Below are 57671 nucleotides of genomic sequence, written 5' to 3' on the forward strand. Positions count from 1 at the left end.
ACCGCCGCCGCCAAAGCCGCCGCCGGACTGACCACCCTGCCACCCATACCGCCGCCTTCACCGCGACCATCAAGCATGGTCAGCGTAGAATTGAAGCCCTGCAGAACAATCTCGGTAGAATATTTGTCCTGACCGCTCTGGTCCTGCCATTTGCGGGTCTGCAGCTGGCCTTCGATGTAAACCTTGGAACCTTTGCGCAGGTATTGCTCAGCAACCTTTGCAAGGCCTTCATTAAACACAACAACGCGGTGCCATTCAGTGCGCTCACGGCGCTCGCCGCTGTTGCGATCACGCCAGCTTTCGGAAGTCGCGATGCGCAAGTTGACGATCGGACGACCATCCTGCGTACGGCGAATTTCCGGATCTGCGCCCAAGTTTCCAACCAAAATGACTTTATTGACGCTACCGGCCATTGAATTACTCCTAAATCTGAACCAACTCATAGCTGAGCAGGTTAAGTTGGCAAGTAACCTATGCTCCGCGCTCCGCAAATCAAACAGGCTTTCGCAAAGCGGCCTCGGTTGTCCACATTTCCGAGGCTTTCCTTTTGAATATCAGGCGTCAGGAAGCAAGGCTCTCCGCTCGTTCTATATTTGTTCCAGTACAATGCCTTGTGAAACCACCAAGTTCAACTCTCAATTTTTCTAAAGGACAATTTTCCGAGAGCGAACTCAAAAAGGCTTGCCCCTTAAAATTGTTCCGTTTATGTTCCACCTGATTTCCAGCGCACATTCTCCTTCATTTTGAGGATCGCGCCCTGACTTGTTTTGCTTTTTATATGCGAACTCGGCATCCGTGATAAAGGACAGTTCCATGGCGAAGTCGCCAACACATGACATCGAAAACAATTCCACGCGCGCTGATCTAATGAAGCAGATTACTGTACGCGGCGCACGCGAACATAACTTGAAAAATGTGGATCTGGACCTTCCACGCGATAGCCTGATCGTCATGACCGGCCTGTCCGGCTCAGGCAAATCCTCCCTCGCCTTTGACACCATCTACGCTGAAGGGCAGCGCCGCTACGTTGAAAGCCTGAGCGCTTACGCCCGCCAGTTCCTTGAAATGATGCAGAAACCGGACGTTGACCAGATCGACGGCCTGTCTCCTGCCATTTCCATCGAGCAGAAGACGACCTCCAAAAACCCACGCTCTACTGTCGGCACGGTGACTGAGATCTACGACTACATGCGCCTTCTGTTCGCGCGTGTTGGCATCCCATACTCCCCAGCAACTGGGCTTCCAATCGAAAGCCAGACCGTCTCTCAGATGGTCGATCGCGTTCTGATGCTGGACGAAGGCACACGCCTTTACCTGCTGGCTCCAATCGTACGCGGCCGCAAGGGGGAGTACAGGAAAGAACTCGCCGAGCTCATGAAAAAGGGCTTCCAGCGCGTCAAGATTGATGGCGAATACTACGAAATAGCTGATGCGCCAGCACTGGATAAGAAGTTCAAGCATGACATTGATGTGGTTGTTGACCGTGTTGTCGTGCGTGAGGATATGACTGGTCGCCTCGCAGATTCTCTAGAAACAGCACTAGAACTGGCTGAAGGTCTGGCAACAATTGAGTTTGCCGATCAGAAGGACGAAAAAGGCAAAGCTAAGCAAATTGTCTTTTCCGAAAAGTTCGCCTGTCCTGTCTCTGGTTTTACGATTCCTGAAATCGAGCCACGCCTGTTCTCATTCAACAACCCGTTCGGCGCCTGCCCAACCTGTGATGGTCTGGGCACCAAACTGGCGTTTGAAGCTGAACTTGTTGTGCCGGATCAGTCTTTGTCTTTGCGCGGCGGCGCAATCCTGCCATGGTCCAAGACCGGCTCCACTTCTCCTTATTACACCCAGACACTGGAGGCATTGGCCAAGCACTACAAACAGCCAATGACCAAAGCCTGGAAGGAGCTGCCAGAAGACTTCCGCAATGCGGTCCTGTTTGGTACGGGCAAAACCAAAGTGCAGTTCGTCTATGATGACGGTACCCGTTCCTACAAAACCGAAAAACCGTTTGAGGGCGTCGTCGGCAACATCGAACGCCGCTGGCGTGAAACCGATTCCCAAATGGTGCGCGATGAGCTGTCCCGTTACCAATCCGACCACGCCTGTGACGCCTGCAATGGCTACCGCCTAAAACCAGAAGCGCTGTGCGTGAAGATTGCCGACCGCCACATTGGCGAGATCACCGCACTCTCTATCAAAACAGCACACGACTGGTTCTCCAGCATCGAAGAGAAACTCTCCGACAAGCAGAACGAAATCGCCTATCGCATCCTGAAGGAAATTCGCGAGCGCCTGAAGTTCCTCAATGACGTTGGCCTTGAGTATCTTTCCATGGATCGCTCCTCCGGCACCCTGTCAGGTGGCGAAAGTCAGCGTATCCGTCTTGCATCTCAGATTGGCTCTGGCCTCACCGGTGTTCTTTATGTTCTGGACGAACCGTCCATCGGCCTGCACCAGCGCGACAACGCACGTCTGCTGGAGACGCTGAAGCATCTGCGCAATCTGGGCAACACCGTCATCGTGGTTGAGCACGACGAAGACGCCGTTCTCACAGCTGACCATGTGGTGGATGTGGGACCGGGCGCAGGTATCCATGGCGGCCAGGTGGTTGCACAAGGTACACCGGAAGAAGTGATGGCCAACCCGGCCTCTCTCACAGGTAAGTACCTCTCCGGCAAAATGAGCATCCCGCAGCCGGATGAGCCGCGCAAGATCGACAAGAACCGCCAGATCAAGGTCTTCGGTGCTCGCGGCAACAACCTGAAAGAAGTCGACGCAAGCATTCCGCTCGGAACATTCACCTGTGTGACCGGTGTGTCCGGTGGCGGCAAGTCCACCTTCCTGATCGACACCGTTTACAAGGCAACTGCTCGCCGCCTCAACGGTGCGCGCGACAACCCTGCCCCGCATGACCGTATCGAAGGTCTGGAGCGACTGGATAAAGTCATCGACATCGACCAGTCTCCAATTGGCAGAACCCCACGCTCCAATCCGGCCACCTACACCGGCGCCTTCACGCCGATCCGCGAATGGTTTGCAGGCATGCCGGAAGCAAAAGCACGTGGTTACGCACCAGGCCGCTTCTCCTTCAACGTGAAAGGCGGACGCTGTGAGGCGTGTCAGGGTGACGGTGTCATCAAGATTGAAATGCACTTCCTGCCGGATGTGTACGTTACCTGCGATGTCTGTAAAGGCAAACGCTACAATCGCGAGACGCTGGAAGTTCAGTTCAAGGGCAAATCCATTGCAGATGTTCTGGATATGACTGTTGAGGAAGCAGCAGGCTTCTTCTCCGCTGTGCCATCCATCCGCGATAAAATGGAAACTCTCGCCCGCGTAGGCCTCGGCTACATCAAGGTTGGCCAACAGGCAACCACATTGTCTGGCGGTGAAGCACAACGCGTGAAGCTGGCAAAAGAGCTTTCCAAGCGCTCCACGGGCCGCACGCTTTACATTCTGGATGAACCAACAACCGGCCTGCACTTCCATGATGTCGCCAAACTGCTCGATGTTCTTCATGAACTCGTAGATCAGGGCAACACGGTACTGGTGATTGAGCATAATCTGGAAGTCATCAGAACCGCTGACTGGATTCTCGATCTTGGACCGGAAGGTGGCGATGGTGGTGGCACTATCGTGGCGACGGGTCGCCCAAGGGACGTTGCAGAAGTGCCGGAAAGCTACACCGGCCAGTTCCTCAAAGAACTGTTTGACCGACGAAGCGCCAACAAACTGGACGCAGCAGAATAGTTATCCAAAGGCCGGGCACTGTCCCGGCCTTTTCTTTTGCACATTTTGCGCACGCAGAGCCGCTCACTTCACTCCAATGGCATAAGTTGCCAATGCACGCACCTTTGTCTGCGACATCGGCTCAAAGCGCCTTACTCCTTGAAATATGATTAAATTTTTAGCTCTAAGTGCCTGAAAACCGGCCTTTCAGCTTTTCAGGTATGCAGATTTGTGCCGCAGATCACAAAATTGCTGCGACGCACAATCGCACTTCTTGGCATTTATGTCGTTTTGAGGAGTGTTAGCGCCATCATTCGCCACAATGCCATGCATTTTTTGCATATCGGACATGCGAAATGATGTGATGCACAATCGGAAAGTCTTTTGTATAAACCAACTCAAGGCCGCTGAGGAACTCCTCCCAATCAAACCTCGGCAGCCTAACATACAATCCTCAAGTGGCACCTCCTCCCAAGCCGCTTGATGGTTTCAAAACAGAGATTTCCTCCCAGTTCTCTGTTTACTAGCTTCGCCCGTCGTTCCTCCCATCGACGGGCGTTAGCTGTTTTAGGGGCCTATTTTTCACTGATCGCCCAAACAACTTCCCAAACCAGCACACAATAAAGAAAAAGCGCACCAGCTCTGCCGATACGCTCTCATTCTCTTACTCGCAGTTTTGAGATTGAACCAGACCTACTTGTTAACTGGCTTAACCAGATCCGCACTGGTCATCGTCAACCATCTGGACATATGCAAAATGTCAGGAGGCTCGCCGTTGCTCAAACGCCAGCTGTCCACTACCCATGGAATATCTGTGGTGGTGTCAACAACAACGGCAGACGCATGCGGGTATTTGCCATCGAAGAAGAAGCCCCGGGAAGCCGGACGCGCCACGCGGTGGTACTTCAACCACCCTTGTGAACCTGCATAAGCCAGCAGGCTGGTGGTGTTGGTCGCCTCATCAATGCAATCCATCTGCCCGCGGACATTGCCGTTGCTCATGTCCAGCCCGCCAATATCGTTGGAAGAGCCAACCACGGGACCCACACGCTTTTCCTGCCACTGCACTGCCTTGGAAATTGCCGCGCGCTCTGCTTCAGGACTACGACTGCCCCGCTTCAGGATGGCGCGGAGGCGGCGCTTGTCTTTCTGGCTAAAGGTAACAGCTGTGCGATACGCGCACCCAAACCCATGGCAGATGTAAAGTGTGTCACCCTTATTTTCGATACCGCCCATCTGGGCATACCAGGTGCTTGTCGGCCGATTAATCTGGCTCATGCAGGCACTTAGCCCAACTGCAGCAATTGCAAGCACTAAGCCCCGAGAAACCTTCTTGAATTTCTTATTTGAAAAATACATGTGTTTATGTGAATCACTTTGCACAACCATGGAAGATTGATGGCCTAAATGATTGAACTGAGCAAGTTCAGAGGCTAAGCAATTCGCAAGCGATAAACACTTAGGCTTCCATGGACGCTTTAGCGCAACAGAAGCCCAGTCGATTGGATAGGAAATGACGAAGCAACCCATACACGTGGTTGGTGGCGGCCTGGCAGGCTCCGAAGCAGCATGGCAGATTGCAGAAAAAGGCCTCAAGGTCGTTCTGCACGAAATGCGCCCAACCCGTGAGACTGACGCTCACAAAACAGACGGCCTGGCAGAACTGGTGTGCTCCAACTCATTCCGTTCTGACGATGCTGAAAACAACGCCGTTGGCCTGCTCCATGCAGAACTGCGCGCAGCTGGCTCTCTGATCATGAAATCAGCAGATGCCAACAAGGTACCTGCGGGCGGCGCTCTGGCCGTGGATCGCGATGGTTTTTCCGAAGCAGTCCAGGCAGCGCTGGAAGCCCATGAGAACGTCGAGATCATCCGCGAAGAAGTGACCGAGATTCCATCAGCTGACATCGGTCAGGTTATTCTGGCGACCGGCCCGCTGACCTCCCCGGCACTGTCCGAGCAGATCCTAAAGGCAACCGGCGAAGACTCCCTCGCCTTCTTTGATGCGATCGCACCGATCATCCACACTGAGTCCATCAATATGGACAAGGCATGGTACCAGTCACGCTACGACAAAGTTGGTCCAGGCGGCACAGGCAAAGACTACATCAACTGCCCGATGGACAAAGAGCAGTATGAAGCGTTCATCGACGCGCTGATCGGCGGCGAGAAAACCTCCTTCAAGGAATGGGAAGAAAACACCCCATACTTCGACGGCTGCCTGCCAATCGAAGTCATGGCCGAACGCGGCCGCGAAACTCTGCGCCATGGCCCGATGAAGCCAATGGGCCTGACCAACGCGCACCAGCCAGACATCAAGGCCTATGCTGTTGTTCAGCTGCGTCAGGATAATGCTCTGGGCACGCTCTACAATATGGTTGGGTTCCAGACCAAACTGAAGTACGGCGCACAGTCCGAAATCTTCCGCATGATCCCAGGTTTGGAAGACGCTCAGTTCGCACGCCTTGGCGGCCTGCACCGCAACACCTTCCTCAACTCACCGCGTCTGCTTGATGAGCAAATGCGCCTCAAGGCTCTGCCGCATGTACGCTTTGCGGGTCAGATCACCGGGTGTGAAGGTTATGTTGAATCCACCGCTGTTGGCTGCATGACCGGCCTGTTTGCAGCCCATCAGGCTCTTGGCACGGACATCGCTCCACCACCTGCAACAACCGCTTGCGGCGCGATCATCAACCACATCACTGGTGGCCACATTGATCGTGAAGATGGTTCAGGTCCACGCTCTTTCCAGCCGATGAACATCAACTTCGGCCTGCTGCCGCCTTTGGACGAAATGCCAAAGCATCCGGAAGGCAAGCGTCTGCGCGGTAAGGAAAAGACCCGTCTCAAAAAGCAGGTCATGGCCAAGCGTGGTCTGGATGACTTCAAAGCTTGGGTTGCGACCGTTTAAAGAGTAAGCAACAGATACAAGATGCAAAGAAGGCCGGAAATTCCGGCCTTTTTCTATTTGCGGGACAATCTGGCAAGACGGCGCGATGTACGCCACATGTGCCACATCCGCCGAATATGCGGCGCGCCACCACAAACTTGCAGCGGTTCAAAACTGTCCTTGTCCGCCTCATTGAAGAACAGCTCAACCTGAAACACTGGCAAAAACGCTGGCAGGACAGACTTATCGATCCCTTCCAGAGCCTCTTCGCAGTCATCCAGATGCTTCCGGCTCAGCTCCACCATTTCCTCAAACACAGCCCAAACACCATCATCAGACCGATTGCCTTTCAAAGCACTCGGGTCCACGTCGTGCCGTTCCAGCACTTCCTTCGGAATAAACTGCTGCTGCCGGGAGGCCTGCCATGCCAACGTCTGCATCAGGCCGGACATGGCATAGGCCACACCGCCATGACCACACGCATCAGAGATCTGACGATCCGCCGGCTTACCGCTCAGGATCATGGAGGCAAGCAGAACCAGCGCAGAGCTTGTTTCACCACAATACCCTTCCAGATCATTTACTGTTGGCATCGGGTCAGAATAAAGATCAAACCGGCGCGCTGAAATCAGATTGAGAAACGGCTCGCGCGGCAGTTTGTGATGTTCGATGGTCTCGATGATCGCCTGCGCCACCGGATTATGCATCACATCACCGTGGTCCGTGCCACTCAGCGCATCATGCCACCATTGCAGTCGGATCTCACCGGGCATCGGCTCATTCACCAGTTCACGGATCCGCGCAATCTCACAGGCAAACGCATAAAGCGCAATCAGGCTCGGGCGCGCAGTGATCGGCGCATAAAGTGTGCTCAGATAACGCTCATAGGAGAAGCGTTTTACGAAGTCATTGCAGTAGTTATAGGCCTGGCTCATAGCTGGGTCCCATGCTCATTCAGGTATTTTCAACGGCAATAAAAACAGCGGCCACGGCCCGGTCTTCATTAAGAAGCACATTGTAAGTGCGCACAGCTGCACCAGTGGACATGCTGTCGACCATGATGCCTTTCTCGCGGAATGGCGCTTTACGGGCCTCCGGAAAGGGCTTCAACTCATCACCGGCGCCAATCAGAAGCACTTCAATGCCATCAGATTCCTGAAGCACCTGCTCCAGGGCTTCGTCGGTGATTTCCTCAAAAGTCTTAGGCTCCCAGCCATACACACCGGAAGGCACACACATCAAAGAACCACGATGGGACATATCGGCAAATCGAAACCCGCCATTTCCGTAGGCATCGATCTGAACCATGCTCGGATAATGCGCATCCCGCACTTCCAAAGGCTCACCGCGTTTTCCCATAATGACCTCCGATGGGCTGTTTTGGCCCAGTATACGCGCTAAATGATAGCCTTCTGTTTAATTACACGCGAAAGAATGTCCAATAGAAAATGGGGCTGACCACAACTGTAGTCAGCCCCATCTAAAACTCTAGCTGTTTCCGCAGGTTAAGCGGATTTTGCAGGGGATGTCTCGTCGTCTTTCTTGTCAAACACGCTGGTGCGAAGCTTCATGAGCATCAGCAGCGGAGACGCAAGGAAGATGGAAGAGTAAGTACCAATCACAATACCGAAGATCATCGCCAGCACGAAGGACTGGATCACTTCACCGCCCAGGAAGTACAACGCAAACAGTGCCAGCAAGGTGGTGACAGATGTCATTGTTGTACGGGACAGGGTCTCGTTGATGGACTTATCAAGCAGCTCTTCCAGAGAAAGGCGCTTGTAGCGACGCAGGTTCTCACGAATACGGTCGTAAACAACCACCGTATCGTTAAGCGAGTAACCGATAATCGTCAGCACCGCCGCGATACTGGACAGCGTAAAGTCCAACTGCAGTATCGCAAACAAACCAACCGTCAGCAGAATATCGTTGAACGTTGTGATGATCGCGCCAACTGCGAACTGCCATTCAAAGCGGAACCAGATGTAGAACATGATCATCAGCAGCGCAGAGCCAACCGCCAGCGTGCCTGCATACGCAAGCTCACCGGAAACGCGTGGCCCAACCACCTCAGTTCTGCGGAACTCATATCCATCAGTGAAAGCACTGCGAACATTTTCAACCACATCCTGCTGTGCACTTTCACCTTCGCCCTGAGATTCAATGCGGATCAGAACTTCGGTAGGACTACCGAATTCCTGTACCTGAACATCACCCAGATTGAGACCACCAAGGGTCCGGCGAATTTCAGAAAGGTTAGCAGGACCGTTCGTGGACTGCAGCTCAATCAGTGTACCGCCCTTAAAGTCGATGCCGTAGTTCAGGCCGACTGTCAGGAACAGAACGATGGAAAGAACTGCCGTAATTCCAGAAAACGGGAAGCTCAACACCCGCCAATGCATAAAGCGGAAGTTGGTCTGCTCCGGAACAAGTCTAAGAAGTTTCATAAAGCATGCTCCGAGTTAGATTGGCAGTTTGGATGGACGCTTACGCTTCACCCATACGGAGATGAGGAAACGAGACACGGTAAATGCAGAGAACACTGTGGTGAAGATACCGATCATCAGGGTCACCGCGAAGCCTTTAACAGGACCGGAACCGATGAAGAACAGGATCACAGCCACAATAAGCGTCGTGATGTTTGCATCCAGGATTGTGCCAAGTGCACGGCTAAAGCCCGCATCGATAGAACCGATAGCAGAACGACCTGCGCGCGCTTCTTCACGAATGCGCTCATAGATCAGCACGTTCGCATCAACCGCCATACCGATGGTCAGAACGACACCCGCGATACCTGGCAGCGTCAGCGTGGCCTGCAATGTGGTAAGCACACCGAAGATCAGGAACACGTTGGAAGCCAGTGCAAGGTTCGCAATCACACCAAACTGGCCGTAAGCCAGCAGCATGAAGATGACAACCGCAGCAGCAGCGACGATAGACGCGATCTTACCGCTATCAATGGAATCCTGACCAAGGCCCGGACCAACCGAACGCTCTTCAACAACGTCCAGACGCGCAGGAAGCGCGCCGGCACGCAGCAGAACAGCCAGATCGTTTGCACCATCAACGGTAAAGTTACCGGAAATCTGACCGGAACCACCTGTAATTGGCTGACGGATAACCGGCGCAGTGATCACCTCGTTATCCAGCACAATTGCGAACGGACGGCCAACATTTGCACGGGTCACATCCGCAAAGACGCGGGCACCGGCAGTGTTGAAGCGGAAGTTCACAACAGGCTCGTTGGTCTGCTGGTCAAACGCAACAGAAGCGTCCTGCAGCTCTTCACCAGTCAGCAGCGGAGTTTCATCCAGCAAGTATGGCTGTCCGTCATTGCCTTCAACAACCATCGTACCATTCGGTGGACGGCCCTGAAGTGCCTGAGACGCGCTCATTTCCTGGCTGACAAGGTGGAAAGTCAGCTGAGCAGTTGCACCAATGATATCCTTCAGGCGCTGTGGGTTGGATTCACCCGGCGCTTCAACAAGGATACGGTCAGTGCCCTGACGCTGAATGGAAGGTTCAGTCGTGCCGAGTTCATCAACACGGCGACGGATAACCTCAATGGACTGTCTCACAACAGAAGCAAGACGCATGTCCAGACCTTCCTGAGAGAAGGCCATGCGGAACAGGCCGTCACCTTGAGGCTCAAGAACAAATTCGTTAACCGCAGCACCGCCGAAAACGCCGGAGTTAAGCGGGTTTACCAGTTCTGCAAGGCGTCGTTCAGCTTCGTCGTAACGTGCTGCATCACGGATGCGCACCTGAACGCCGTCTCCCTGAATGCCCAGACCAGTATAACCGATACGTGGGTTTTCGCGCAGGGCCCGGCGGATGTTACCAACCAGCTGACGGAACTGTTTTTCTTTGTAATCTTCCTTATCAACCTCATAGAGCAGATAAGCACCGCCCTGAAGGTCAAGACCGAGAACAATCTGGCGCTTAGGCATGAAATCCGGCCAGGATTGAACAGTGCTTGCCGGGAAGAAGTTCGGCAATGTTGTAAGTATACCGCCCAGCACCACAACGATAATCAGGGCGATTTTCCAACGCGCGAAATGAAGCATGAGTATATGCCCGGTCCTAGTATAGGCAGACCGCCTTCCGCAAGGCCTGTGCCTCAGCAGGAAAGCGGCCTGAAACTACAAGCATCAAGGCGCGATTATTCGCCGTCCTTGACAGGTTCACCTTTGGAGCGAACCTCCTGGATCATTGCGCGAGCAATACGCACACGCGTACCTTCGCGATGTCCACCTGCAGCTCAGCTTCATCAACAACCTTGGCAACTTTACCAATCAGACCACCGGAGGCACAACAGTATCGCCACGACGCAGATTGTTCACCATTTCCTGGTGAGATTTCATGCGCTGACGCTGAGGGCGAATGATCAGGAACCACATGATCACGAAGATCAGAACGAATGGCACGATGGACATGATCACGTCCGGTGCACCACCTGCGGCCTGTGCATAGGCAGGGGTAATAAGCATTAGTTTCTCCTTACCACAAATTCCAATGGAACCTGATGGCGTTCATTAAACAATTGGCGAGGCGAGCCTCTCCAAAATTGACCTTGGCCCGATAGAACAAGGATTTTGGGCTGGACTATACAGTCCACTCCAGTGTTTTCAAGGCATTGACATGCTAACTGGGACTTTCCCCAAGAGTATTGGGCATGATACAGCTGTAAATAGGGATACTTGGCCGCAGATCAAATAGCAGAACCGCCGCTGAGACAATTTTTCACCTAGTTCATTTTGCGTAAAGCCCGCACCAGCGCACCTGAGTTAATCACGTAGATACACATGACCACCAAAGAAAATACCTCTGAAGTCGCCCTTCTTACATCAAAGCTGGACGAGATTGTCAGCCTGCTGGCAGGCTCCCTACCCAAGCCTCCGGTTCCCGTCAATTTCGACGAAGCCGATGCGTTCGTGTTTCATCCCTCTCCATTTGAGCTCGCGCCTGTTGCAAAAGTCAATCGCGTCGATATTAGCCTGCTCAAGGGCGTCGATCACTCCAAGAAAATGCTGATGGAGAACACCAGCCGCTTCGCAAAAGGCTTCCCCGCCAACAACGTGTTGCTGTGGGGCGCAAGAGGCATGGGCAAGTCTTCTTTGGTGAAATCTGCTCATGCAGCCATCAATATCGAGCACGGCACCTCTGAGGGCTACCGAAAGCTCATCCTCATCGAGATTCATCGTGAGGACATTGAAGCGCTCCCTGCCCTCATGAACGAGCTGCGCAGCGCGCCCTACAACTTCATCATCTTCTGCGATGACTTATCCTTCGATGGCGACGACACCAGCTACAAGAGCCTTAAAGCCGCTCTGGATGGCGGCATTGAAGGTCGCCCGTCCAATGTCCTGTTCTACGCCACATCCAACCGCAGACACCTTCTGCCGCGCGATATGATGGAGAACGAGCGCTCCACGGCGATCCACGCCAGTGAGGCGGTGGAAGAGAAAGTCTCGCTTTCTGATCGATTCGGCCTTTGGATCGGCTTCCACAAGTGCAATCAGGACGAATATCTGGACATGATCTACGGCTACACCGAGCACTTCAATCTGAAGATCGATCAGGAACAACTGCGCGCTGAGGCTTTAGAGTGGTCCACCACCCGCGGCGCCCGTTCTGGCCGTGTTGCCTGGCAGTTCATCCAGGATCTGGCAGGTCGTCTCGGCCAGACGCTGAGTTAAAACGCAAGAACCGCCGTGTGAAGGTCAACATCACGGCGGGTTCTGACTTTGAAAAGGTCTCCGTTAAGGAGCCCTCCCCCTTTATGAGCGCGGTAGGAAACTCATCGGATCTACCGGCTTATTATCTTTACGAAGCTCAAAATGCAGCTGAGGCTGGGTCACAGACCCGGTCGCACCAGCCATCGCAATCGTCTGCCCACGGCGCACAACATCACCCCGGCGCACCTTCAGCTCCTTGTTATGAGCGTAAGCTGACACCCAGCCATTGTCGTGGCGAATCAAAACCAGATTCCCAAAGCCCTTCAACTCGTTACCAGCGTAAACAATTGTCCCGTCTTCAGCTGCCTTGATGTCCGTTCCAGACGGAACAGCAAGGTTGATACCGTCGTTGCGAGACCCACCCGGCTTCACACCAAAGTCCGAAATAATCCGGCCACGAACCGGCCAGCGGAAGGTGGTCTCTTCAGCAGCTGCAGCAACTTTAGGCGCACTGGCAACCTTCACAGGCTGCACTGGAGCTGGTTTGGAAACCTCTGTCGGCTGTAAACGCACCACATCAGTTTCAGCTTCCCGCACAACAGGCACAATCGGAGCCTGCGGCTTCTGCACGCTGGCCGTATGAACTGGCGCAGGCGCTAAAGAATTAGCCAGCGTACGCTGCGTTGTAGGCGCAGGCGAAACCGGCAATGGCTGAGCGCTTGCAAGAGCAATCCGCTTCGGTTTTGGCACCGCACTCGCAGTCGAAGCCTTTGCAACAGCAGCCGGACGCTGAGCCACATAAGCCTGCGGCTTGCTCTTCGGCACTGCAGAAACGCGCAGTGGTGCAGCAGTGCTGCGAGCGGCCTGTCCCGTGACCGGCACACCATAAGCTGGCTGCGCACTTGCAGGCTGAGGCGACACAATCGGCGTCAGAGATTGACTGCGATAGGTTGTCGTTGGCTGTTGAGGCGCACGATAAACCTGCGCAGGCGCTGGCTGCTGGATAGGCTCCAGAGAGGAAGCTGGAACCGCAGCAACAGGCGCACGGCGTTGAACCGGATAAGCTGGTGGCGGTGCATCACTGTAAACAGGACGCGATCTCTCCCCCACGTTACCCGGAGGGATCAACGCAGCAGCAATCTTGGTCGCAAACTCATCACGAGACTGCTTGCTCGCTGCAGACTGACCATTGGCGTTGAGCGGCGTCACGTACTGCGCCGGAATGGAAGCCGTTGTCACCGGTTGCGTGCTGCTTGACGGCAGCACACGCGCACTTGCCCGCGGCTCGCGGTTTGGCTTGCGCACCATCTTCACCGGGATCACAACAGAATCGCCCGGCTGCAGCGCCGAGCTGACAGTCACACGGTTGGCATGAAGAATCTCAGTAACTGGCACACGATACTGCCAGGAAAGGCTCTCAACACTCTCATTGCGTTTCAGCGTCACAACGCGTCCACCCACGGCAGTCCAGCCAAGCGTGCCGTCATTTGGTGCTTTGGCAAGAGAGGCAGGCACCAGAGCACTCGCGCGCTTGCGCTGGCTCACTGGAACAGCCTGCTTGGAAAATGTTGGTTGCCATGTCTGCTTCGGATACGCAGTGGCCTGCGTGGATCCGGTCACAATAGGCGCATCACTCGATGTTGGCGCTGGCAGCATAACGCCGCGCTGAACAACAGATTTCGAGCTGGTTGATGGAAGTCCGGGCGTAACTACAACGGCAGTTTGTGCCGGAGATGTTGGTTCATCAACATATTCTGATTGACCAAATCGGTCCACATTGCCACTGCAACCTGCAAGACCTGCCGACAGCAAAAACAATGCGACACCGCGCCGTAATCTGGCTTTCTCACGGGAATGAAACTGCATAATCGCCCTACCCAATACAAATAAAAGGCTAACTGGCGTAAGTTTACTGACAACAGAGTTGATAAAGACTTAATCAAAGTCTCGTTTGGTTACAGTTTTGCAGCAATTCCCGGCGTCAGGGAAAGATAGCGGAACCGGCCCAACTCCGTTTCATCAAGTCCGCGCCCACCCTTGTCATACTGAATAAGCCGGCAAAGCCCGCTTTCATGCTTAATTGGCGCCAAAAGACGGCCTCCAGGTGCAAGGCGGTCAAACAAAAAGCCCGGCACACGCTCCAATGCACCATTCAGAATAATCCGGTCAAACGGACCGCCGTCATCCTCTTCATCCACAGGTGCAACAAGACCATCGGCGTGAATCACATCCACATTATGGATCTTGCAGGACCGCAGACGCTCACGCGCCAGATCAGCCAGCGTGCGATATCGCTCCAGCGAAACAATCCGATCACAAATCTTGGAAAGAACCGCGCACTGATAGCCCGAGCCACTGCCGATCTCCAGCAAGGAGTGATCCGGCTTCATCTGCAGGAAGTCCGCCACTTTACCAATCAAAGACGGCTGAGTGCTCATCTGCCCGCAATCAATGGGAAACGCACGATCTTCATAGGCCAGAAATTGCTGGCTCGCTGATAAAAATAACTTACGAGGAATAGCTTCCAGCGCGCCCAGAACCTCAAGGTTCTGCACACCCTCAGATCGCAGCTTCATCACCCATGCCGCTTGTTTGGCAAGGTTCTCAGCAGAACGACCATCTTCATCAGCAAATAGACTGTCTTCCATTTTAAACACTCCGTCTATCTGCAGTGCGGAGATTGCCAGAAGCTGACAAGCTCCAATCAATCAAGTCAGGACTTTTCGAGCGTCTTTTCCAACTGACCCATCAGCTCATCCGCTGTCAGGTTCAGGTGCAAAGGCGTGACAGAAATGTAGCCTTCCTTCAAAGCCCCGATGTCAGTGCCTTCACGGGCACTTGGAATGCGGTTGTGGAACGCAAGCCAGTGGTATGGATTGCCACGTCCGTCCTTACGGCTTTCAATATACAGTGAACCTGCATCACGCTTGCCCTGACGCACAACCTTAACACCTTTTACCATGTCAGGCGCATCTTTCGGGAAGTTCACGTTCAGCAGCGTATCAGACGGCAGGTTGAACTCCAGCAGACTGCGGATCACGCCAACAGCGTGCGCTTCAGCAGTGTCGTAGTTCGGGCCAAACTCAGAACCAAACGCATACGCCTGCGACAGCGCGATGGAGCGAACACCCATCAGCGTACCTTCCATCGCCGCAGCAATGGTGCCGGAATACGTCACATCATCAGCAATGTTGGCACCGCGATTGATACCGGAAAGAACCAGATCTGGCGGCGTATCCAAAATAGAACGCACCGCCATGATCACACAGTCAGTTGGTGTACCACGTACAGCGAAATGACGGCTATCGATTTCACGAACACGCAAAGGATCATTCAGGGAAAGAGAGTGCGCCACACCGCTCTGGTCGGTTTCCGGCGCCACAACCCAAACATCATCTGAAATCTGCCGCGCGATGCGCTCCAAAACCTCAAGACCCTCAGCGTGGATCCCATCATCGTTGGTTAGTAAGATACGCATATCGCAGCAATTCCTTATAAACGTCGCGCCGTCTTGCGGAAGGACATGACTGCCCTCTCATCAAAACAACGCTTACACCAAATTTTTAAGCACCAATGACTTCAAGGCCATTCATGTATGGGCGAAGGACCTCAGGAACAGTGATGGTTCCATCTGCATTCTGGTAGTTCTCCATCACTGCAATCAGGCAGCGACCAACAGCAAGACCAGAACCGTTCAGGGTATGAACGAACTTCAGCGCCTTCTCACCTTCAACACGGTAACGTGCATTCATGCGGCGGCCCTGGAAGTCACCACAAACAGAACAGGAAGAGATTTCGCGGTAAGCGTCCTGACCTGGCAGCCAAACTTCGATGTCGTAGGTTTTACGCGCACCAAAGCCCATATCACCACTACACAAAGTCACCACACGGTAGTGAAGACCCAAAAGCTTCAGAACCTTCTCCGCAGACTCGCGCATCCGCTCCAGCTCATCCAAAGAGCTGTTTTCGTCGGTGACAGACACAAGCTCACACTTCTGGAACTGGTGCTGACGCAGCATACCAGCTGTATCACGACCAGCAGAACCAGCTTCAGAACGGAAGCAATAAGTCAGCGCAGTCACACGGATCGGCAGATCTGCTTCGCTAAGCGTTTCACCGGAAACCATGTTGGTCAGCGGAACTTCAGCGGTTGGGATCATCCAGTGACCAGTATCCTGATCGCGGAACTGATCTTCGCCGAACTTCGGCAGCTGGCCAGTGCCGTAGAGCGCGGTATCACGCACCAGCAGTGGCGGAGAAACTTCTGTGTAGCCATGCTCACGGGTGTGCAGATCGATCATGAACTGACCAAGCGCACGCTCCAGACGCGCAATCTGGCTCTTCAGAATAACAAAGCGGGAACCGGACATCTTGGCAGCAGTTTCAAAGTCCATGCCACCCAGTTTTTCACCAAGCTCGTAGTGCTCTTTCGGCTCAAAATCCAGCTCAGGCTTCTCGCCATGCGTGTGCAGCAGAACGTTGTCAGCCTCGTCCTCACCCACTGGCACTTCATCCAGCGGAATGTTGGGGATAACAGCCAGAGCATCCTCAAGCGCAGCGTTCAGCTTGCGCTGTTCGTCTTCGCCGTTCTGAATAAAGCTTTTGATTTCGGCAACTTCAGCCTTCAGGGCCTCTGCTTTTTCCTTGTCGCCCTGGCCCATGGCCATGCCGATTTCTTTGGATGCGGAGTTACGGCGCTGCTGCGCCTCCTGAAGCTTGGTGGTGTGGGAACGGCGCGCGTCGTCCAGTTCAACGAGCTGCGCAGCGCGTGGCTCTTGGCCGCGTTTTGCGAGAGCCGCATCAAGGCTCTCCTGATTTTCACGAATCCACTTGATATCAAGCATAACTTAGTAACCCCGGCAGGTTTGCCTTCTAAATAACCCGCCGGGAATAAACGTTAGAGCTGGAAGAGAGCTTACTCCTCTTCTTCCTTTTCCTTCTCTTCGCGCTTTTTCTCGACGAGCCTTACACAATAGATGGAGACTTCGTAGAGAAGCAGAGTGGGAAGTGCAAGACCGATCTGCGAAATCGGATCAGGAGGTGTTAAAATTGCCGCAGCTGCAAACGAGGCGACAATTGCGTACTTACGCTTAGATTTCAGGGAATCTGCAGTCGTAAGACCCGCGCGACCCAGAAGCGTCAAAACAACCGGAAGCTGAAAAACCAGACCGAACGCAAAGATAAGAACCATCACAAAGCTCAGGTACTCACTCACGCGCGGCAGCATCTCAATGGATGCCTCTTCACCAACACCAAGCTGCTGCATGGCAAGGAAGAAACTCATTGCCATTGGCATCACAAGGTAGAACACCAGAGCAGCACCAATCACAAACAGAATTGGCGTCGCGACCAGATAAGGCGCAAACGCACGGCGTTCATGCTTGTAAAGGCCGGGAGCCATAAACATGTAGACCTGGCTGGCAATCACAGGGAAAGCGATAAACAACGCACCGAACAAGGCCAGCTTCATCTGCGTGAAGAACCATTCTTGCGGAGCTGTGTAAATCAACTTCACTTCCATACTTTCCCCAGCAGCCTCAGAATAAGGTCTGATCAGGAAGTTGAAGATGTCGTTGGAGAAGTAGAAGCAGACCACAAAGGCAATAGCGATCGCGATCACCGACTTCATCAGACGAGAACGCAATTCGATCAGGTGCTCAATCAGCGGCGCACGTGAATCTTCAATTTCGTTATCACTCATAAAATAGCCGCCCTAGCTTTCATCTTTGCTGGAAGGAGTGCTTGCGGCACTTTCTTTAGCTTTTTGCGTGGAAGCCAGCTCAGCAGAAGAGACAACTTTCTGCTCAGGCACTTCAGCCTTTACAGGCGCTGCCTCTGGAGCAGCTTCCGGCTTGGCCTCAGCAGAGCCCTCACCGTTCAGCGAGCTTTTCACATCGCTGGTCGCCTGGTTCATGCTGGTTTCAAGCTTCTTCTTCTCTTCCTCAAGGCTCTTTTTCAAATCACCAAGTGGATTGAAGTTCTGCGCAGCATCAGCCTGCTTCCGCATTTCATCAATGCCGGCCTGCTTCTCCGCTTCTTTGACAGCGTCATTCAAAGTGGACTGAAATTCGCCTGCCATCTTGCGCACGCTGCCGATTGCGCGTCCGATTGTGCGCAACATGCCCGGCAGTTCTTTCGGGCCAACCACCAAAATGGCAACCACAGCGACAAGCAGCAGCTCTGTCCATGCGATATCGAACATAAAGAAGCCGTTTCGTTATTGTCTCAATGACAGCCCGTCTCCAGGCTTTCATCGATGACGTGTCGTGCCGCAAACGGCACATCCACTAGGGAAAGGCGTAGGTTTCAAACTCTAGGTCAGAATAGACCGACTTTCCCTAAACAATTTGCATAGACTACCGATAAAGGAGACTTAGTCCTTTTTTGCGGTGTCTTCAGCTTTTGTCTGCGCGTTTACGCTTTCGCCTGGAGCATGATCGATAACCTTCGGATCTTCAGCCTTTTCTTTGGCTTCCGCGGTATCTTCATTCAGCCCCTTCTTGAAGCTGTTGATGCCCTTTGCAACATCACCCATCAACTCGGAAATCTTTCCGCGACCAAACAGCAGAACTACGACAACCGCGATGATGACGATTTGCCAAATACCAATTGAGCCCATCAACCAAACTCCTTAAGAACTCTGAACCGTGTTTTGAGAGACACTACATCCCCTAGATACTAATAGGTAGTATCCAGAAGAATTACCCACTATGATTTACTGCCGTCTCTCGCCCAAAAACCAAAACATTCTCTGCATTTATACACAAGTCTATGACATTTTCTGGGTAGAATTGTAATACATCCCTCGTACGAATACGTAGAGGCTGCACTATTCCATCAACTTGTACGTCCAGAAGATCTGTCTCACCTGCCATTGCGCGAGAAATGACCTTGCCTTTGAACTGCCCCTCACCATGACATACCTTTAAGTGATGTGGTCTTACACATAAGGTCGCATGAGCCCCTTCTTCAAGGCCATTGGAGGAAAAATTCCCGATAGGCGTGACCACGCGGCCACCAACAACTTTTCCGGGTATCTCATTGAGATCCGAAAAGAATTTGGCAGCAAACAAACTATTCGGGCGGAAGTAGATATCCTCTGGCGTATCCAGCTGAACCACTTCTCCGTTGCGCATCAGCGCAATTCTGTCACCCACACGCAAGGCCTCTTCCGGGTCGTGTGTCACCACAACCGCAGTCGCGCCTTGCATCTTGATCATCTCCAGCGTCTGCGTGCGCACATCATCGCGCAAACGACTGTCCAGACCTGAAAATGGCTCATCCATCAGCAGCGTATGAGGCCGCGGCGCCATCGCGCGCGCCAGCGCAGCACGCTGCTGCTCACCACCAGAAAGTCCGTGTGGGTAGTCATCCACATACTGACCCAGCCCAACCATCTGCAGCGCATCGCGCGCACGGCGTTCTGCAACATCAGCGGCCAGATCAGACAGGCCAAACTTCACATTTTCAAGAATCGTTAAGTGCGGAAACAGCGCATAGTCCTGGAACATAAGCCCAACACCGCGCTTTTCCGGCGGCAAGAAATTCCGCTCATCCGCAACCACAGAACCATTGATGCGGACACTACCCTGCTGCTGACGCACAACCCCTGCCGCAATACGCAGGAGCGTGGTTTTTCCGCAACCGGAATGGCCCAGCAAACACAGCACTTCCCCGCTCTTCAAAGAAAGCGAAACACCGCGAACCGCAGGTAACCCCCCATAATGATGGCAGATATTGTCAAACACCAGTCGTTCTGATGCTGCAACCTTCCCTGGTTCCATTAGTCCCTCTTCAAACTCGCAAGGCGGTCGACCAAATCATCGACTCTCCTGCATGTGTTTATTTTTCTCCGGCGTCTTCTTCAAGTGCGCCAGTTGCAAACATTTCACTTTCATCCAGAGGATCTTCATCCTCCGTAAGGTCAATACTGTCGTCCGGAGCCGGCACATGGAAGCTGGCCGGAATAGCGCTGTCCAGCAGCCCCGCCCCTTTCAGCTCCTCAAGACCCGGCAGATCCTTGATGGTTTCCAGACCAAAATGATCAAGAAAATCAAAGGTGGTTCCGTAAGTCACGGGACGGCCCGGCGTCCGACGCCGACCGCGCATACGCACCCAACCCGTTTCCAGCAGCACATCCAATGTGCCCTTAGATGTAGAAACCCCGCGGATATCTTCAATCTCCGCACGGGTCACAGGTTGGTGAAAAGCAATAATCGCAAGGGTTTCCAGCGCAGCACGTGAAAGGCGCCGCTGCTCCACCGCCTCACGGTGCAATATGAACGAAAGATCTTCAGCCGTGCGGAACGACCAGCGATCCTCACTGGACCGCAGCTGCACCCCGCGCTTGCGATAAAACGCGCGCAAACGGTTCAGCGCCCCGCGAATGTCCCGGTCTCCCGGAATACGCTTGGAAAGCTCAGTAAAGCTCAACGGCTCAGCACTGGCAAAAATCAGAGCCTCAACCATACGGTCGGTCTCCAACAACTCACCCGCATCAGCCACTTCAAGAGCCTCATCCTGCGAGACGGCGTCGAGAAGATCAGGTGTTTCACTCATGACAACTCAACCTCTTTCTCTTCGCGCTCATCCATTGGCTCACCCGCACCGATCTCTTCCGGCGTGCGCTGCGAAGCGCGCACATAAATGGTCTCAAACGGGCCGGACTGCTGAATATCAATCACGCCCTCCCGCACCAGCTCCAGGCTGGCCGAGAATGCAGACGCCATCGCCGTGGCCCGCTCCTGCGGATCTTCCAAATAAGCCGTCAAAAAGCGCTCAATGGGCGTCCACACAGCCACCTGCCCCACAAGACGGGTCAGAATATCCCGCGCATCCTGAAGCGACCAGACTTGCCGCTTCTTCACATGCACAGACGTCACCGAATGACGCTGACGCTGTGAGGCATAGGCCATCAGCAGATCATACAGCGTGGCAGTCCAAACACTGCGTCGTTCAACCGACACAGTCTCAGGAGCACCACGCGCAAACACATCCCGGCCCAGACGCGACCGGTTCATCAACTTGGCAGAAGCATCCCGCATGGCTTCCAACCGTTGCAGACGAAACGCCAGAGCAGCAGCCAGCTCTTCACCAGTCGGCTCATCCGTGTCCTTCTGCTGTGGAATGAGCAGGCGCGACTTCAGATAAGCCAGCCACGCCGCCATCACCAGATAATCCGCCGCCAACTCCAGCCGCAACCGGCGTGCTTCACGCACGAACTCCAAATATTGCTCTGTCAGCGCTAGTATAGAGATTTTGGTGATATCAACCTTCTGGCTGCGCGCCAGCGTGAGCAACAGATCGAGCGGGCCTTCAAACCCATCCACATCCACAAGCAGGTTCGGCTCGCCAGTCGCGGGCTGCTCTGGGGCCGCCGCGCCTGCCAACGCTTCTTCTACCTGTTCAGTGGCCTCACTGTCGCTCAAGCATCAATCCCTTTAGCTTTTGCGGTTAGCTCATCAAACTCGGCCCGCAGCGCATGTACATCCCCATCAAACACTTGGGTATTTCGCTGCATAGCCGCTTCAAAGCGCTCTGCTCGCTTGCCATCCACCTCTGGCACAGCAGAGGCGACAACTTTCATCTCGTCCAGTTCACCATTGCAATGCAGAACCAGATCGCAACCAGCGGTGACAATCTTCTCCACCCGTTCCTTCAGCTCACCACCAAGGGCTTTCATGGAGATATCATCACTCATCAAAACGCCATCAAATCCGATCGCTTCCCGGATAACCCTCTGAATAGCATAGGAAGATTGCGTAACAGGATGATCTCCATCAATCTCTTTAAAGACGATGTGGGCAGTCATCCCCATAGGGCAGTCATTCAAGAGCTTGAACGGCATAAAGTCTCTTGCCTCAAGCTCAGTAAAGTTGACATCAACTTCAGGCAACGCAAGATGGGTATCAACCAGCGCACGTCCATGTCCTGGCATATGCTTCATCACCGGCATCACACCAGCCGCCAGACAGCCATCCATAGCTGCCCGCCCCATATCGCTCACCAACCGCACATCGGACCCGTAGGCGCGCAAACCGATAATGTTGCTTGCACCCTCAATCGGCATATCAAGGCACGGAATACAGTTGCCAGTCAGCCCAAGATCACGCAGATCAAGCCCGATCAGCAGCGCATGCAAATACGCCGCCCGCTTTGCCGCTTCCGGATCTTGCCCGTAAAGCTGCCCAAGCGTTCCAGCCGCCGGATAGACCGGCACATGCGGCGCACCGAAGCGCTGCACACGGCCACCTTCCTGATCAATGAAAACAGGTGCATCCGCGCGCCCGACAGCCTCACGAAAATCCGCGCAAAGACGACGGATCTGCTCAGGCGTTTCCATGTTGCGTGCAAAAAGGATCAGACCAACAGGTTGCTGATCACGAAAAAAGGCTTTGTCCTCAGCGCTAAGCTCAGGTCCAAGGCATCCGGAAATGAACGATTTTAAAAACATGAGTAAAGCTGGTAGCTTGACGCAATGACTGCGTCAAGCTCCAAAGCGTATTCCCAAAAGCGGGAAACTCGTTTTAGTTACGGCGGACGTAACAGTCACCACCTGCAGATTTGAACTCACCGCAGAAGGTGTTCGCACTGGTCGGTCCGTCAAACGGAACCTGAATGCGGTAGTAAATGCCTTTGTCGCCAAGATCCGCACGGGTGATCACCGGGGTCACCAGCGCCATCAGATTTGGATAGCGACTGTTGTAACGGCGGATCTGACCGCGAGCATCCTCAACAGTACGCACAGACGCCACCTGCACAATGTAAGTGCCGGCAGGAATCTCACCAACAACACCTTCACCCGGTGTTGGTGTCGGCGCAACAGCCTGCGGGTTCACAGCAGCGGTCTGCGTGTTCTGGTTTCCTGTCAAGTTCAGCGGCGCATTGCTCGCACGAGACGTTGTCTGCGGCTGCAGCGGAGTCAGAGTGCTGGAGCGAACGGTATTGCTGCCAGTATTCGCAGAAGCCACCACAAACGGCTTGGACTGAGGCACAACACTCACGCCCAGAAGCGTGTTGCGCTGTTCCGTCGGCGTTGCCACTGGCGCGTTCGCAAACGCATCCTGAAGGCTGGTTGTGGTGTTTGCAGCCTGCTGGTTCGCACTCTGGTTTTCACCCGGAAGTGGATCCCACTGACCAGTGCTTGCAGGTTGCGTGGCAGGCACAACACTTGCGGTGTTCTGCGGATTAGAATTACGAACAGTGCTGGTCACAATGCGTGGCTGCGCAGGTGCAGGCGCCGCAGAAGCAGTGCCCTCACGTTGAACGATGGTTCCGTCCGGACGCACAATCACAGTGCGCACCTTCTTGGTCGGATTCACATCAAACACGCTGGACTTAGCCGTATCTGTCTCGCTTGCCGCTGGTGGCAACGGTGTCACAGGTGCGTCTTCACGCTGAACCATCTTCTCGCCAGTCGCTGGCTGAGACGCTTCTTCAGGAGTAAAGATTTTGGCCTGATCGTTGTTCTTCGGCTGCGCAGAAGGAGATGGCATCTCTTTCATTGGAGAAGCATCTGCTCGGATAATTGGTGGAGGCACTGCATCGCCACCCGTTCCACCGAAGTCGAACATGAACAGACCAGCACCACCAATCACGACAATCCCGCCGATAAGCGAAGCAGCCATCAGGCCCTTGCGTAGACCACCACTGCGGCCAGTCTCTTCTTCAACGGGAACATCAACAGAAACGCGCGGCACAGCTTGCGGAAGCACGCCGCCATCAAGACTTGGGTCTTCCTTGCGCATGGCCTGAGCAACAGCATCAAGATCATATCCACCCGGAGGCGGTGTCTGATCTTCGCTCTGTTTCTTGGCAGCGCTTAACGCTTCCTGATGAGCCGCCTCGGTCTGCGCCAGCTTTTCAGCAGCAGCAGGCCAGGACATTTCATCCAGGGACGTATCATTGGTCACGCTCTCATCCAGCTGCCAGGCTTCATCAGCCTCATTAGCAAATGGATCGATTTCCTGAGCAGCCTGCTCAAATCCAGCGCTCATGCGCTCAAATTCGTTCAGTTCAGCAGCAACTTCCGGTTCCAGCTCTGGTTCCGGCTCTGGCTCAGGTTCCTGCGCGATTTCATCTGCAAAGATGTCATCAACGCTCTCTTCAATCTGTTGAGCAATGTCCCGCTCTGGCTGAGGCGCCACTGGCTCGGCAACCACGGTCGGCTGCTCTTCCCCTTCCAGACTGAACTCAGCCATCAACGCATCTTCAAGATGCCCTGCTGGAATAACAGTTTCCTGTGCAGGCGCTTCAGCAGCCGTAATGTGCTCGCCTTCCAGCTCCGCACCGGTATCTGCCGCAAACGCAGCCATATCAGGCTCAAACGAAATATTTTCAGTCGCTGGCGCCACATCATCGTGCGTGCCGCGCAGTTGCGGCTCCACAGGAGCAGCTTCAACCTTAGGCGCAGCCTGAACAGCAGCAGCGGCGGCTGTTGCACGCTCTGCAGCACGCTCCGCACGCCAGCTGTCATAATCGCTCTGAGAAAGTTCATTGAGCGCACGCGGCTCAGCAGAAGGCGTAGCTGCTGCTGGCTCAGCAGGACGCGGTGTTGTCACCGGGCGCGGCTCAGCATTGCGGCGTTCAAGACGCTCACGCAAAGTCTGCTCAGAACGCACGTCACGCGTACCAACAGCATCCAGCGTTGGTGTCGCACGGCTAACAGTGCGCTGAGGACGTGCAGTCTGCTCACGCTCCACCTGCGACTGGTTGAGAGAAGCCACGAGGCTTTCTTCCAGATCACGGGACAGAACATCATCCATTTCTGGCTCAGCGGTAAAATCAGCGGCAGTCACCGGCTGGCGCACAGGTGCAGGCTCAGCAGGAACATCACCGGAAACAGGCGCAGAGGCAGGAAGCGGCTTAGGCTCCGGCACAGACTTTGCCTTAGGAACTGGTGGCAGATCACTCACATAATCAACCGCATCACCTGAGGCGCCGGTTGTCAGCGCAGCAGAGCTCAGATCCGCGAACGGATCCGCATGCCCGGTAGATGCAGATGGTTTTGGAGATGCAAACACGGCATCAAGAGCCGCAAATGAATCTTGAGTGGATGCAGGCTCATTCGTTTCAGCTGCACCCACTGAATAATCATCGACCTGAGGAGCGGATGGCTCAACAGGCGCACTTGCACTGCGCTCATCATTTTTGGGGAACAGCGGACGTTCAGATACTTGGCTTTCGACGCGAGAACTCGGACGGTACTGAGCTGTGCTCTCACCGACAATTCTGGCAAGTTCTACGAGCGGATCCTGATCGCCTGCCCACTGTTGCGGTTCATCGCCTGCCGTTTGCCTAGCAGAAACCTCACCCGGTCCCGGATACTTGGAGCGATTAGTCATTGCAGCGGTGTTTTCCCTTAAATAAGAGGCTCGCAATCCCCACCGCGAACCTCCAGTACTCTATAACTGTGCTCAGGCACTAGCGCATTTCATTCGGTGCTGTGACACCCAAAACATTGAGGCCAGAAGCAATTACCTGTGAAACTGCATAGACTAACGCGAGTCGAGCTTTGGTTAATTCTGGCGTTTTATCATTAATAAAGCGTAATTGCGGCTTTTCCTTGCCTCTGGACCAGTGTCCATGCAGGGCGCTTGCAAGCTCATACAGATAGAACGCAATACGGTGCGGCTCGTGGTTTTCTGCGGCTCCGTCCACAATTCGAGGCCATTGAGCCATCTTGGCAATCAGTGCCAATTCGCCCTCGTCCTCAAGTTGTGCAAAATCTGCAGACTGCAACTCTTCAGCTGTGTTGGAGAACCAATCCAGTTCCTCAGCAGCCTGACGCAGCACAGAATGGCACCGAGCATGACCGTATTGAACATAAAACACTGGATTGTCTTTTGACTGCTCTTTCACCTTGTCAAAATCGAAGTCCAGCTGCGCATCGTTCTTACGATAGAGCATCATAAAGCGTACCGCATCCACGCCCACTTCATCAACCACATCGCGAAGGGTGATGAAATTACCAGAGCGCTTGGACATTTTGAATTCCGCACCGCCCTTGAACAGCTTCACCAGCTGACAAAGACGAACGATAACATCCACATCGCCGCCGGAGATCGCGTTGCCGATCGCTTCCAGACGCTTCACGTAGCCCGCATGGTCTGCACCAAGCACAAAGATAATCTCTTTGAAGCCACGCTCAATCTTGTCGCGCATGTAAGCAACGTCAGCCGCAAAGTAAGTGTAGCTGCCATCAGACTTCACCAGCGCACGGTCACTGTCATCACCGTAGTTGGAGGAACGGAACAAGGTCTGCTCGCGGTCTTCCCAGTCCTCTGGCACTTCACCTTTTGGTGGCGGCAAAGTACCGTTGTAAACCAGATCACGCTTGCGCAGAGCATCCAGCGTCAGGTCAATCGCGTTGCCCTGACCATGCATGGTCTTTTCAGAGAAGAACACATCGTGCTTGACGTTCAGCGCGCCAAGATCCCCGCGGATCATGTCCATCATCTTGTCAACGGTGTAACCCTTCAGCAGAGCAAGACGCTCAGCCGGAGCCATATCCTTCAGGCTTTCACCATACTCTTCCGCCAGAGATTTACCGACAGGAATAAGGTACTCACCCGGATAATACCCCTCAGGGATCTGACCGATGTCTTCACCCAGCGCTTCGCGGTAGCGCAGGAAGGCAGAGTTCGCCAGTGTATCAATCTGAGAGCCCGCATCGTTGATCACGTATTCACGGGTCACGTCGTAACCGGCAAACTGCAGCAGGCTCGCCAGCGCATCACCAACCACAGCACCACGGGTATGACCCACATGCATTGGCCCAGTCGGGTTCGCGGAAACGTATTCCACGTTCACCTTCAGGCCATCACCACGTGCGGACGCGCCAAACTTGTCGCCCTTGGCAACAACGTCGCCAATCACACGCTCCCACAGGGTTTTGCTGACGCGGATGTTGATGAAGCCAGGTCCGGCAACATCAACAGCTTCAACTTCACTGTCGGCGCGCAGGCCCTCCGCAATCTTTTCAGCAAGATCACGCGGCTTCATCTTCAGCTGTTTAGCCAGCACCATGGCAGCGTTGGTCGCCAGATCGCCATGCGCAGCATCCCGAGGAGGTTCAACAGTCACACGTCGGAGATCCAGCTCCGGCGCGTCAGCAGCAAGGTCGAGGCCCTTGACTACACTGTTTACCCTTTCGGCGAAGTCTGCAAAGATGTTCATTTTTAATAGCCTAGTTTTGACAGCTCACAGGGTTTTGCAAAGCCGTAGCCCCACATAAACTCCGTGAATTAATAGTGTTTGAATTGGCGCATTACCCCAGTTCAGGGGTATCGTCAAATAATCGTCGATGTTCGTCTATGGCATAACGATCTGTCATGCCTGCAATGAAGTCACAGACCCTGCGGGCCACCACCTCATCACTCTCGCCATTCAATCCTGTACACCACGGTTCTGGCATTCTTTCCGGTGCCTTAAAGTAGGCATGGAATAAATCCCGCACCACCTTGGCCACCTGCTTGCGAACAGCCAGAACACTTTCGTGCCGGTAAAGATTGGCGAACAAAAACTCTTTCAACTCGCGCTCTTCTCGCGCCATTTCAGTTGAAAAGGCAATAACAGGACCATTTGCATCACGAATATCCCCGCATTTCTTGGGAGAAAGTTGATTAATTCGGGAAATACTCTCCGCAATCACGTCCTCCACCATGCCGGTGATACATCTGCGCCCGATCTCATGAATGCGCCGCGCATCCTCAAGGCCGGGATATTTCCCGTCCACCTCATCCAGAATGCGCTTCAGATAAGGCACATCTTTCATGGCCTCAAAGCTGAGCAACCCTGCCCGCAATCCATCATCCAGATCATGCGCGTCATAGGCAATGTCATCTGCAAGTGCCGCCACTTGCGCTTCCGCACTTGGCCACGACCACAGCAGCAAATCCTGATGCTTGGCATATTCACTTACGGCAAACGGCAGGCCCTTGTCTGAAAGCTTGCCACACGGCGCGCCGGAACGATCCGTCAGCGGTCCGTTGTGCTTGACCAGCCCCTCCAGCGTTTCCCACGCCAGATTGAGCCCGTCGAACTCTGCATAGCGGCGCTCCAGATCAGTCACGATACGCAGCGACTGGGCGTTATGGTCAAACCCGCCGTAATCCGCCATGCACTCATGCATCACGTCCTCGCCCTCATGCCCGAACGGCGTATGCCCAAGGTCATGGGCCAGTGCCAGACATTCGGCCAGATCCTCATCCAGCCGCAAGGCACGGGCCAGCGAACGGGCAATCTGGGAAACCTCAATGGTATGGGTCAATCGCGTACGGAAATGATCGCCCTCATGATACACAAAGACCTGCGTCTTGTGCTTCAAACGGCGGAAAGCGGCAGAATGGATAATGCGGTCGCGATCCCGTTGGAACGGCGTGCGCGTCGGGCTGTCAGATTCAGGATAAAGCCTTCCGCGGCTCAACTCCGGATCAACAGCATACTCGGCGCGCGGCTGAGCCCCGTATCCTAACGTCTTGACCATTCCTTATCCCCCACCCGCTATCATGAGAAAACCACAGAGCCATACCCGCTGATTTTCTTATCACAGCAATGACATAACAGATGTAAAGGCCCTGTAAACAATCGCTTTCCCAAGCCAAATGCAATTTAGCAACAAAATACTATGGAAATTAGCGTGTAGACCACCTAAATTACAAATCAAAGAAAGTACAAGCCCCCAGGCAAGACCCGATTATGACCCAGACCCCAGAAAATACCGTTGGTTTAACGGACAAGGCCGCAAAACGCGTAGCCCAGATTCTTGAAAAAGAAGCAGACGGCAGCATGCTCCGCATTTCTGTCGAAGGTGGCGGCTGTTCCGGTTTTCAATACAAGTACGACATTGTTGAAGAGCAGGAAGACGACGACCTCGTCCTGGCCAAACTCGGCGCTACCGTTCTCATCGACAGCATTTCCCTGCAATACATGGCAGGCTCAGAAATTGACTTCGTGACAGATCTCATGGGCCAGTCCTTCCAGATCACCAACCCGCAAGCCGCCGCCGGCTGCGGATGCGGCACAAGCTTCTCCATCTAATCTAGCACCTGCCGGTCTTGAGGGGATAACTTCAGCTCATTTCATCTGATTGCGATCCCACACGGCGAGGCCCACCGCCTCGCCCACACAAAAACGCAAGTTTCCCCCTTTCCTTTCAAACCAACGCACATTTCAACGCAAAGCAGTTATTCCCCTCCGGGCTCTGCTGTTATGCCCATCCACATACACTTGCTCTGCTTACCTTGCCCTCCTGCGGGACCGTGCTAGAACAAATACAGGACATACACAAAGCAAGCAGTCAAAGCTCTGCTGCTTTCTCGAAGGGAGACCCGATGAAAATCGCAAGCTGGAACATCAATGGCGTCAAAGCGCGGTTAGAAACGGTTCTCAAGTGGCTCGAAGAAGAGCAGCCAGATGTCGCCTGTTTTCAGGAAATTAAATCGGTTGATGAGAACTTCCCGCGCACTCCGTTTGAAGAGCTTGGCTACAATCTGGAAACCCATGGCCAGAAAGGCTTCAACGGCGTAGCGATCCTGTCCAAACGTCCGTTCGAAGAGGTTAACCGCCGCCTTCCGGGCGATGAGGAAGACGAACAGGCCCGCTACATCGAAGCCGTCATTGCTGGCGACAACGAACCAATCCGCGTCGGCTGCCTTTACCTGCCAAATGGCAACCCAGTAGAGACCGAAAAGTTCCCGTATAAACTGCGCTGGATGGACCGTCTCCACAAACACGCTGAAAAGCAGCTGGAGAAGGAAGAGGCGTTTCTTCTGGTCGGAGACTACAATGTCATTCCTGAGCCGGAAGATGCAAAGAAACCAGAGGCATGGGTTGGCGACGCGCTCTTCCGCCCGGAAAGCCGCCAACGCTTCCGCGCCCTGCTCAACCTCGGCTTCACAGAAGCAGTCCGCGCCACCAACAGCACTGCTGGAACCTACACTTTCTGGGATTATCAGGCAGGCGCATGGCAACGCGACAATGGCATCCGTATTGACCACCTGTTGCTCTCGCCAGAAGCAGCCCGCATCATGCAAGGCGTAGGCATCGACAAACACGTCCGCGGCTGGGAAAAGCCATCGGACCACGTCCCGGTCTGGGTTGAGCTCTCTGCCTGATCGCAGCTCACCAGTCGGACACACACTTTCAAGAACTCTGGTGGCGGCCTCGCCATCAGCCCTCCTCATTATTCCATCAAAACATAATCAAACAGAAGTCTGGGAGGACATCTGATGGCTTGGCAACCAGCTGACAATCGTTATGACACCATGAAGTACAACCGCTGCGGGAAGAGTGGCCTCAAGCTACCTGCCATTTCCCTCGGCCTCTGGCACAACTTCGGTGAAACCACGCCGCATCAGACCAAACGCGAGATGTGCCGCACCGCATTCGATCTGGGCATCACCCATTTCGATCTGGCCAACAACTACGGGCCACCTCCAGGCAGCGCGGAAACCGCCTTTGGCGAGATCCTGCGCACCGACTTTGCCGGATACCGCGACGAGCTCATCATCTCCTCTAAAGCTGGTTATGATATGTGGCCGGGACCATACGGCGAATGGGGTAGCCGTAAGTATCTCATCGCCAGCTGTGATCAGTCTCTGAAGCGTATGGGGCTAGACTACGTCGACATCTTCTATTCCCACCGCTTCGATCCGGACACACCACTGGAAGAGACCATGATGGCCCTCGACCAGATCGTGCGTCAGGGCAAAGCGCTTTACGTCGCATCTCCTCCTACAACTCCAAGCGCACCAAGGAAGCGGCGAAAATCCTGAAGGAACTGGGCACTCCATGCCTGATCCATCAGCCAAGCTATTCCATGCTCAACCGTTGGGTGGAAGAAGACGGCCTGCTCGACACGCTGGAAGAAGAAGGCATCGGCTCCATCGTTTTTTCCCCGCTCGCGCAAGGCATGCTGACCAACAAGTACCTGAACGGCGTGCCCGAAGACAGCCGTGCTGGCAAACACGTGGGTTCTTTCCAGGAAAGCTTCCTCAACGAGACCACTTTGAGCCACATTCGCTCTTTGAACGAAATCGCCCAGAACCGCGGCCAGACACTGGCACAGATGGCTCTGGCATGGGTCCTGCGCAAAGGCCGCGTCACCTCCGCCCTGATCGGCGCCAGCCGCAAGGAACAGGTGATCGACTGCGCAGCAACCATCAACAATCTGGAGTTCACGGAAGAAGAACTGACCGCCATTGATCAGTACGCCACAGAGGCCAACATCAACCTCTGGGCCCAATCCGCCGAACGCGAAGGCCCTTCCCGTCCAGCGAAGAAGTAAAAGTCTAAGATATACAAGGGGGTGCGGACAGTCAGTTCGCACTCTCTTTCATTTCAAATGAGCTTTTCTTTAGGACCGAGGATCCAGCCCCTTCTCTTCAAAGTACGCAAGTGCGGTGTTCAGGCCATTCAAAGCTGCTGGAACGCCAGCATAAACAGCCATTTGCCAGATGATCTCAAGGATCTCGGAAGGACGTGCGCCTGCATTCAGCGTGTGCTCGATGTTCATGGCCAACTGCGGTCCCGTGTGCCCACCCATCGCAGTGAGAGCGGCAATGCTGCAAAGCTGGCGGGTTTTCAGATCAACCCCTTCGCGGCCATAATGCATACCATAGGCCCAGTCCACGACACTCTCAGACATGCCGGGCACCGCCGCATCATATTTGGCAGCAAGCCTCTTTTGCAGCTCGGGATTTAAAATGCTCAGGACGTCCTCAGCTTTCATAGGCCAGTCTCCTCAGGTTACATATAACCGCTGATCACACCTGCCTATCTGCCTCCTCTTGATAATCAGTGAGTTTACCCGCGAGAAGTTGAGCTGTTTGGAAACAACATGCGCTGAGAGCTCCAGCCGCATCAGGAACTACAACACTTGAAACGATCCGCCTAACCCGCCGAAACAGTGCAGAAACTTGCCATTTACACAATTCCCGCAGGGCCTACTGTTTATTCCAGAGCAGATCTGATAGGCATTTCTACGAGGAATACCAGATGATTGCGGAGCCCCTGAATGCTTGAAGACCTTCAAACCCCTTGCCTCTTGCTCGATGAAGCTGCGATGAACCGAAATATCAAAGGCATGGCAGACAGGTTCAAGCAGATCGGAGTGCCGCTCCGTCCGCATCTCAAAACAGCCAAATCCATAGATGTCGCCCGCATTCTACAAGATCATGGAGCAGACCGCTGGACTGTCTCCACACTAAAGGAAGCAGAGTACTTTTCCTCCTTTGGCCTCAAAGATATCCTCTATGCCGTCTCCATCGTCCCACAGAAGATGGAACGCATCATGAAGCTCAACCGCGCCGGCGCTCAAATGTCCATCTGCCTAGACAGTACCGAGATGGCAACACACCTTTCTACCATGACACTGGATGGCCTTAAGCCACGCGTCTATCTGGAAGTCGACGTTGACGGTCACCGCACCGGTGTGAAGGCTGACCAGCAGCGCGCCGTTGATGTGACCAGAATACTTGCAAACGCATCTAATCTGGAGTTCGCAGGCGTCATGGCCCACGGCGGCGGAGTCAGTTATGCAGCAAACGGGCAGCAGGAACTGGAAGCCGCAGCCGAACAGGAGCGCACCTGCACCCTCGCAGTAAAGGACGCCATTCTTGAAGCTGGCCTCCCATGCCCACAAGTCAGCATCGGCTCCACACCAACAGCCCTCTTCGGAACGTCCTTTGAGGGCGTTTCTGATGTCCGCGCAGGGGTTTACGTCTTTCAGGATGTGTTTCAGACCAACCTTGGCATGTGCGCCATGGAAGATGTGGCAGCCACCGTGCTCACCAGCGTCATCAGCCACGCTCCGCACCTTAACCGCATTGTCGTCGATGCTGGCGGCCTCGCCCTGTCCAAGGACCGCTCCTGCGCAAGCCAAAGCAACGACTGCGGTTTCGGCCTTCTCAGTGACATCGACGGACATGTAGATCCGCTGCTTTACGTGCAAGGTGTGAGCCAGGAGCATGGCTACATCACCACCAGAGATGGCAGCCCGTTACCCTTCGAGCTCTACCCACTTGGATCACAGCTTCGTGTTCTGCCCAACCATTCTTGCATGACTGTCGCGGCCTATGAGGGGTACCATATGATCAATGGTGACCATGAGGGAGAGTGGTGGCCGCGCTGTAACAGATGGTAGGTCAACCCTTTCCATCAAGAATGCCTTTCACATCTCACTGAGGTGTACAGTTTGTCGCACTAGGAAATTGATTGGCAAAAGTTTTTTCCGGTTTGAGCACTCAAACTCTCCTGTGCATATCACCGTTTACCAATAAAGAAGTGTGGCCGAATTGAGTCTTTTTGGCCACCTCCACACCCCCGCCAGAAGCCCAAAAGTCGATTTTCCACTTCGCGCACTAATATTTCAAACTTCGCATGGCAGCTATGCAGATTTGAGATACCTACATTATACTTACTATAATGTACTTAGTTCGCACCTAAGTGGAAATGCGGGCGCCCTATTTAGGGGTTTCGCAAATGCAAAAAATCAACACCTCCAAAGTCATAATTTAGCAAGTAAATTCATAGGATTAGAACCATTCCAGACCCCATTGCAACGCACACAACCTGAGCGAGTTATATCACCACTTGCAATTGGTCGCCCAATATCCAAAATGTATGCATTTGTATAATTCTGCCCTGCATTTTTTGCAGGTCTGCTGGCCATTTCAGAATTGACATAGATCAAGATGCAGCCCCACTCGGGGAGTACAGTCAACGTCAACAAGCACTGGATGCAAGAAAGCGTAACACTCTGCAAGCCTTTGGAATTTACTTGTAGCGCCACGCTGATTTGCTCAAATGATGAAGGACCTAAAAATGGGCGTTCACCAGAACATCGATAAGGCTAATGCCGACACTCTTCCTTTTCTGAAAGAGGACGGACCCAAGGCTTACGCAGGTTTCAAAAAGGGCGACTGGAACAAAGAAATTGACGTGCGCAATTTCATCCAGCTCAACTACACCCCTTATGAAGGTGCTGACGACTTCCTCGCTGGCCCAACAGAAGCAACCACCAAACTCTGGGACGCTGTTCTTGAGTTGATGAAAGAAGAAAACAAGAAAGGTGTTCTCGACGCAGACACCGAAGTTGTTTCTTCCATTGTTTCTCACGCTCCAGGCTACATCAACAAAGATCTCGAAAAGATCGTTGGTCTGCAGACCGATGCTCCATTGAAGCGCGCACTGATGCCTTATGGCGGCCTGAAAATGGCAGTCGCAGCTCTGGAAAGCAACGGCTACAAGCTTTCTGAGAAAACCGCTGAAATCTTCCAGAAGCACCGCAAGACCCACAACGATGGCGTTTTCGATGTCTACACTCCGGAAATCCGCCGCGCTCGTTCTGCTGGCATCGTAACCGGTCTTCCTGATGCATATGGCCGTGGCCGTATCATTGGTGACTACCGCCGCGTTGCGCTGTACGGCATCGACAAGCTGATGGAAGACAAGAAAGCACAGCACGCTTCTCTGGACGGCAATGTCCTGAACGAAGAAACACTGCGCCTTCGTGAAGAAATCTCTGAACAGTACCGTTCCCTCGCTGAACTGAAGGAAATGGGCGCTGCACACGGCTTCGACATCGGTCGCCCTGCAGAAAACGCTCAGGAAGCAATCCAGTGGCTCTACCTCGGCTACCTTGCAGCGATCAAGGAGCAGAACGGTGCAGCTATGTCTCTGGGCCGCACAACCACCTTCCTCGACATCTACATCCAGCGCGATCTGGACAAAGGCGTCATCACGGAAGCTGAAGCTCAGGAACTGATGGACCACTTCGTCATGAAGCTCCGCATGGTTCGCTTCATGCGTACTCCAGACTACAACGCACTGTTCTCTGGCGATCCTGTATGGGTAACTGAATCCATCGGCGGTATGGGCATCGATGGCCGCACACTGGTCACCAAGAGTTCCTTCCGCGTTCTGCAGACCCTGATCAACCTCGGCCCTGCACCAGAACCAAACCTGACCGTTCTGTGGTCTGAGCACATGCCTAAGGGCTTCAAAGACTACTGCTCTAAAGTTTCTATCGAAACATCTTCTGTGCAGTACGAAAACGATGACCTGATGCGCCGTTACTGGGGTGATGACTACGGTATCGCTTGCTGTGTATCTGCAATGCGTATCGGTAAGCAGATGCAGTTCTTCGGTGCCCGTGCCAACCTTGCAAAAGCAATGCTTTACGCAATCAATGGCGGTATCGACGAGAAAACTGGCAAACAGGTTGGTCCAAAAGCACACCCAATCACCGGCGACGTGCTGGAATGGGAAGAGCTGGAACCACTTTACGACCAGATGCTCGACTGGATTGCAAAGGTTTACGTTCAGGCGCTGAACTGCATCCACTTCAGCCACGACAAGTACAACTACGAGCGCGTTGAAATGGCGCTGCATGATCGCGACATCCTGCGCACCATGGCGTGTGGTATTGCTGGTCTGTCTGTTGTTGCTGATAGTATCTCCGCGATCAAAAACGCGAAGGTCAAGATCATCCGTAACGACGAAGGTCTCGCAGTTGACTACGAAGTGGAAGGCGACTTCCCTTGCTTCGGTAACAACGACGACAGCGTTGACGTGATTGCAGAAGACATCATGAAGAAGTTCATGGGCAAGATCCGCAATCAGCCAATGTACCGCAATGCGACACCTACACAGTCTGTTCTGACCATCACATCCAACGTTGTGTACGGTAAGAAGACTGGCTCTACTCCGGACGGACGTAAAGCAGGTGAACCATTCGCGCCGGGTGCAAACCCAATGCATGGCCGTGACCAGAAGGGCGCAGTAGCTTCCATGAAGTCTCTCTGCAAACTTCCATACGAAGACAGCCAGGACGGTATCTCTTACACCTTCTCCATCATCCCAGGCGCACTGGGTAAGGACGAAGCTGAACGGATCGACAACCTGTCCCACCTGCTCGACGGTTACATGCACGACATGGGTCACCACATCAACGTGAACGTGTTCGACCGCAAGACCCTGGAAGACGCAATGGAACATCCTGAACTGTACCCACAGCTCACCGTTCGTGTCTCCGGTTACGCAGTGAACTTCATCAAGCTGACCAAAGAACAGCAGCTTGACGTGATCAACCGTACTTTCCACGGCCAGCGCTAAGAAAGCTAAGGCCAACGGTCAGCGCCAACAACGCTGACCACTCAAACTCCAAGACAAGGCGTGGGGCTCAGTCCCGCGCCTTCTTTGTTGCGACATATTCGTCATTCCCGTGCGACAGGAACGCACATGCGCCGAAAATGAATGGCTGAGTTGCACAAATTCATCTTTAAAAACAAGGCTAAAGACCTTATTTTATAAGCATTAAAGAAAAGCAGAAGCGGCCCGAGGAAAAATCCTCACTCCCTATCAGAAAAAGGCCGCTCGCAAGTGACGATAAAGGACGCCAGCCATGCAAGACACCATGGGCTATGTTCACTCAGTAGAAACAGGCGGCACCGTTGACGGTCCGGGCCTGCGCTACATTGTGTTCACCTCTGGCTGTCCGCTGCGCTGCCTTTATTGCCACAACCCGGACACGCTCAAGCTGAAAGCCGGCAAACAATCTTCCGCCTACGAACTCCTTAAAGACATCTCCACTTACCGCTCTTACTTTGAGACTGGTGGCGGCGGCCTGACCGTGAGCGGCGGCGAACCAATGGCACAAAAAGAGTTCCTCAAAACTCTGCTGTGGGGCTGCAACCAGATGGGCGTTCACACCACCGTGGACACCTCCGGCTACCTGCACGCCAACCTCGATGATGAAACAATCGATATGGCGGACCTGTACCTGCTCGACATCAAGTCTTGGGTGCCGGAAACCTATAAGAAGGTCACTGGTGTGGAAGTTGGCCCTACCCTTGAGTTCGCAAAGCGTCTGGAACGGATGGACAAAGACGTCTGGATCCGCTTCGTGCTCGTTCCTGGCCTCACAGACGCGCCTGAGAATGTGGAAGGCGTTGCCAAGTTCGTGTCCGAGCTCGGCAATGTAAAACGCGTTGACGTTCTGCCATTCCACAAAATGGGCGAACACAAATGGCAGTCCATGGGTAAGTCCTATCAGCTCAAAGACACCCGCGAACCAACTGCTGAAGAAACAGAAGCCGCTAAGGACACCTTCCGCAAGTACGGACTGGACGTGCACTAAGATCTGGCGCTCTAAGAGTGCCACGCTTCAGCCACAGGCGCCGCAAAGATACCTGTCGATTACATAGGTTCTCCTGAATTTCAGGAAAAAGTCGCCACAATACCTTCCCAGACTAGCCCTCGAAAACACGGGGGCTTTTTCATGAAACAACGAGTTATCCTCGGTGGGCTGCTTATGCTCGCCGCCAGCACATCAGTTGCAAATGCAGGCTTTAACCAAAGCCGCGCAGAAAAGTTTGCGAAGAAAAACGAAGAACACATCACCTGCTACTACCTCTACGGGCTGACTGAACAAAGCGGTAAACAGGACATCGCCAGAGGCATCATCACCGCCATGGCGTACGCGAAGGGCATGAACAAACAGGAAGCCGTCTACGCCCTCGGCTACGGCTCCGGCAAAATCGCTGCACTCCTGGAAGCCGACCCAGACCACCGCGAAGACCTCATCCAGGAACACAGCAAAGACTGCAAGTAACAAAAAAGGCTGCCATCACATCGATAGCAGCCTTTTGAATTCTCAATATAATCAGCAGACTACTGCGGTTTTCCAAGCACTTTCAACACGTCATCCTTGGAAACAGCACCTTCATATCCCATTTCACCGCGGATATGAGAGACAACCTGAATACGCTCCGCATTGTCCTTTGCCAGCTTGCCAGAACCATGCCAAAGGCTGTTCTCAAAGCCAATACGCGCATGACCACCATGCCCAAAGGCCAACGCCCCACACGCCGTTTCAGCACGACCAAACGCACAGAGCATGAACGGGTTGTCCTGTGCGATGTGCTCAGCAGCATCGCGAGCAGCAAGGAAACCAAGCAGATCCCGTGGATCGCTCTCCTGATCCTTTGCATAGCGACCCAGCACATAGAGCTGGCTACCATACCCGGCAGGCACAATGCTCTCACCCATCAGCTGATCAAGACGTGCCACATCTTCCGGTGCATACAGAATATGCTGAACCGCACGGCCAGCTTCCTGAGCCTCAAAGTAGAACCGACGCGCCAGATCCATGTCACCGCCCTCAGGCGCCATTTCACGCATGGCAACAGAAACTGCTTCCGGTTCTACGGCTGCAACAACATCATACTGTTCCTGCGCACTGTAACGTCCCACAGCCTCAGTAGTGATCTGAACCGCCAGATCAGGACACTTGGCCGTTACTTCCAGCAGGAGCTCCTTATAAAGACCTGCATCCAGAACATGCTGCCCCTCCGCATCACGAACGTGTGCATGGAGGGCATCAGCGCCCTCCGCTTCCACGCTCACCGCACATGCGGCGACTTCTTCAATCGTCACCGGCAGTTGCGGATGATCTGCTTTGCCACGACGCGCTCCATTAGGAGCGCTCATGATGAGCCGTTTTGTCATCAGACAGAAACTCCGACCTGAGTGAAACTTTCCTTCATAGCAAGGCTTAGCTTCTCAACGATCTCAGCGATATGACTGTCATCAATGATGAACGGAGGCCCCAGCAGAATGTGGTCGCCGGTTTTACCGTCGACAGTACCACCCATCGGATAGCACATCAGACCAGCCTTCATGGCGTTCTGCTTCACTTTTGCATGAAGCTTGAAAGACGGATCCAGAGGTGCTTTCGTGCCACGATCACTCACCAGCTCAAGCGCACGGAACAAGCCGCGACCACGAATGTCACCAACATACGGATGCTGACCAAACTCATCATGCAGAGCTGCAGAGAGCTTCTCACCCATAGCACGCACGTGTTCCATACGGCCCGGCTCAGTGAGCTGATCCATAACAGCAGAACCAGCGGCAGCAGCCAGAGAGTGGCCCATGTAGGTATGACCATGCTGGAAGAAGCCGGAGCCTTCAGCAATGGTGTCGTAGATCTCTTTAGAGCACAGCATCGCGCCAAGCGGCTGATAACCAGCACCGATCCCCTTCGCAACAGCAACGATGTCCGGACGAACCTCATCTTCGTTACACGCGAAAATATGACCGGTACGACCCATGCCACACATCACTTCGTCAAGCACAAGCAGAATGCCGTACTTGTCACAGATCTCGCGAATACGCTTCAGATAACCCTTAACAGCCGGAACCGCACCCATGGTCGCGCCAACTACTGGCTCAGCGAAAAACGCAGCAACCTTTTCAGGGCCAACACGCAGGATCTCATCTTCCAGAAGGTTCGCAGCACGCAGACCGTACTCTTCTTCCGTTTCACCTTCCTGCATGTAGCGGTAGGTGTAGCACGGGTCGATGTGAGACATTTCAATCAGCAGCGGACCGAACATTTCGCGGCGCCACTTGTTACCACCAGCAGAAAGCGCTCCCAGCGTGTTTCCGTGATAGCTCTGCCAACGCGCAATCATGTGTGAGCGTTGGTGTTCTCCCTTTTCAACAAAGTACTGCCGAACCAGTTTTACAGCAGACTCCATTGCCTCCGATCCACCTGAAACCAGATAGACACGGTCAATTCCTGTAGGAGCTTGGGCCACCAGTTTATTGGCCAGTTCCTCCGCCGGCTCACTGCCAAAAAAGCCAGTGTGCGCAAACGAAAACTTATCCAGCTGGGTCTTGATAGCTTCGATCACTTTTTCATTGGAGTGACCAAGACAAGAAACCGCAGCACCTCCACAGGCATCAAGATATCTCTTGCCAGTAGAATCAATGAGGTAGCACCCGTCGCCTTTTGCAGCTGTTGGTAGCGTTACACGGGTATTTCTAGGAAAGATGTGGCTCATTATACAGCCTCCGGGCTGTAGCTCTGTTGTTCGAATGACCGTCCATAGACACGCAAAACTACGCGTGACAATTTGCACAGGCACCACATTGCCTACGTCAAAGTACTTGTCCATAAAAAACTATGAAATATCTCCAGATTGTGATCAGGAACACCCGCACAAAAGAGAGACAGGATATTTTACTACAAATTCCGGCAATAAAATTAGACGGGGCCTTGCTCATGTAAGCAAAACCCCGTGCGCCTTACGTTAAAGTTACTTTGCCGCCAAAAGACTCACTCAGTAAAATTCGATTGATCTAAGCAGCACCGGAGGCTGTGCGCCGACTCTGCCAAAGTATCCAGTGCGGCTTTTTCTGCGAGAACATCAAAAGCGTCATACCAAGCGTCAGCGCTTCAGCCACAGGCAGAGCATAGAACACGCTCATTGGGCCAATGAAGAACCACAGTGCAACAATCAGCACCAGTGGCATTACAAGTGAACGCGACATGGCAATCAGCGCCGATTGGGTTGCACAATGCATGCCGGTAAAGTAACCGGAGAACGCAATATTGACGCCGTTGAACAGGAACACTGGCCAGATCACACCAATAATCTCGATGGTGAGCTTCAAGGTGGCCTCATCCGCATCGCCAACAAAGGCGCTTGCCAGCAACATAGGCTGGAAGATCAGCAGGCTCGCCAGCAACAACCCAACAAACAGATTGGTGCCCACCCCAAGCGACAGGAACTGATAAATCCGTCGAGGCTTTCGTGCGCCGAAATTAACACTCACCAGAGGACCAAGCCCTTCACTCACACCGTAAAACACCATGATGCCAGTGAAGAACAGATAGTTCACGATGGTGAAAGCCGCCACACCCTGCGCACCGACTTCGGTGATCAGGATCCAGTTGAACAAAAACGCCACAATACCGCCGGAGCTTTCATTGATGAATTCAGACAGACCGTTATAGGCCGCTGTGTACATCGCTCTCCAGGAGCCATAGGCTTCAGGAAACGCAGCTTGGCTTTCTTGTTGGCAAAGTGCAGCAGCAAGAACAGCATCCCCGCCTGACTGGCAAGGCCGGTCGCCAGTGCAGCGCCCCAAACGCCCCAGCCTAGATATCCGATCATCCAGCATCCAGCACAATATTGACCACGGTGATCATCACCATACCCGCCAGAGAAAAGTTGGGCCGCCCGTCAACACGAACAAAATGCGACAGGGCAACTGCAAGGCTCAGGCCGGGAAAGAACCACGCCACCGTGAAGATGTAAGTCTCCACCATTTCTGCTGTTTCTGCATTGGCACCAAGAATACGCGCGGCAGCAGGCGTAAACGCCAGCAACAAAAACGCAAACACAATGGAAAACACCAGAACGCTGATCAGGGCTTTCATGAATATGTTGGAAGCATCCCGCTCCCGCTTCTCACCAATGAATTTGCCCGCCATCACAGCAGCGCCCACCGTCAGCATCACCACGACGCCGAAGTAGAGCGCAAACATAGGCGTAATCAGACTGATGGCCGCCAACGCTGTAGAGCCAACAAAATTGCCGACAAAGATGCCGTCGACAATACTGGCTGAGGCTATGGAGATCATGCCAAGCACAGCCGGGACCGCAAACCGGAAAAACTCTTTCGCCGGATGTCCCTTAGTCATCTTTTCATCTGCCATAGCCACTGACATGGTTTCACCTTTACGTCCGAGAGCACTCTCCCGCGTTTCCATCAAAATTGAGAAGAAATATAAATTGAACAATTGATCAACTTGGACATACGCTCAAATTCATGATATGTCAAGAATGACAGATCTGAAGACGCGAAACGGAACGCTATATGGCCTATCTGGCGAAAGAAGAACGCCGCAAAGCAATCATTCTGGCAACGCTGGAGGTTGTGAAGGAAAAAGGGTTCGCCGGTATCACCACCCGCGCGGTAGCCACACAGCTCGGCGCAGCAACCGGCATTCTTCACCACCACTTCAAATCTCTGACAGATCTGAAATGCGAAGCTTTGCGCTACCTTTCACAAAAGAATGGCGACAGTTGCATCTCAATCGCGAAAGACCTGACGCCAACGCAGGCCCTGCTCCGCCTCATCAGCTTTAACGCTACATCGGAAGAAAAAGCCGAAACCACCATTTGGATCAGCGCGGCAGATGAAGCCACCAGAGATCCTGAGCTCGCACGCGTCTATGCAGAAGAAACCAACAAAAGCCACCAATGGCTCTGCAGCAATCTGCGTGAAGGCGTAAAGACTGGTGAATACACCCTCACCCTGCCCGTTGAGCTCGCCGCGTGGAAACTCATGTCCCTTGCGTTCAATCTCTATGATGTGTCCAACCTGCCGGAAACAGAGCTGACACCAGACATGGCCGTGCAGATCCTTAAGGAAGAACTGGAGTCTACGCTCGGCCTCGACAGCAAAGACCTTGCGTCTCAGCTGCTTTCAAGCCATTAAGGTGAGACACGATCACCGTACAACTTCAGAGAGCTTTTATGAAGAAGATCCTCATCCTCAATGGACCGAACCTCAACCTGCTTGGAATGCGCCAGCCGGAAGTTTACGGCTCCACCACTTTGGCTGAGATCGAGGATCAGTGCCGCGCCCACGCAAAGCAGCTGGGTGTGGAGGTTGAGTGCAAGCAATCCAACCATGAAGGTGAGCTGATCGACTGGATCCACGAAACCCGCCAGTCCCGCACTGCAATCGTCCTCAATGCAGGTGCCTACACACACACCTCCATCGCCATCATGGACGCGATCGCCAGCGTTGAGCGCCCGGTCATCGAACTCCACCTCTCAAATATCCATCAACGGGAAGAGTTCCGCCACACCTCTTACATCTCCAAGGTCGCAAAAGGCATGATCTGCGGCCTTGGCGCCCACGGCTACACACTCGCCATGGACGCGGCCCTGCGCATTCTGGAAGAAGAAGACTAATCAGCCGGACTATCTGATACTTCGCCACAACAGCAGAGCAGTTGAGCCTCTTAAGAAAACAAGAGGCTTAAGCTCATGCACCTTTGTACTCAGCAACGACAACAAGTCCCTGAACCGGCTCTCCATTCTCAAAGCGCGGCGTAACTTTTTCAATTTCAACCAGCGTAAAGCCACTGGCCTCCAGCAATTCACGCAGATAGTGGGCAGAATGAGCAAACCGTCCCCGGCTGCCCATTACATAAGGTTTTTCCGTAAAAGCCTCATCTGACGCTGTCTCGGTTGTGAAAATGACTTTGCCGTTCGGTTCTATATTTTTCGCAAGGCCGGCAACCGCATCCTCCAGAGCACCAAGATACGGAAAAGTGTCGCCAGCGATGACTAGATCCCAACGTGGCTCCCAGTCATTCCCTAAGAACTCCGTGACATCTTTCAAATAGAGGTCATCATAAAGCTGCTTCTCATCAGCCTGAATGAGCATACCTTCAGAAAGATCGACACCAGTCTTGTGTAATGCGCGATCACCAATAGCTTCAGCACACAGGCCAGTACCACACCCCAAATCCAGAAGCCGCTTAAACTGGTCCTCTGTAAACTTGCTAATCTTGTCCTGGATAATCTCCGGCACTGCATAATGAAGCTTCTTAGTCAGGTGCTGATCAAAATTGTCTGCATACTTATCGAAAGTCGTGCTCACACACTGCTCAGGCACGGTGTCCGGCGTGAAATTCTCATCATTTGAACCAGACGCGAGCTGCTCTTGCTCAATAGCATTTAAGTCTAGATCTGCATGTTTTAGGGCAAGCTGCTCAGCTTCTTCGAACTTACCGGCCTCTTTGAGGTCTTGTATCTGACTGTCAATCAGGAATTTCTTGAGCGCGGCATGAATGGGATTGTCTTCATCGTCTGAATTGAAATTGATATTCATCATCGCGATGGGCCTCTGCCTTAAGCAAACATTTTGATTTTCATAAAGTTTCTAGATCAAAAAGCATGCTGAAGACTTACGATACACGATAAATATCTCTTTGTATTTTTGGTAGGTAATCTATGCAGATCTGCACTACATGATTGCCATTCACCTCAATCATAATTTTTGGAGCTGCGCAGTTTCTTGATGTTGCCACGCTGTTTCTTGCCTTCCACCCGACGGCGTTTGGAAGCAAGTGTTGGCCGCGTGGCTTTGCGCGTCTTCGGCACATAGGCCGCTTTGCGAATAAGCTCCAGCAAACGCTCCAGAGCATCCTCCGGTTGCGCTCCTGCGTACGGAAGCGATCAGCTGTCAGAACAATCTCTCCCTTCAGCGTCAAACGTGAGCCCGCAATCTTGCGCAAACGACTCTTCAGATCATCCGGAAGAGTCGCATTTCCATCCAGATTGAATCGCAATTGCACGGCAGAAGACACTTTATTCACGTTTTGACCGCCCGGCCCCGACGCCCGGATGAAATCTTCTTTGATGTCGCGCTCCTCGATCGAGAAGCGCTCGTTCACCTTTATTTTTTTTGCGCTCACTCATCTTGCCCGCCCGTAGCACCACTCATGCATAGCATTGATTGAAATAGGAAATTTTACTCTTTGGTCAAAAAACAACCTTTAAAGCAACACAGCACGCTATAATACTAGCCCCTCAGTTTTGCAAAGTTTTAGCCAACAAAACCGCACGCCACCGCAGGTATAGGCGAACGTATAATGCACGTATATGTTTGATATCGCTTGATTTAGTCAGGTCTTCTACCTAGTCTCGATCCCATATCCTACCAGAGGGTAAAATAATTACGGCACTCAGCCGACCAAGCAATATTCGTCTCAAGCGTTATCGGAGGGGAAATGACAGAGGCTAACACATTGGCGCGGGGCGAGATCGAACAGATCACCGGCCTGACCACGAACAACCTTGATGCCTACTGGATGCCTTTCACGGCAAACCGGCAGTTCAAGAAAGACCCACGCCTTCTCGTGAAGGCAAAGGACATGCACTACACCTCCGCCGATGGCCGCCAGATCCTGGACGGCACAGCAGGCCTGTGGTGCTGTAACGCTGGCCATGGTCGCCAGAAGATCGTTGAAGCCGTACAGCAGCAGGTTGCTGAGCTGGACTACGCACCAGCCTTCCAGATGGCACATCCAAAGTCGTTCGAGCTCGCAGCCCGTCTCGCAGCGCTGATGCCAGACCCGCTGAACCACGTGTTCTACACCAACTCCGGCTCCGAGAGCGTTGAGACAGCCCTCAAGATGGCGCTTGCTTACCACAAAGCCAGAGGCGAAGGCTCCCGCACCCGTCTGATCGGTCGCGAGCGTGGCTATCACGGCGTGAACTTTGGCGGCATCTCCGTGGGCGGCATGGTTGCCAACCGCAAACAGTTCGGCGCAATGCTGGCTGGCGTGGACCACATGCGCCACACCCACGGCATCGCAGGCAATGAGTTCAGCAAAGGCGTTCCGAAAAACGGCATTGAGTACGCTGAAGACCTCATGCGCCTCATCCAGCTTCACGACCCATCCACCATTGCAGCGGTGATCGTGGAACCGGTTGCTGGCTCTGCAGGCGTGATCCTGCCGCCAGAAGGCTACCTGAAGCGCTTGCGCGAGATCTGTGACGAACATGGCATCCTGCTGATCTTCGACGAAGTCATCACCGGCTTTGGTCGCCTCGGCACCCCGTTCGGCGTAGACTACTTCGATGTCATTCCAGACCTCGTCACCACCGCGAAGGGCCTCACCAGCGGCGTTGTGCCAATGGGTGCAGTATTTGCAAGCTCCAAAGTCTATGACGCGTTCATGACCGGCCCAGATCATCTCATCGAGCTGTTCCACGGTTACACCTACTCAGCACATCCACTCGCGTGTGCAGCAGCACTGGCAACGCTGGACGTTTATGCTGAAGAGGAACTGCTGACACGTGGTGCCAAGATGGCAGAGTACTGGCAGGAGGCACTTCACTCCCTGCGCGATTGCCCACACGTGATCGACATCCGCAACATCGGCCTCATTGGCGCAGTCGAGCTGGAACCGATTGCAGGCGAGCCAACCAAGCGTGCGTTCACCGCCTTCCTCAAGGCCTACGAGAAGAACATTCTCATCCGCACTACCGGCGATACCATCGCAATGTCACCACCGCTCATCATCTCCGAAAGCGAGATCGACACACTGGTCGGCACCTTGCGGGACGTGCTCAAAAGCCTGGACTAGCAGTCCAGAACACGAAATAGAAAGGGCGCCCTCAGCGCCCTTTTTTATTGCAAAAACAAATCACTAAACAGGAGACATAAATCATTGCATGATGCACTTCACTCTTAACTACACACCGAGTGAGCTTCTGCCTTAAGCAGGCCTGCGCAGCACCTTAGAGCTTCCCGCCAACAAAGCCGTCACCAGAAGCGCAATCGTCACCGGCAACCCAAGTTGACGCTCCGCTTCTGAAGATGTGGCAGCATTCCCAACCACGCTAAGCGTGCAAATAGCTATCACAAGCCAATAACTCCACGTCGGCCACTTGAACGCAACCACTTCACCGCGCTTCAAGACAGAACAAGCCATGAAGACAGCAATAAAGGCCTGAAGCAGAGACAATGCCTCATAGGCAACGGAAGGCTGCCTTCAACGAAACCTCCCATCGTCAAAGCACCCCAGGGCATCCCCAAAACCAGAGCCATATGAAAGAACACCAAATAAACCGCAATGCAGGAAAACAACACGGCTGAAACCTTCGCAATCATCTCAGATCACCCACCCAAATATAGAATAAACCCACCATCCATCGTAGATTCCTGAAGCACAGTAAAACAACAAAGCCCCCAAACGCAACGCAACCCCTCAACACTAAAATTTTAAAAATCAATATGTTACATACATTTATTAAAGTTAAGAATTATTAACTTTAACCAGCACCTCAACCCGAACAAATACAGGTGAGAACAGTCACGCAAAATCCCTCGCCATCGCCCCACCGCCCTGATAATGTGCCGCCAAATTCAGGCATTACTCATCAGGACACACATGCTTCCTTCCCAAGACATCGCCCGCCTCATCGAGATCATGAAGGCCCTGCGGACACCAGAGACCGGCTGCCCATGGGACCTGGAGCAGAACTTCAAAACCATTTCGCCTTACACAATCGAAGAGGCCTACGAAGTCGCTGATGCCATCGAGCGCGAAGACCTGCACGACCTGAAGGAAGAGCTGGGAGACCTCCTTCTGCAAGTTGTCTACCACTCTCGCATGGCCGAGGAAGAAGCTGCCTTTGCCTTTGGCGATGTGGTGGAAGCCATTACCAAAAAGATGATCCGCCGCCACCCACATGTGTTTGGCGATGAGGACCAAAAAGCTGCTGGCTTTCCAAAAGGCACCTGGGACCGCATCAAGGAAGAAGAAAAGCAGGAACGCAAACAGCAGCGTGCCCAAATGGGCTTGATGGAAAAGCTACCCCGCTTTTTGGACGAAGTTCCTTCCGCATTCCCGGCTCTGACTGAAGCTGAGAAACTCCAACACCGCGCCTCAAAAGTCGGCTTTGACTGGGGAGCAGCCGAGCCTGTTCTGAACAAGATCAAAGAGGAAGTGGAAGAACTTACTGACGAGGTAAAGGCCGACGCACCGGACCGTGCTAAGATAGAAGATGAACTCGGCGATGTTCTCTTCGCAATCGCCAACCTTGCCCGTCATCTGGAGATCCAGCCAGAAGCCGCCCTCAAACGCACCAACGCCAAGTTCCGCCGCCGCTTCGCCCACATCGAAGACGCCGCCCAAGCCGAAAACCGCCCCCTGGCAGACCTGTCCCTTGATGAAATGGAAAACCACTGGCAAGCAGCGAAGAAGTTTGATCCGACCAGGTGAACGGAGCCAACACAGCACCTCACGGGCTTCAAACACCCACTACTATTTCTAGCTGTATGAAACTGACCGGCACGATATAGTTAGCAGGTCAGAAGGACTTCACCTTCGGCAAAAAAGAAAGGAAGGTGAGACGCATATGAAAATCCGGAAGGCGGGTTTTAAAGTCAGGTTCCTCGGTGTGACAATCGAATTCACCCTGATTTTCAAAGCCTAAGCTAACGGGGTAAGGGCGAAAGCCCTTCCCTACCGGATCAAGAAAAGCGTCTTACCTTCCTTCTCTGATCTGAGAATACCACAGATAACCCGAGATTTTCAATAAAGCGCCACTCAGTCAATTATCGGGCAAGTCTCCGGATTGAGCTCACGCACATACCCTATCTTTAGATAGGGCTGTATCTTGCCCCACTCATCCAACACTTCACACGCAAACCCTGGGTGCAAAGGCCAATCTGCGACTGAGACCGGGTATTTATTGGCGGACGCAAGCATCTTGATGACCTCAGGCCAGTAGCGCTCCAACGTCATGAGATAGCGACGGGAGGCACTTACGCTGCCAACAGCAATTACCGACTGAATGGCGTCATAAATGCCAAGCTCTTTCAGGAGCTCAACAGAGAACACCACATTCTCGCCCGTGTTGGTTGCCCGCGCTTCCAGAATAATGTGAGATTTGGGAACACCTAGCGCAACCAAAGCTTCACCCATTTCGCGAGCCTCACACTGACCGGTCTCCGTACACTCTCCTCCACTGACCAGAACTCGCTCAACCAGCCCGTCACGCCACAGCTGCACAGCCACCTGGACCCGTGCCTCCGCACTCTTATGTGAGCCGAATAGCAAACACAGATCAGCCTTGCGGATCTCGGTCCTGACAAGCAGATACCGATTAATCTCAGCGATCAGTTGAGGTGTAAGTTTTGGGGGCAAATTAGCGGCGCAGGTCATCACCCACTCAGTCTAGCGCCGCACCCTCATGAAGTCACGGAAGATCAATCGCAAACGCGCGTGGACGTCTTCTCCGAGCTTTCTTCAGTCACAATCAGACCACGCATGGTTTTCGCAATCTCTGACTGACTGGAGGCTTCTGTATGTACGCAATTATCTCCACGCTTTCGATAAGTATGGGAGACGCCGGACTTATTGTAGGAAACAACAGAACCCGACTTGCGCGACGCCTTAGCAGGTGCCGGTTTAGAGGTATCCGGCGGCAACACCGATGGCAGGATCAGCGGCTCAGAACCAGAAGAGGAGCTGGAAGCGACTCTTTTGCGCTCCGCCTCACTATGCTCAATAGCCTCCGCAACAGCTAATGCCCCAGCCATCAAAGCAGCAACATCATTCACAGTTCCGTATGTAGAAGCAGCTGCGCCATAGTACCGGAAGGAGAAGCCCCCGGGTCACCAGTCCCCTGACATCCGGCAATAAGAAAAAGCACGCCGCCACTGACAATTATATTTCGAAACATAATCAGTCCCAATAATCATATCATTTTTTACTAAAATTATATTTTTTGAAAACTTATTGAAACAAAGCACCATTAACAACTGACAGTGCGTAATATTTTCACATGAATTTGTACGATCAGCCCAGCAAAAAGCCCCACTCACCAGAGCGGGGGCTTTTGGGTAGTATCAATCGGTCAGACCAGATCAGATTGGCGAGTAACCGCTATCATCCGCATCATCATCTTCCTCCGACACAGGCTCATCAGGCAGCTCAAGACCAGTCACGAAGTACTTGGCAAAGCGCTCGCGCACACGAGAGCGATGCGCATCAGGAACGCGCACAGCAAGGCGAATACCGTCTTCCACATCATCACGTGAGAGGATCTCGCAGTGCTGATAAAGCCATGCATGCCCCTGCCCGTCGCTGTGCGGCAGAACCATGGTCACCGTGTCCAGCTGCTCGGCCAAACGCGCTCGATGCGAGCCAGCAAATCAGGAATGCCATCACCGCTGATCGCAGATACCGAAATCGGCCCCTCATCAACACTGTTGCTTTCCAGCAGCTTTTCGCGGTGCGCCTCATCCAGCTTGTCGATCTTGTTATAGACCTCGATGACACGATCACTCTCAGACACTTTAAGACCAAGCATCTCAAGAGTTTCGTTCACGTCCAGAGACTGCGCCTTGGTGTCTTCATGAGCAATATCGCGCACATGCAGCACAATATCGGCCTGAATAACCTCTTCCAGCGTCGCGCGGAACGCAGCCACCAGATTATGCGGCAGCTCAGAAATGAATCCCACAGTGTCAGACAGGATCACCTCACGGCCATGCGGCAGCTTCAATCGGCGAAGCGTTGGATCCAGCGTCGCGAACAGCAAGTCCTTGGCAAACACCTCCGCATTGGTCATGCGGTTAAACAGCGTGGATTTGCCCGCGTTGGTGTAGCCCACAAAGGCAATAACCGGATGCGGTACTTTCTTACGCTGTTTGCGGTGCAGCTTACGGGTCCGCTGAACCTGTTCCAGCTGCCCCTTCAGCAAGGTGATACGATCCTGAATGATACGCCGGTCAGCCTCGATCTGCGTTTCACCCGGACCACCAACGAAGCCCAGACCACCGCGTTGACGCTCAAGGTGCGTCCACGAGCGAACCAGGCGGGATTTCTGCCAGGTCAGGTGAGCAAGCTCCACCTGCAGGCGCCCTTCCTTGGTCTGCGCACGCTCACCGAAGATCTCAAGAATAAGACCGGTCCGGTCGATGACCTTGGTGTTCCAGTCTCGTTCCAGATTTCGCTGCTGGATAGGAGTAAGTGGATGATCGACAACAACCAGCTCAATCTCTTCGATTTCAATCTGGCCGCGGATTTCCTCCACCTTACCAGAACCGAACAGACTACCCGGCTTTACATTTGCCAATCTCACCAGACTTGAGGAGACAATCTCCAACTCGATTGCAGCTGCAAGTCCGACAGCTTCTTCCAGTCTGGCTTGAGGGCTACGCTCAGCACCAAAGGGGCGCTCAGGAGCACCTTTACCTCTTGCCAGAGCTCTGCTTGAAATGATCGGTACGATGACGAGTGACCGGGTTCCCCGGGTCACCTCGTCTTCGCCGGCCTCAACATTCGCATCGCGTTGCTTGCGGTTCAGACCGGCCTCTTTCTTAGATTGGGGCTTCATCAGCCTCCTGCTTTTTCGCCTTCTTCTTCAGCTGGTTCAAACAGCTGTATAGGGCTATTTGGCATGATTGTTGAGATAGCGTGCTTGTAAACGAGCTGGGAGTGCCCGTCACGACGCAATAATACGCAGAAATTATCAAACCAAGTAACTACACCTTGCAGTTTTACACCATTGATCAAAAAGATTGTCAGTGGCGTCTTCTGCTTCCTGACATGATTTAAAAATGTATCTTGAAGATTTTGAGCGCGGTCAGCCATAACTATTTTTTTCCTGTTCTCAGTGGACACGGCCGCGGCATCCACCATTTACTGTTCCCATCCTCGAAACGGCCAAGTGACACTCACAAACACAAGAGAGATGCCCCAACACTAAGGTGCGCCGTCCTTCGTAAGTTCCCTTCAGCAAACACCGGAGGCACTTAACCCCCGGCAACCTCCAGTTTAATCAACTCTGACGCTTCATGGAATGATTTTCTTAAGTCTTGAACGATTGGACCGGGTCGCCCATCACCAAGAATTGTTTCGTTTATTTTCACGACAGGCATGACAAGCCCGGAAGCGCTTGTTAAAAATGCCTCTTGCGCACTTTTTGCCTCTTCCAGAGAGAAACCGCGTTCTTCTACGGAAAATCCTTTCATTTCCGCCAATTTTAGAACGCCCGCTCTGGTAATTCCTTTTAGAATTCCGTGAGTAGCAGGTCGCGTAACCAAAGTGCCGTTCTTTAGAATTATCCAAGCATTGGTTGAACCGCCTTCAGTTATAAGGCCATTTTTATCCACAAACCATGCTTCGCGAGCCCCGGCCTCCTTAGCCTTTTGTTTAGCAAGAACATTAGGCAAAAGACCAACAGTCTTGATATCAACGCGGTCCCAACGATTCTCTTCAACCGTAATAACGCCAACACCCTGCTCCGCAACCTTGTCCATTTTGCCCGCTGGCACGGACTTTGCGGTCATAACCACAGAAGGCAATGTTCCCGCTGGTGGAAAATAGTGATCACGTGGCGCCACACCGCGCGAGACCTGCATGTAGATCAGGCCATTTTTGACGCGGTTCAGGGAGATCACTTCCTTCATCACCTGCACCAGAGCGGCGCGGGACATGGGTGAAGCGATCTGAAGTTCGCTCAAGGACCGGTCCAGTCGGTCAAGATGCGCAGTCATATCAACGATCTGCCCCCGCCAGACCTCGCAGACCTCATAAACACCGTCAGAGAACTGGTAGCCCCGATCCTCAACGTGCACGGCTGCATGTGAATGCGGCACATATTGTCCATTTACGTAGGCAACACGGCTCATCAGCCTCTCCATTCCCCGAAATATTCAACAAATTACATCTAAGGGCATTTACTGAATACTATCAAGTGCCTACCGCACCATAAAACTGGATATTTCCGGTTTGGATCACTGAGAAAACCTGAGCAACACGAAGACAGATCATCGCGACGTCCACCACTCAGGGGTTTATCATCATTTACACCCACCATCTCAGGTTTTAGCGCTGTGCCGTACGGCACACCTGGCGCAAAATAAAAGAAAAGCCTGACACGATCCCGCATCAGGCTCCAAATCATTTCGGCTATGATGGTTCAGACCTCAAGAACCAAAATTATTTCAGTAATTCGCCCTAGAAGAACTCCAGAGATACGCGGAACATCTGCTCCACCTGACGAACCTTGTCCGCAACAGCGAAGATGACCACACGGTCATGCGCCTGAATGCGCTCATCACCGCAAGGTGTGATCACTTTTCCATCACGCAAAATACCGCCGATACGGATCCCTTCTGCCAGCTCAACCTCTCGCAAAGGACGCCCAACAAGCGGCGACGTATCCAGCGCTTCCGCTTCAATCACCTCAGCAGCACCATTCTGCAAGGCATGCACCGCACGGATACGGCCACGACGCACATGCTGGAGGATCTTGGAGATCGTCACCTGACGCGGGTTCACAAAGGCATCAATGCCCAAAGCGTGCGCAAAGGCTGGGTAACTGGTGTTGTTGAGCAGCGACAGGTTACGCTCGCAGCCCATCTTTTTGGCCATCACACAGGACAGGATGTTCACCTCATCCTCGTTGGTCAGCGCCACCATCATATCGGAGTCTTCAACGTCCGCTTCCTGCAACATGACCTGATCCAAAGCACTGCCATGCAAAACCACAGTTCTGCGCAGCTCATCAGCAATACGAATAGCCCGGTCGCGGGAATGCTCGATAATCTTTACTTTGGTTCTGCTCTGCTTACCCTCAAGACGTCGCGCAACGTAAGCACCAATATTACCGCCACCAGCGATAAGAACGCGCTTTGCCTCTGGCTCTTCATGACCAAAGATGCTCAGCGTACGGCGCACCTGCCCGCGCTCACAGCACACATAAACCAGATCACCTTCGCGCATCATATCAGAGCTGTGCGGAACGAAGACCTTGCCATCACGGGCAATGCCAACCACCACAGCAGACAGATCCGGGAACAGCTCAGTCAGCTGACGCAGTGGCGTATCCAGAACCGGACAGTCACCACCACAATCAATGCCAACAATAATCATGTTGTCGTCGGCAAAGCGCACAGTTTCCATAGCACCCGGCAGCGACAAGCGCCGCAGGATCATCTCACCCACCTCAATTTCAGGCGAAATAATCACGTCAATCGGCATGTTATCGCGCGAAAACAGGTTGCGATAATGAGATTGCAAATAGCTTTGCGCACGAACACGCGAAACCTTGATCGGCACGTTAAACAGCGAGTGCGCCACCTGACACGCGACCATGTTGATCTCGTCATACAAGGTCACGGCAATGATCATGTCAGCCTGGTCAGCACCTGCCTGTGCCAGCACATCCGGATGCGCACCATGGCCAATAAAGCCGCGCACATCCAGCGTGTCTCGAATGGCATGAACCAGCTGCGGACTGGTATCAATCACAGAAACATCGTTCTGTTCCGCAGCAAGCTTTTCGGCAATGCCGTACCCAACCTGTCCGGCGCCACAAATAACAACCTTCATAATTCCAGTCCTTTGCTCTGCCTCTTAACGGTCACCGATCAGGTGAGACCAAGAGACTTGAGCTTTCGGTGCAATGCTGACCGTTCCATACCAATATATTCGGAGGTACGCGAGATATTACCGCCAAAACGCTTAACCTGTGCTTGCAGATATTCACGTTCAAACTGCTCACGTGCTTCACGAAGCGGCAAGGACATCAGCTCTTCACCACCGGAAGAACCCGGCATACTTGGCACGGTAGAAGCCACTTCCGCAGGCAGAAGATCAGCCGTAATCACAGCATCCGGATCCGCCCGGGTCAGGATCATCAAACGCTCAACATTGTTGCGCAGCTGGCGCAGGTTGCCCGGCCAGTCATGGGTCTGCAGCACAGCCATAGCATCTTCACCAATCCGGCGCATTGGCAGGCCGGTGGAGTTGGAAATCTGCTTCATGAAGAAGTGGATCAGCTGAGGAATATCCTCACGCCGCTCTTCAAGAGCCGGCACCCGCAACGGCACAACGGCCAGACGGTGATACAGATCCTCACGGAACAGACCTTCTGCAATGCGGTTTTCCAGATTGTAGGCACTGGAAGACAGAAGGCGCACATCCACCTTCACCTTGTTGTGGCCACCCAGACGGGTAAAGGTCTGGTCCACCAGAACACGCAGGATCTTGTTCTGCGTTTCCAGCGGCATGTCCGCAATCTCATCCAAATAGATCGTGCCACCATGCGCTTCTTCCAAAGCGCCAACCTTACGCGGTGTGGTTTCTGTCTCTTCAATACCGAAGAGTTCTTCTTCCATACGCTCCGGCGTAATGTTCGCAGCAGAAAGCACAACAAACGGAGACTTGGACCGCGGCGATGCCTCATGGATCGTGCGCGCAACGGTCTCCTTACCTGAACCGGACGGCCCCGTGATCATCACACGGCTGTTGGTCAGGCAAATACGCTCAATGGTCAAACGCAGGTTATTGATGGACGAGGAACTGCCCACCAAGTTGGAAACGTCACCAGCACGCTGTTTCAGTTCCTTGATCTCGCGCTTCATGGAAGAAGCTTCCAGAGCACGCTCGGTGATCAGAACCAGCTTGTCCGCCTTGAACGGCTTCTCAATGTAATCGTAAGCACCTTTCTTGATCGCAGAAACAGCTGTTTCCACGTTGCCGTGACCGGAAATAATCACGACTGGCAGGTCTGGATTTTCTTTCTTGATCACTTCAAGAACTTCCAGCCCGTCAAGCTTGCTGCCCATCAGCCAGATATCGAGGATGATCAGAGACGGCCTGCGGTCCGCAATAGCAGCCAGCGCTGCATCGCTATCACCAGCGGTCCGCGTATTGTAGCCGTCATCCTCCAAAATACCGGCGATCAGCTCACGAATATCTGCTTCATCATCAACAATCAGAATGTCACTTGCCACGGCTTATCACCACCATTCTTAAGTTTCATCTTTGGGAGTGGAAGGATCATCGAAACTGCGCAGTGTCAGTCGAACCATGGCGCCATGCCCGCCCTCGGCAACAGATGGCGCATCCAGCAGTTCAATACCGCCCCCATGATCTTCCATAATTTTCCGCACAATCGCGAGCCCCAGACCCGTCCCCTTCTCTCGGGTGGTCATATAAGGCTCCAAAAGCCGTGTGCGGTGTTCAGTTGGAAGGCCAATCCCGTTGTCGATCACATCAATCGTGTGAACCGGCCCTTCCGAGTAAAGCTTCACCAGAACAGAGCCCTGCTCCGGATTTTCTTCTTTCGCCAGATAAGCCTCAACAGCCTCTGACGCATTCTTGATCACATTGCCGACAGCCTGCCCCACAAGGCGACTGTCAAATGTCGCCCGAACGGCCTCGCCCGGCACATCCGTCTCAAAGTGGATCTGCGAATTGGCAACGGAAACCATGAAGGTGGACTCACGCACCACAGAACGCAGGTCAGCAGATTCCATCTTCGGCTTAGGCATGCGCGCAAACGAGGAGAACTCATCCACCATGCGCCCGATATCACCCACCTGACGAATGATCGTATCCACGCACTGGTCAAACACCTTGCGGTCATCATCCTCAATGCGCTTGCCATACCGGCGGCGAATACGCTCCGCAGAAAGCTGGATCGGCGTCAGCGGGTTCTTGATCTCATGCGCAATCCGGCGCGCCACATCAGCCCAGGCTGAGTTACGCTGCGCAGCCACAAGATCCGTAATATCGTCCAGCGTCACCACAAACCCATGCTCAGAACGTGTTGCTTCCTCGGTCGTCACACGCACGTTCACAGTGCGCTCACGCCCTTTACGCATGATAGCAACCTGCGCCACCTGAGCACTATCCTTGCTTTCCTCAAGCGCCTTGGAAACAACCTCCTGAACCTCAGGGATCGTCTCATAAATTGGCTTTTCAAGAAGCTCTTCTTCTTCCTGGCTGAGAAGGCGCTTGGCGGATCGGTTGACCATGGTCACATCGCCTTCATCATCAATCCCGATCACACCAGAAGACACACCTGCCAGCACAGCCTCACTGAAGCGGCGGCGGCGATCGATCTGATCATTCGCTGCCAAGAGCGCATCACGTTGCCCACGTAGCTGACCAGTCATGTTGTTGAAGGTCCGGCCAAGGTTCTCAAGGTCACCACTGGCTTTTGCTGCTTCAACTTCAACATAGTAGTTGCCTTTGGAGACCTGATCCGCAGCACCAATCAGATTGCGGATCGGCAGCACCAGCTGGTTCGCAAAACCAAAGCCAACCCAGATGGAAGACAGAAGCAAAACAAGCGCCACGCCCACATAAACAAGCGCAAAGGCCAGCTGCACCCCAAAGCGCCGCTGCTCCAGCTCTGCATACTCGTTGACCCCGGCTTCCGCCAGACGCTGATACTCAACCACACGAGGATCAAGCGCGCGGGTTACATATAGATAAAGATCCTCATAGGCAGACAGCTTCATCACACCGCCCACAAGGTTGGAAACGCCCGGCGCGATCAGAACCGGAGCCCCGTCTTCCGCCTGATTCATCGCCACCTGAGGCGGTAGCAGCGGCTCCACCTTCGGGTCGCGCAGCACGCGCATCACAACGGTGCCATCGTTCTTCAGGATATAAGCGCCCAGCAATCCGCGCACCCATGTCTGGGTTTCAAAGAAGCGATCAAAGCGGGTCGGGTCATAAAAGTAAGAGTTACGGTTCAGATCCACATCACTGGCCATGCCAATCAAAGTGGAGCGCAGGGAGTTCCCGTGCTCCTGAACATAAGCAGCCGCCACAGACTGCGCATTGGTGATGATGTTGCGCGTACGCGTCTCAAACCAGCGATCGAGCCCCTGATCCAGCGTAATCGTCGCCACCACCGCAACAATGAACGCTGGCAGCGCCGCCACAAGCGAGAACATGGTCACAATGCGCACATGAAGTCGGGCCGCAGCACGCCCACGGCGCCGCGCCTGCAACAGCTTCACCAACTCAAAGATAATCAGCCCGATGAGCAGCAGCACCAGCGCGCCATTGATGCCAAGCGCGATATAGACAACCTTTTCAGATGGAACGATAGGCGTTACACCCATCAGCACCAGAAAAGAAACCCCGATAGAACACAGCGCCAACAACACTACTGTCAGGCCAAACATCCGGGATTTCCGCCCCTTAGCATCAAGCTTTCGGGTATGTTCTTCTG

General features: G+C 53.5%; 46 protein-coding genes and 5 pseudogenes. 14 read left to right on the forward strand and 37 right to left on the reverse strand.

Annotated elements, in window-relative coordinates; translation table 11 throughout:
- Nucleotides 1-413: pseudogene (locus JCM12308_RS22545) on the reverse strand (single-stranded DNA-binding protein); the annotation flags it as partial.
- A gap of 400 nt (nucleotides 414-813) precedes the next feature.
- On the opposite strand from JCM12308_RS22545, the gene uvrA reads away from it, so the two are divergent.
- Nucleotides 814-3747, forward strand: a complete 2934-nt coding sequence (uvrA, locus tag JCM12308_RS22550) for an excinuclease ABC subunit UvrA (protein WP_054785158.1) — start codon at nucleotides 814-816, stop codon at nucleotides 3745-3747.
- 672 nt (nucleotides 3748-4419) lie between these two features.
- Here the strand turns inward: uvrA and JCM12308_RS22555 are convergent.
- Nucleotides 4420-5004 carry a hypothetical protein gene (locus JCM12308_RS22555; protein ID WP_208608667.1) on the reverse strand — a complete coding sequence of 195 codons (585 nt, stop codon included), beginning with the start codon at nucleotides 5002-5004 and terminating at the stop codon, nucleotides 4420-4422.
- Between the two features lie 235 nt (nucleotides 5005-5239).
- Between JCM12308_RS22555 and trmFO the strand changes: the two genes are divergently transcribed.
- The gene (trmFO, locus tag JCM12308_RS22560) at nucleotides 5240-6637 is read left to right on the forward strand and encodes a methylenetetrahydrofolate--tRNA-(uracil(54)-C(5))-methyltransferase (FADH(2)-oxidizing) TrmFO (protein WP_083416390.1); all 1398 of its coding nucleotides are present in this window, start codon (nucleotides 5240-5242) and stop codon (nucleotides 6635-6637) included.
- Nucleotides 6638-6690: 53 nt separating this feature from the next.
- On the opposite strand, the gene JCM12308_RS22565 is transcribed toward trmFO, so the two are convergent.
- The 5 genes and pseudogenes from JCM12308_RS22565 to yajC all read right to left on the reverse strand — a co-directional run bounded on the left by JCM12308_RS22565 (nucleotide 6691) and on the right by yajC (nucleotide 11106).
- Nucleotides 6691-7551 (reverse strand): phytoene/squalene synthase family protein, encoded by an 861-nt coding sequence (locus JCM12308_RS22565; protein WP_054785160.1) that lies wholly within the window; start codon nucleotides 7549-7551, stop codon nucleotides 6691-6693.
- Nucleotides 7552-7570: 19 nt separating this feature from the next.
- Nucleotides 7571-7975, reverse strand: a complete 405-nt coding sequence (locus JCM12308_RS22570) for an Mth938-like domain-containing protein (protein ID WP_014285781.1) — start codon at nucleotides 7973-7975, stop codon at nucleotides 7571-7573.
- Nucleotides 7976-8121: 146 nt separating this feature from the next.
- Nucleotides 8122-9063 carry a protein translocase subunit SecF gene (gene secF, locus JCM12308_RS31830; protein ID WP_008546498.1) on the reverse strand — a complete coding sequence of 314 codons (942 nt, stop codon included), beginning with the start codon at nucleotides 9061-9063 and terminating at the stop codon, nucleotides 8122-8124.
- 15 nt (nucleotides 9064-9078) lie between these two features.
- Nucleotides 9079-10683: a protein translocase subunit SecD gene (gene secD, locus JCM12308_RS31835; protein ID WP_014285782.1), complete on the reverse strand. Its 1605-nt coding sequence runs from the start codon at nucleotides 10681-10683 to the stop codon at nucleotides 9079-9081.
- A 95-nt stretch (nucleotides 10684-10778) separates the two neighbouring features.
- Nucleotides 10779-11106, reverse strand: a pseudogene (gene yajC / locus JCM12308_RS22585) (preprotein translocase subunit YajC).
- A 315-nt stretch (nucleotides 11107-11421) separates the two neighbouring features.
- On the opposite strand from yajC, the gene JCM12308_RS22590 reads away from it, so the two are divergent.
- Nucleotides 11422-12315 (forward strand): ATP-binding protein, encoded by an 894-nt coding sequence (locus JCM12308_RS22590; protein ID WP_014285783.1) that lies wholly within the window; start codon nucleotides 11422-11424, stop codon nucleotides 12313-12315.
- A gap of 81 nt (nucleotides 12316-12396) precedes the next feature.
- On the opposite strand, the gene JCM12308_RS22595 is transcribed toward JCM12308_RS22590, so the two are convergent.
- From JCM12308_RS22595 to JCM12308_RS22660, 14 genes are all read right to left on the reverse strand, one after another.
- Nucleotides 12397-14160 carry a M23 family metallopeptidase gene (locus JCM12308_RS22595; RefSeq protein WP_054785161.1) on the reverse strand — a complete coding sequence of 588 codons (1764 nt, stop codon included), beginning with the start codon at nucleotides 14158-14160 and terminating at the stop codon, nucleotides 12397-12399.
- An 89-nt stretch (nucleotides 14161-14249) separates the two neighbouring features.
- Nucleotides 14250-14942 carry a protein-L-isoaspartate O-methyltransferase family protein gene (locus tag JCM12308_RS22600; RefSeq protein ID WP_008546737.1) on the reverse strand — a complete coding sequence of 231 codons (693 nt, stop codon included), beginning with the start codon at nucleotides 14940-14942 and terminating at the stop codon, nucleotides 14250-14252.
- 65 nt (nucleotides 14943-15007) lie between these two features.
- Nucleotides 15008-15772: a 5'/3'-nucleotidase SurE gene (gene surE, locus JCM12308_RS22605; RefSeq protein WP_008547068.1), complete on the reverse strand. Its 765-nt coding sequence runs from the start codon at nucleotides 15770-15772 to the stop codon at nucleotides 15008-15010.
- Nucleotides 15773-15857: 85 nt separating this feature from the next.
- Nucleotides 15858-17138, reverse strand: a complete 1281-nt coding sequence (gene serS, locus JCM12308_RS22610; RefSeq protein WP_054785162.1) for a serine--tRNA ligase — start codon at nucleotides 17136-17138, stop codon at nucleotides 15858-15860.
- Nucleotides 17139-17209: 71 nt separating this feature from the next.
- On the reverse strand, nucleotides 17210-17995 hold the full coding sequence (tatC, locus tag JCM12308_RS22615) for a twin-arginine translocase subunit TatC (protein WP_008547224.1): 786 nt from the start codon (nucleotides 17993-17995) through the stop codon (nucleotides 17210-17212).
- Between the two features lie 12 nt (nucleotides 17996-18007).
- On the reverse strand, nucleotides 18008-18496 hold the full coding sequence (tatB, locus tag JCM12308_RS22620; protein WP_008546621.1) for a Sec-independent protein translocase protein TatB: 489 nt from the start codon (nucleotides 18494-18496) through the stop codon (nucleotides 18008-18010).
- A 171-nt stretch (nucleotides 18497-18667) separates the two neighbouring features.
- Nucleotides 18668-18913, reverse strand: coding sequence for a twin-arginine translocase TatA/TatE family subunit (locus JCM12308_RS22625; RefSeq protein ID WP_014285787.1), 246 nt, complete (start codon nucleotides 18911-18913; stop codon nucleotides 18668-18670).
- Nucleotides 18914-18995: 82 nt separating this feature from the next.
- Nucleotides 18996-20078, reverse strand: a complete 1083-nt coding sequence (locus JCM12308_RS22630) for an ABC transporter ATP-binding protein (RefSeq protein WP_014285788.1) — start codon at nucleotides 20076-20078, stop codon at nucleotides 18996-18998.
- A 58-nt stretch (nucleotides 20079-20136) separates the two neighbouring features.
- Nucleotides 20137-20853 (reverse strand): SMC-Scp complex subunit ScpB, encoded by a 717-nt coding sequence (scpB, locus tag JCM12308_RS22635; protein ID WP_008547077.1) that lies wholly within the window; start codon nucleotides 20851-20853, stop codon nucleotides 20137-20139.
- The gene (locus tag JCM12308_RS22640; protein ID WP_054785163.1) at nucleotides 20850-21722 is read right to left on the reverse strand and encodes a segregation and condensation protein A; all 873 of its coding nucleotides are present in this window, start codon (nucleotides 21720-21722) and stop codon (nucleotides 20850-20852) included. The genes scpB and JCM12308_RS22640 overlap by 4 nt, the downstream gene beginning before the upstream one ends.
- Nucleotides 21719-22747: a beta-N-acetylhexosaminidase gene (gene nagZ, locus JCM12308_RS22645; RefSeq protein WP_054785164.1), complete on the reverse strand. Its 1029-nt coding sequence runs from the start codon at nucleotides 22745-22747 to the stop codon at nucleotides 21719-21721. Before nagZ ends, JCM12308_RS22640 begins: the two co-directional genes overlap by 4 nt.
- A gap of 73 nt (nucleotides 22748-22820) precedes the next feature.
- Complete coding sequence (locus JCM12308_RS22650) at nucleotides 22821-25637, reverse strand: SPOR domain-containing protein (RefSeq protein ID WP_054785165.1); 2817 nt, start codon at nucleotides 25635-25637, stop codon at nucleotides 22821-22823.
- Between the two features lie 79 nt (nucleotides 25638-25716).
- Complete coding sequence (argS, locus tag JCM12308_RS22655; RefSeq protein ID WP_008546551.1) at nucleotides 25717-27471, reverse strand: arginine--tRNA ligase; 1755 nt, start codon at nucleotides 27469-27471, stop codon at nucleotides 25717-25719.
- A 91-nt stretch (nucleotides 27472-27562) separates the two neighbouring features.
- The gene (locus JCM12308_RS22660; RefSeq protein WP_054785166.1) at nucleotides 27563-28780 is read right to left on the reverse strand and encodes a deoxyguanosinetriphosphate triphosphohydrolase; all 1218 of its coding nucleotides are present in this window, start codon (nucleotides 28778-28780) and stop codon (nucleotides 27563-27565) included.
- A 212-nt stretch (nucleotides 28781-28992) separates the two neighbouring features.
- On the opposite strand from JCM12308_RS22660, the gene erpA reads away from it, so the two are divergent.
- The 3 genes and pseudogenes from erpA (at nucleotide 28993) to mgrA (ending at nucleotide 31582) form a co-directional block, all read left to right on the forward strand.
- Nucleotides 28993-29334: an iron-sulfur cluster insertion protein ErpA gene (erpA, locus tag JCM12308_RS22665; protein WP_008546796.1), complete on the forward strand. Its 342-nt coding sequence runs from the start codon at nucleotides 28993-28995 to the stop codon at nucleotides 29332-29334.
- 293 nt (nucleotides 29335-29627) lie between these two features.
- Nucleotides 29628-30410 (forward strand): exodeoxyribonuclease III, encoded by a 783-nt coding sequence (gene xth, locus JCM12308_RS22670; RefSeq protein WP_054785167.1) that lies wholly within the window; start codon nucleotides 29628-29630, stop codon nucleotides 30408-30410.
- A gap of 114 nt (nucleotides 30411-30524) precedes the next feature.
- Nucleotides 30525-31582, forward strand: a pseudogene (gene mgrA, locus JCM12308_RS22675) (L-glyceraldehyde 3-phosphate reductase).
- 69 nt (nucleotides 31583-31651) lie between these two features.
- On the opposite strand, the gene JCM12308_RS22680 reads toward mgrA, so the two are convergent.
- Nucleotides 31652-32026: a carboxymuconolactone decarboxylase family protein gene (locus JCM12308_RS22680; RefSeq protein ID WP_014285797.1), complete on the reverse strand. Its 375-nt coding sequence runs from the start codon at nucleotides 32024-32026 to the stop codon at nucleotides 31652-31654.
- A 285-nt stretch (nucleotides 32027-32311) separates the two neighbouring features.
- Between JCM12308_RS22680 and JCM12308_RS22685 the strand changes: the two genes are divergently transcribed.
- From JCM12308_RS22685 to JCM12308_RS22700, 4 genes are all read left to right on the forward strand, one after another.
- Nucleotides 32312-33439, forward strand: a complete 1128-nt coding sequence (locus tag JCM12308_RS22685) for an alanine racemase (RefSeq protein WP_054785168.1) — start codon at nucleotides 32312-32314, stop codon at nucleotides 33437-33439.
- 662 nt (nucleotides 33440-34101) lie between these two features.
- Nucleotides 34102-36411, forward strand: coding sequence for a formate C-acetyltransferase (gene pflB / locus JCM12308_RS22690; protein WP_014285799.1), 2310 nt, complete (start codon nucleotides 34102-34104; stop codon nucleotides 36409-36411).
- A gap of 289 nt (nucleotides 36412-36700) precedes the next feature.
- Complete coding sequence (gene pflA / locus JCM12308_RS22695; RefSeq protein WP_008546726.1) at nucleotides 36701-37435, forward strand: pyruvate formate-lyase-activating protein; 735 nt, start codon at nucleotides 36701-36703, stop codon at nucleotides 37433-37435.
- 141 nt (nucleotides 37436-37576) lie between these two features.
- On the forward strand, nucleotides 37577-37909 hold the full coding sequence (locus JCM12308_RS22700) for a hypothetical protein (protein ID WP_054785169.1): 333 nt from the start codon (nucleotides 37577-37579) through the stop codon (nucleotides 37907-37909).
- 59 nt (nucleotides 37910-37968) lie between these two features.
- Here JCM12308_RS22700 and JCM12308_RS22705 read toward each other — a convergent pair whose 3' ends face one another.
- The 4 genes from JCM12308_RS22705 to JCM12308_RS30850 all read right to left on the reverse strand — a co-directional run bounded on the left by JCM12308_RS22705 (nucleotide 37969) and on the right by JCM12308_RS30850 (nucleotide 41860).
- Nucleotides 37969-38805, reverse strand: coding sequence for a beta-keto acid cleavage family enzyme (locus JCM12308_RS22705; protein WP_054785170.1), 837 nt, complete (start codon nucleotides 38803-38805; stop codon nucleotides 37969-37971).
- Complete coding sequence (locus tag JCM12308_RS22710) at nucleotides 38805-40145, reverse strand: aspartate aminotransferase family protein (RefSeq protein ID WP_054785171.1); 1341 nt, start codon at nucleotides 40143-40145, stop codon at nucleotides 38805-38807. Before JCM12308_RS22710 ends, JCM12308_RS22705 begins: the two co-directional genes overlap by 1 nt.
- Before the next feature lie 298 nt (nucleotides 40146-40443).
- A complete protein-coding gene (locus tag JCM12308_RS30845; protein ID WP_208978870.1) occupies nucleotides 40444-41235 on the reverse strand; it encodes an MATE family efflux transporter in 792 nt (263 codons plus the stop codon).
- 22 nt (nucleotides 41236-41257) lie between these two features.
- Nucleotides 41258-41860, reverse strand: a complete 603-nt coding sequence (locus JCM12308_RS30850; protein WP_208978871.1) for an MATE family efflux transporter — start codon at nucleotides 41858-41860, stop codon at nucleotides 41258-41260.
- Between the two features lie 107 nt (nucleotides 41861-41967).
- Between JCM12308_RS30850 and JCM12308_RS22720 the strand changes: the two genes are divergently transcribed.
- Nucleotides 41968-42591, forward strand: coding sequence for a TetR family transcriptional regulator C-terminal domain-containing protein (locus JCM12308_RS22720; RefSeq protein WP_054785172.1), 624 nt, complete (start codon nucleotides 41968-41970; stop codon nucleotides 42589-42591).
- A 38-nt stretch (nucleotides 42592-42629) separates the two neighbouring features.
- On the forward strand, nucleotides 42630-43073 hold the full coding sequence (aroQ, locus tag JCM12308_RS22725) for a type II 3-dehydroquinate dehydratase (protein ID WP_014285805.1): 444 nt from the start codon (nucleotides 42630-42632) through the stop codon (nucleotides 43071-43073).
- A gap of 73 nt (nucleotides 43074-43146) precedes the next feature.
- On the opposite strand, the gene JCM12308_RS22730 is transcribed toward aroQ, so the two are convergent.
- Both JCM12308_RS22730 and arfB read right to left on the reverse strand, forming a co-directional pair.
- Nucleotides 43147-44001 (reverse strand): class I SAM-dependent DNA methyltransferase, encoded by an 855-nt coding sequence (locus JCM12308_RS22730; protein ID WP_054785173.1) that lies wholly within the window; start codon nucleotides 43999-44001, stop codon nucleotides 43147-43149.
- Between the two features lie 152 nt (nucleotides 44002-44153).
- A pseudogene (gene arfB / locus JCM12308_RS22735) lies at nucleotides 44154-44584 on the reverse strand (alternative ribosome rescue aminoacyl-tRNA hydrolase ArfB).
- A 315-nt stretch (nucleotides 44585-44899) separates the two neighbouring features.
- On the opposite strand from arfB, the gene aptA reads away from it, so the two are divergent.
- Entirely contained in the window at nucleotides 44900-46261 is a 1362-nt protein-coding gene (gene aptA, locus JCM12308_RS22740; RefSeq protein ID WP_054785174.1) for an omega-aminotransferase AptA, read from the forward strand.
- A 132-nt stretch (nucleotides 46262-46393) separates the two neighbouring features.
- Here aptA and JCM12308_RS30855 read toward each other — a convergent pair whose 3' ends face one another.
- Nucleotides 46394-46642 (reverse strand): hypothetical protein, encoded by a 249-nt coding sequence (locus JCM12308_RS30855; RefSeq protein ID WP_208978872.1) that lies wholly within the window; start codon nucleotides 46640-46642, stop codon nucleotides 46394-46396.
- Between the two features lie 426 nt (nucleotides 46643-47068).
- Here JCM12308_RS30855 and mazG point away from each other — a divergent pair, with 426 nt between their 5' ends.
- Nucleotides 47069-47902, forward strand: coding sequence for a nucleoside triphosphate pyrophosphohydrolase (gene mazG / locus JCM12308_RS22750; protein WP_054785175.1), 834 nt, complete (start codon nucleotides 47069-47071; stop codon nucleotides 47900-47902).
- A gap of 327 nt (nucleotides 47903-48229) precedes the next feature.
- Here the strand turns inward: mazG and JCM12308_RS22755 are convergent, their stop codons facing one another.
- The 8 genes and pseudogenes from JCM12308_RS22755 to JCM12308_RS22790 form a co-directional block, all read right to left on the reverse strand.
- A complete protein-coding gene (locus JCM12308_RS22755) occupies nucleotides 48230-48847 on the reverse strand; it encodes a YdcF family protein (RefSeq protein ID WP_054785176.1) in 618 nt (205 codons plus the stop codon).
- Nucleotides 48848-48891: 44 nt separating this feature from the next.
- Entirely contained in the window at nucleotides 48892-49245 is a 354-nt protein-coding gene (locus JCM12308_RS22760; protein WP_208978873.1) for a hypothetical protein, read from the reverse strand.
- Between the two features lie 306 nt (nucleotides 49246-49551).
- Nucleotides 49552-51026: pseudogene (gene hflX, locus JCM12308_RS22765) on the reverse strand (GTPase HflX).
- Entirely contained in the window at nucleotides 51026-51283 is a 258-nt protein-coding gene (gene hfq / locus JCM12308_RS22770) for an RNA chaperone Hfq (RefSeq protein WP_008546823.1), read from the reverse strand. The pseudogene hflX and the gene hfq overlap by 1 nt, the downstream one beginning before the upstream one ends.
- Before the next feature lie 161 nt (nucleotides 51284-51444).
- Nucleotides 51445-52323: a D-amino-acid transaminase gene (locus JCM12308_RS22775; RefSeq protein WP_054785177.1), complete on the reverse strand. Its 879-nt coding sequence runs from the start codon at nucleotides 52321-52323 to the stop codon at nucleotides 51445-51447.
- 328 nt (nucleotides 52324-52651) lie between these two features.
- Entirely contained in the window at nucleotides 52652-54028 is a 1377-nt protein-coding gene (trkA, locus tag JCM12308_RS22780; protein WP_008546938.1) for a Trk system potassium transporter TrkA, read from the reverse strand.
- A gap of 38 nt (nucleotides 54029-54066) precedes the next feature.
- Complete coding sequence (gene ntrX, locus JCM12308_RS22785; RefSeq protein WP_008546581.1) at nucleotides 54067-55434, reverse strand: nitrogen assimilation response regulator NtrX; 1368 nt, start codon at nucleotides 55432-55434, stop codon at nucleotides 54067-54069.
- 18 nt (nucleotides 55435-55452) lie between these two features.
- Nucleotides 55453-57624 (reverse strand): sensor histidine kinase NtrY-like, encoded by a 2172-nt coding sequence (locus JCM12308_RS22790; protein WP_128647461.1) that lies wholly within the window; start codon nucleotides 57622-57624, stop codon nucleotides 55453-55455.
- Nucleotides 57625-57671 lie beyond the last annotated feature (47 nt).

It is taken from the genome of Pseudovibrio denitrificans JCM 12308 (assembly GCF_001310815.1).
Classification (GTDB): domain Bacteria; phylum Pseudomonadota; class Alphaproteobacteria; order Rhizobiales; family Stappiaceae; genus Pseudovibrio; species Pseudovibrio denitrificans.

Bases quoted from the DNA above. Each gene is read 5' to 3' on its own strand.
- JCM12308_RS22595 (WP_054785161.1), bottom strand. From the start codon at position 14,160: ATGCAGTTTCATTCCCGTGAGAAAGCCAGATTACGGCGCGGTGTCGCA.
- pflB (WP_014285799.1), top strand. From the start codon at position 34,102: ATGATGAAGGACCTAAAAATGGGCGTTCACCAGAACATCGATAAGGCT.
- JCM12308_RS22700 (WP_054785169.1), top strand. From the start codon at position 37,577: ATGAAACAACGAGTTATCCTCGGTGGGCTGCTTATGCTCGCCGCCAGC.
- JCM12308_RS22570 (WP_014285781.1), bottom strand. From the start codon at position 7,975: ATGGGAAAACGCGGTGAGCCTTTGGAAGTGCGGGATGCGCATTATCCG.
- JCM12308_RS22705 (WP_054785170.1), bottom strand. From the start codon at position 38,805: ATGACAAAACGGCTCATCATGAGCGCTCCTAATGGAGCGCGTCGTGGC.
- JCM12308_RS22790 (WP_128647461.1), bottom strand. From the start codon at position 57,624: ATGTTTGGCCTGACAGTAGTGTTGTTGGCGCTGTGTTCTATCGGGGTT.
- secD (WP_014285782.1), bottom strand. From the start codon at position 10,683: ATGCTTCATTTCGCGCGTTGGAAAATCGCCCTGATTATCGTTGTGGTG.
- JCM12308_RS22590 (WP_014285783.1), top strand. From the start codon at position 11,422: ATGACCACCAAAGAAAATACCTCTGAAGTCGCCCTTCTTACATCAAAG.
- JCM12308_RS22730 (WP_054785173.1), bottom strand. From the start codon at position 44,001: ATGATGAATATCAATTTCAATTCAGACGATGAAGACAATCCCATTCAT.
- JCM12308_RS22630 (WP_014285788.1), bottom strand. From the start codon at position 20,078: ATGGAACCAGGGAAGGTTGCAGCATCAGAACGACTGGTGTTTGACAAT.
- tatC (WP_008547224.1), bottom strand. From the start codon at position 17,995: ATGAGTGATAACGAAATTGAAGATTCACGTGCGCCGCTGATTGAGCAC.
- surE (WP_008547068.1), bottom strand. From the start codon at position 15,772: ATGCGTATCTTACTAACCAACGATGATGGGATCCACGCTGAGGGTCTT.
- tatB (WP_008546621.1), bottom strand. From the start codon at position 18,496: ATGTTCGATATCGCATGGACAGAGCTGCTGCTTGTCGCTGTGGTTGCC.
- JCM12308_RS22775 (WP_054785177.1), bottom strand. From the start codon at position 52,323: ATGAGCCGTGTTGCCTACGTAAATGGACAATATGTGCCGCATTCACAT.
- aroQ (WP_014285805.1), top strand. From the start codon at position 42,630: ATGAAGAAGATCCTCATCCTCAATGGACCGAACCTCAACCTGCTTGGA.
- JCM12308_RS22685 (WP_054785168.1), top strand. From the start codon at position 32,312: ATGCTTGAAGACCTTCAAACCCCTTGCCTCTTGCTCGATGAAGCTGCG.
- JCM12308_RS30850 (WP_208978871.1), bottom strand. From the start codon at position 41,860: ATGGAAACGCGGGAGAGTGCTCTCGGACGTAAAGGTGAAACCATGTCA.
- JCM12308_RS22650 (WP_054785165.1), bottom strand. From the start codon at position 25,637: ATGACTAATCGCTCCAAGTATCCGGGACCGGGTGAGGTTTCTGCTAGG.
- hfq (WP_008546823.1), bottom strand. From the start codon at position 51,283: ATGGCTGACCGCGCTCAAAATCTTCAAGATACATTTTTAAATCATGTC.
- xth (WP_054785167.1), top strand. From the start codon at position 29,628: ATGAAAATCGCAAGCTGGAACATCAATGGCGTCAAAGCGCGGTTAGAA.
- JCM12308_RS22710 (WP_054785171.1), bottom strand. From the start codon at position 40,145: ATGAGCCACATCTTTCCTAGAAATACCCGTGTAACGCTACCAACAGCT.
- JCM12308_RS22600 (WP_008546737.1), bottom strand. From the start codon at position 14,942: ATGGAAGACAGTCTATTTGCTGATGAAGATGGTCGTTCTGCTGAGAAC.
- mazG (WP_054785175.1), top strand. From the start codon at position 47,069: ATGCTTCCTTCCCAAGACATCGCCCGCCTCATCGAGATCATGAAGGCC.
- JCM12308_RS22555 (WP_208608667.1), bottom strand. From the start codon at position 5,004: ATGAGCCAGATTAATCGGCCGACAAGCACCTGGTATGCCCAGATGGGC.
- serS (WP_054785162.1), bottom strand. From the start codon at position 17,138: ATGCTTGATATCAAGTGGATTCGTGAAAATCAGGAGAGCCTTGATGCG.
- scpB (WP_008547077.1), bottom strand. From the start codon at position 20,853: ATGAGTGAAACACCTGATCTTCTCGACGCCGTCTCGCAGGATGAGGCT.
- trkA (WP_008546938.1), bottom strand. From the start codon at position 54,028: ATGAAGGTTGTTATTTGTGGCGCCGGACAGGTTGGGTACGGCATTGCC.
- JCM12308_RS22660 (WP_054785166.1), bottom strand. From the start codon at position 28,780: ATGGTCAAGACGTTAGGATACGGGGCTCAGCCGCGCGCCGAGTATGCT.
- argS (WP_008546551.1), bottom strand. From the start codon at position 27,471: ATGAACATCTTTGCAGACTTCGCCGAAAGGGTAAACAGTGTAGTCAAG.
- JCM12308_RS22565 (WP_054785160.1), bottom strand. From the start codon at position 7,551: ATGAGCCAGGCCTATAACTACTGCAATGACTTCGTAAAACGCTTCTCC.
- nagZ (WP_054785164.1), bottom strand. From the start codon at position 22,747: ATGTTTTTAAAATCGTTCATTTCCGGATGCCTTGGACCTGAGCTTAGC.
- erpA (WP_008546796.1), top strand. From the start codon at position 28,993: ATGACCCAGACCCCAGAAAATACCGTTGGTTTAACGGACAAGGCCGCA.
- JCM12308_RS22625 (WP_014285787.1), bottom strand. From the start codon at position 18,913: ATGGGCTCAATTGGTATTTGGCAAATCGTCATCATCGCGGTTGTCGTA.
- JCM12308_RS22755 (WP_054785176.1), bottom strand. From the start codon at position 48,847: ATGACCTGCGCCGCTAATTTGCCCCCAAAACTTACACCTCAACTGATC.
- JCM12308_RS22720 (WP_054785172.1), top strand. From the start codon at position 41,968: ATGGCCTATCTGGCGAAAGAAGAACGCCGCAAAGCAATCATTCTGGCA.
- secF (WP_008546498.1), bottom strand. From the start codon at position 9,063: ATGAAACTTCTTAGACTTGTTCCGGAGCAGACCAACTTCCGCTTTATG.
- JCM12308_RS22680 (WP_014285797.1), bottom strand. From the start codon at position 32,026: ATGAAAGCTGAGGACGTCCTGAGCATTTTAAATCCCGAGCTGCAAAAG.
- uvrA (WP_054785158.1), top strand. From the start codon at position 814: ATGGCGAAGTCGCCAACACATGACATCGAAAACAATTCCACGCGCGCT.
- aptA (WP_054785174.1), top strand. From the start codon at position 44,900: ATGACAGAGGCTAACACATTGGCGCGGGGCGAGATCGAACAGATCACC.
- pflA (WP_008546726.1), top strand. From the start codon at position 36,701: ATGCAAGACACCATGGGCTATGTTCACTCAGTAGAAACAGGCGGCACC.
- trmFO (WP_083416390.1), top strand. From the start codon at position 5,240: ATGACGAAGCAACCCATACACGTGGTTGGTGGCGGCCTGGCAGGCTCC.